This is a genomic window from Finegoldia sp. P1-F-LS (assembly GCF_052932205.1).
The window spans coordinates 1-55,658 of sequence record NZ_JBRFJH010000010.1 but is presented as its reverse complement, the minus strand read 5'-3'; the positions used below and the strand labels follow the sequence as shown (position 1 = coordinate 55,658).

71 protein-coding genes and 1 tRNA gene (1 of these 72 running past the window's edge) are annotated in these 55,658 nt (G+C 33.5%); 15 read left to right on the top strand and 57 right to left on the bottom strand.

What is annotated here, in order from left to right; translation table 11 throughout:
• The 29 genes from ACU68Y_RS07855 to rpsJ all read right to left on the bottom strand — a co-directional run.
• Positions 1-637 carry the 5' portion of a DNA-directed RNA polymerase subunit alpha gene (locus tag ACU68Y_RS07855; protein ID WP_002840213.1) on the bottom strand. The gene continues 317 nt to the left of window position 1, outside the view, so the window shows 637 of its 954 coding nt (coding positions 1-637); its start codon is at positions 635-637; its stop codon lies off the left edge, out of view.
• A 55-nt stretch (positions 638-692) separates the two neighbouring features.
• Positions 693-1,100, bottom strand: a complete 408-nt coding sequence (rpsK, locus tag ACU68Y_RS07850; protein WP_002836140.1) for a 30S ribosomal protein S11 — start codon at positions 1,098-1,100, stop codon at positions 693-695.
• A 15-nt stretch (positions 1,101-1,115) separates the two neighbouring features.
• Positions 1,116-1,466: a 30S ribosomal protein S13 gene (gene rpsM, locus ACU68Y_RS07845; protein ID WP_002840214.1), complete on the bottom strand. Its 351-nt coding sequence runs from the start codon at positions 1,464-1,466 to the stop codon at positions 1,116-1,118.
• Positions 1,467-1,478: 12 nt separating this feature from the next.
• The gene (gene rpmJ / locus ACU68Y_RS07840; RefSeq protein ID WP_002836138.1) at positions 1,479-1,592 is read right to left on the bottom strand and encodes a 50S ribosomal protein L36; all 114 of its coding nucleotides are present in this window, start codon (positions 1,590-1,592) and stop codon (positions 1,479-1,481) included.
• A gap of 14 nt (positions 1,593-1,606) precedes the next feature.
• Positions 1,607-1,822, bottom strand: coding sequence for a translation initiation factor IF-1 (gene infA / locus ACU68Y_RS07835; protein ID WP_002836137.1), 216 nt, complete (start codon positions 1,820-1,822; stop codon positions 1,607-1,609).
• Entirely contained in the window at positions 1,803-2,087 is a 285-nt protein-coding gene (locus tag ACU68Y_RS07830) for a KOW domain-containing RNA-binding protein (RefSeq protein WP_002836136.1), read from the bottom strand. The genes infA and ACU68Y_RS07830 overlap by 20 nt, the downstream gene beginning before the upstream one ends.
• A gap of 5 nt (positions 2,088-2,092) precedes the next feature.
• Positions 2,093-2,740: an adenylate kinase gene (locus ACU68Y_RS07825; RefSeq protein WP_060790814.1), complete on the bottom strand. Its 648-nt coding sequence runs from the start codon at positions 2,738-2,740 to the stop codon at positions 2,093-2,095.
• A 10-nt stretch (positions 2,741-2,750) separates the two neighbouring features.
• Positions 2,751-4,025 (bottom strand): preprotein translocase subunit SecY, encoded by a 1,275-nt coding sequence (secY, locus tag ACU68Y_RS07820; protein ID WP_094225364.1) that lies wholly within the window; start codon positions 4,023-4,025, stop codon positions 2,751-2,753.
• A gap of 1 nt (position 4,026) precedes the next feature.
• Positions 4,027-4,476, bottom strand: coding sequence for a 50S ribosomal protein L15 (rplO, locus tag ACU68Y_RS07815; protein WP_002840173.1), 450 nt, complete (start codon positions 4,474-4,476; stop codon positions 4,027-4,029).
• 11 nt (positions 4,477-4,487) lie between these two features.
• Positions 4,488-4,670: a 50S ribosomal protein L30 gene (gene rpmD, locus ACU68Y_RS07810; protein WP_002836132.1), complete on the bottom strand. Its 183-nt coding sequence runs from the start codon at positions 4,668-4,670 to the stop codon at positions 4,488-4,490.
• A gap of 13 nt (positions 4,671-4,683) precedes the next feature.
• Complete coding sequence (gene rpsE, locus ACU68Y_RS07805; RefSeq protein ID WP_002837356.1) at positions 4,684-5,190, bottom strand: 30S ribosomal protein S5; 507 nt, start codon at positions 5,188-5,190, stop codon at positions 4,684-4,686.
• 20 nt (positions 5,191-5,210) lie between these two features.
• Complete coding sequence (gene rplR / locus ACU68Y_RS07800; protein ID WP_002837380.1) at positions 5,211-5,573, bottom strand: 50S ribosomal protein L18; 363 nt, start codon at positions 5,571-5,573, stop codon at positions 5,211-5,213.
• A gap of 14 nt (positions 5,574-5,587) precedes the next feature.
• The gene (gene rplF, locus ACU68Y_RS07795) at positions 5,588-6,127 is read right to left on the bottom strand and encodes a 50S ribosomal protein L6 (RefSeq protein WP_002837386.1); all 540 of its coding nucleotides are present in this window, start codon (positions 6,125-6,127) and stop codon (positions 5,588-5,590) included.
• Between the two features lie 26 nt (positions 6,128-6,153).
• Positions 6,154-6,549, bottom strand: coding sequence for a 30S ribosomal protein S8 (gene rpsH / locus ACU68Y_RS07790; RefSeq protein WP_002837393.1), 396 nt, complete (start codon positions 6,547-6,549; stop codon positions 6,154-6,156).
• A 21-nt stretch (positions 6,550-6,570) separates the two neighbouring features.
• Positions 6,571-6,756, bottom strand: coding sequence for a type Z 30S ribosomal protein S14 (locus ACU68Y_RS07785; protein WP_002836123.1), 186 nt, complete (start codon positions 6,754-6,756; stop codon positions 6,571-6,573).
• Between the two features lie 12 nt (positions 6,757-6,768).
• Positions 6,769-7,311, bottom strand: a complete 543-nt coding sequence (gene rplE, locus ACU68Y_RS07780; protein WP_002837392.1) for a 50S ribosomal protein L5 — start codon at positions 7,309-7,311, stop codon at positions 6,769-6,771.
• Positions 7,312-7,329: 18 nt separating this feature from the next.
• On the bottom strand, positions 7,330-7,638 hold the full coding sequence (gene rplX / locus ACU68Y_RS07775) for a 50S ribosomal protein L24 (RefSeq protein WP_002841124.1): 309 nt from the start codon (positions 7,636-7,638) through the stop codon (positions 7,330-7,332).
• 18 nt (positions 7,639-7,656) lie between these two features.
• A complete protein-coding gene (gene rplN / locus ACU68Y_RS07770) occupies positions 7,657-8,025 on the bottom strand; it encodes a 50S ribosomal protein L14 (RefSeq protein ID WP_002836120.1) in 369 nt (122 codons plus the stop codon).
• Positions 8,026-8,049: 24 nt separating this feature from the next.
• The gene (rpsQ, locus tag ACU68Y_RS07765; protein ID WP_002837391.1) at positions 8,050-8,304 is read right to left on the bottom strand and encodes a 30S ribosomal protein S17; all 255 of its coding nucleotides are present in this window, start codon (positions 8,302-8,304) and stop codon (positions 8,050-8,052) included.
• Positions 8,305-8,309: 5 nt separating this feature from the next.
• The gene (gene rpmC / locus ACU68Y_RS07760) at positions 8,310-8,516 is read right to left on the bottom strand and encodes a 50S ribosomal protein L29 (RefSeq protein ID WP_002836118.1); all 207 of its coding nucleotides are present in this window, start codon (positions 8,514-8,516) and stop codon (positions 8,310-8,312) included.
• Positions 8,506-8,949: a 50S ribosomal protein L16 gene (gene rplP, locus ACU68Y_RS07755; protein ID WP_002836117.1), complete on the bottom strand. Its 444-nt coding sequence runs from the start codon at positions 8,947-8,949 to the stop codon at positions 8,506-8,508. The genes rpmC and rplP overlap by 11 nt, the downstream gene beginning before the upstream one ends.
• A gap of 21 nt (positions 8,950-8,970) precedes the next feature.
• Positions 8,971-9,705, bottom strand: a complete 735-nt coding sequence (rpsC, locus tag ACU68Y_RS07750; protein WP_002837360.1) for a 30S ribosomal protein S3 — start codon at positions 9,703-9,705, stop codon at positions 8,971-8,973.
• A gap of 11 nt (positions 9,706-9,716) precedes the next feature.
• Entirely contained in the window at positions 9,717-10,055 is a 339-nt protein-coding gene (rplV, locus tag ACU68Y_RS07745; protein ID WP_002836114.1) for a 50S ribosomal protein L22, read from the bottom strand.
• A 17-nt stretch (positions 10,056-10,072) separates the two neighbouring features.
• On the bottom strand, positions 10,073-10,357 hold the full coding sequence (gene rpsS, locus ACU68Y_RS07740) for a 30S ribosomal protein S19 (protein WP_002836113.1): 285 nt from the start codon (positions 10,355-10,357) through the stop codon (positions 10,073-10,075).
• 12 nt (positions 10,358-10,369) lie between these two features.
• Positions 10,370-11,200, bottom strand: coding sequence for a 50S ribosomal protein L2 (rplB, locus tag ACU68Y_RS07735; RefSeq protein WP_002837367.1), 831 nt, complete (start codon positions 11,198-11,200; stop codon positions 10,370-10,372).
• A gap of 16 nt (positions 11,201-11,216) precedes the next feature.
• Positions 11,217-11,507, bottom strand: coding sequence for a 50S ribosomal protein L23 (rplW, locus tag ACU68Y_RS07730; RefSeq protein WP_002836110.1), 291 nt, complete (start codon positions 11,505-11,507; stop codon positions 11,217-11,219).
• On the bottom strand, positions 11,507-12,130 hold the full coding sequence (gene rplD / locus ACU68Y_RS07725) for a 50S ribosomal protein L4 (RefSeq protein WP_002837375.1): 624 nt from the start codon (positions 12,128-12,130) through the stop codon (positions 11,507-11,509). The genes rplW and rplD overlap by 1 nt, the downstream gene beginning before the upstream one ends.
• Positions 12,131-12,145: 15 nt before the next feature.
• Positions 12,146-12,775 carry a 50S ribosomal protein L3 gene (gene rplC, locus ACU68Y_RS07720; RefSeq protein ID WP_446755816.1) on the bottom strand — a complete coding sequence of 210 codons (630 nt, stop codon included), beginning with the start codon at positions 12,773-12,775 and terminating at the stop codon, positions 12,146-12,148.
• Between the two features lie 74 nt (positions 12,776-12,849).
• Positions 12,850-13,158 carry a 30S ribosomal protein S10 gene (rpsJ, locus tag ACU68Y_RS07715; RefSeq protein WP_002836107.1) on the bottom strand — a complete coding sequence of 103 codons (309 nt, stop codon included), beginning with the start codon at positions 13,156-13,158 and terminating at the stop codon, positions 12,850-12,852.
• Between the two features lie 738 nt (positions 13,159-13,896).
• Between rpsJ and ACU68Y_RS07710 the strand changes: the two genes are divergently transcribed.
• Entirely contained in the window at positions 13,897-14,430 is a 534-nt protein-coding gene (locus ACU68Y_RS07710) for an HdeD family acid-resistance protein (RefSeq protein ID WP_002837362.1), read from the top strand.
• Positions 14,431-14,510: 80 nt separating this feature from the next.
• Here ACU68Y_RS07710 and ACU68Y_RS07705 read toward each other — a convergent pair whose 3' ends face one another.
• Complete coding sequence (locus ACU68Y_RS07705) at positions 14,511-15,851, bottom strand: MATE family efflux transporter (protein ID WP_002837389.1); 1,341 nt, start codon at positions 15,849-15,851, stop codon at positions 14,511-14,513.
• A gap of 91 nt (positions 15,852-15,942) precedes the next feature.
• Entirely contained in the window at positions 15,943-16,905 is a 963-nt protein-coding gene (locus ACU68Y_RS07700) for a GNAT family N-acetyltransferase (RefSeq protein ID WP_094202423.1), read from the bottom strand.
• A gap of 163 nt (positions 16,906-17,068) precedes the next feature.
• Here ACU68Y_RS07700 and ACU68Y_RS07695 point away from each other — a divergent pair, with 163 nt between their 5' ends.
• Both ACU68Y_RS07695 and ACU68Y_RS07690 read left to right on the top strand, forming a co-directional pair.
• Complete coding sequence (locus ACU68Y_RS07695) at positions 17,069-17,902, top strand: MIP/aquaporin family protein (protein WP_446755817.1); 834 nt, start codon at positions 17,069-17,071, stop codon at positions 17,900-17,902.
• Between the two features lie 24 nt (positions 17,903-17,926).
• Positions 17,927-18,988, top strand: a complete 1,062-nt coding sequence (locus tag ACU68Y_RS07690; protein WP_446755818.1) for a methyltransferase domain-containing protein — start codon at positions 17,927-17,929, stop codon at positions 18,986-18,988.
• Between the two features lie 49 nt (positions 18,989-19,037).
• Here the strand turns inward: ACU68Y_RS07690 and ACU68Y_RS07685 are convergent, their stop codons facing one another.
• The 10 genes from ACU68Y_RS07685 to ACU68Y_RS07640 all read right to left on the bottom strand — a co-directional run bounded on the left by ACU68Y_RS07685 (position 19,038) and on the right by ACU68Y_RS07640 (position 30,667).
• Positions 19,038-20,081, bottom strand: a complete 1,044-nt coding sequence (locus ACU68Y_RS07685; protein WP_446755819.1) for a Fic family protein — start codon at positions 20,079-20,081, stop codon at positions 19,038-19,040.
• A 130-nt stretch (positions 20,082-20,211) separates the two neighbouring features.
• Complete coding sequence (locus tag ACU68Y_RS07680; protein WP_446755820.1) at positions 20,212-20,661, bottom strand: hypothetical protein; 450 nt, start codon at positions 20,659-20,661, stop codon at positions 20,212-20,214.
• Positions 20,662-20,862: a helix-turn-helix transcriptional regulator gene (locus ACU68Y_RS07675; protein ID WP_002837368.1), complete on the bottom strand. Its 201-nt coding sequence runs from the start codon at positions 20,860-20,862 to the stop codon at positions 20,662-20,664. It lies immediately after the preceding gene.
• A 139-nt stretch (positions 20,863-21,001) separates the two neighbouring features.
• Positions 21,002-22,732: a proline--tRNA ligase gene (locus tag ACU68Y_RS07670; protein WP_446755821.1), complete on the bottom strand. Its 1,731-nt coding sequence runs from the start codon at positions 22,730-22,732 to the stop codon at positions 21,002-21,004.
• Positions 22,733-22,997: 265 nt separating this feature from the next.
• Positions 22,998-25,331 (bottom strand): hypothetical protein, encoded by a 2,334-nt coding sequence (locus ACU68Y_RS07665; protein ID WP_446755822.1) that lies wholly within the window; start codon positions 25,329-25,331, stop codon positions 22,998-23,000.
• A gap of 12 nt (positions 25,332-25,343) precedes the next feature.
• On the bottom strand, positions 25,344-27,398 hold the full coding sequence (locus ACU68Y_RS07660) for an efflux RND transporter permease subunit (RefSeq protein ID WP_446755823.1): 2,055 nt from the start codon (positions 27,396-27,398) through the stop codon (positions 25,344-25,346).
• An 11-nt stretch (positions 27,399-27,409) separates the two neighbouring features.
• Positions 27,410-28,000, bottom strand: a complete 591-nt coding sequence (locus ACU68Y_RS07655) for a TetR/AcrR family transcriptional regulator (protein WP_446755824.1) — start codon at positions 27,998-28,000, stop codon at positions 27,410-27,412.
• Positions 28,001-28,304: 304 nt separating this feature from the next.
• Entirely contained in the window at positions 28,305-29,561 is a 1,257-nt protein-coding gene (locus ACU68Y_RS07650) for an adenylosuccinate synthase (RefSeq protein WP_002837377.1), read from the bottom strand.
• 267 nt (positions 29,562-29,828) lie between these two features.
• Positions 29,829-30,068 carry a hypothetical protein gene (locus ACU68Y_RS07645; RefSeq protein WP_446755825.1) on the bottom strand — a complete coding sequence of 80 codons (240 nt, stop codon included), beginning with the start codon at positions 30,066-30,068 and terminating at the stop codon, positions 29,829-29,831.
• Between the two features lie 101 nt (positions 30,069-30,169).
• Positions 30,170-30,667 (bottom strand): nucleoside 2-deoxyribosyltransferase, encoded by a 498-nt coding sequence (locus tag ACU68Y_RS07640; RefSeq protein ID WP_446755826.1) that lies wholly within the window; start codon positions 30,665-30,667, stop codon positions 30,170-30,172.
• 133 nt (positions 30,668-30,800) lie between these two features.
• Here ACU68Y_RS07640 and ACU68Y_RS07635 point away from each other — a divergent pair, with 133 nt between their 5' ends.
• On the top strand, positions 30,801-31,832 hold the full coding sequence (locus ACU68Y_RS07635; protein WP_316517192.1) for a M42 family metallopeptidase: 1,032 nt from the start codon (positions 30,801-30,803) through the stop codon (positions 31,830-31,832).
• A 298-nt stretch (positions 31,833-32,130) separates the two neighbouring features.
• Here ACU68Y_RS07635 and ACU68Y_RS07630 read toward each other — a convergent pair whose 3' ends face one another.
• Entirely contained in the window at positions 32,131-32,958 is an 828-nt protein-coding gene (locus ACU68Y_RS07630) for a polysaccharide biosynthesis protein (protein WP_060790833.1), read from the bottom strand.
• 800 nt (positions 32,959-33,758) lie between these two features.
• Here ACU68Y_RS07630 and ACU68Y_RS07625 point away from each other — a divergent pair.
• The 3 genes from ACU68Y_RS07625 to ACU68Y_RS07615 are packed head-to-tail and all read left to right on the top strand — an operon-like array spanning position 33,759 to position 34,308.
• Complete coding sequence (locus tag ACU68Y_RS07625; protein ID WP_002835797.1) at positions 33,759-33,923, top strand: hypothetical protein; 165 nt, start codon at positions 33,759-33,761, stop codon at positions 33,921-33,923.
• 12 nt (positions 33,924-33,935) lie between these two features.
• Positions 33,936-34,085 (top strand): hypothetical protein, encoded by a 150-nt coding sequence (locus tag ACU68Y_RS07620; RefSeq protein ID WP_002837370.1) that lies wholly within the window; start codon positions 33,936-33,938, stop codon positions 34,083-34,085.
• 49 nt (positions 34,086-34,134) lie between these two features.
• Complete coding sequence (locus ACU68Y_RS07615; protein WP_002837401.1) at positions 34,135-34,308, top strand: hypothetical protein; 174 nt, start codon at positions 34,135-34,137, stop codon at positions 34,306-34,308.
• A 116-nt stretch (positions 34,309-34,424) separates the two neighbouring features.
• Here ACU68Y_RS07615 and wecB read toward each other — a convergent pair whose 3' ends face one another.
• The 11 genes from wecB to ACU68Y_RS07560 form a co-directional block, all read right to left on the bottom strand.
• Entirely contained in the window at positions 34,425-35,516 is a 1,092-nt protein-coding gene (gene wecB / locus ACU68Y_RS07610; protein ID WP_446755827.1) for a non-hydrolyzing UDP-N-acetylglucosamine 2-epimerase, read from the bottom strand.
• A 54-nt stretch (positions 35,517-35,570) separates the two neighbouring features.
• The gene (locus tag ACU68Y_RS07605; protein WP_002837385.1) at positions 35,571-36,797 is read right to left on the bottom strand and encodes a nucleotide sugar dehydrogenase; all 1,227 of its coding nucleotides are present in this window, start codon (positions 36,795-36,797) and stop codon (positions 35,571-35,573) included.
• Positions 36,798-36,810: 13 nt separating this feature from the next.
• Positions 36,811-37,953, bottom strand: coding sequence for a glycosyltransferase (locus tag ACU68Y_RS07600; RefSeq protein ID WP_002837397.1), 1,143 nt, complete (start codon positions 37,951-37,953; stop codon positions 36,811-36,813).
• Between the two features lie 257 nt (positions 37,954-38,210).
• The gene (locus tag ACU68Y_RS07595; protein WP_446755828.1) at positions 38,211-38,894 is read right to left on the bottom strand and encodes an ATP-binding cassette domain-containing protein; all 684 of its coding nucleotides are present in this window, start codon (positions 38,892-38,894) and stop codon (positions 38,211-38,213) included.
• On the bottom strand, positions 38,895-41,054 hold the full coding sequence (locus ACU68Y_RS07590) for a hypothetical protein (protein WP_446755829.1): 2,160 nt from the start codon (positions 41,052-41,054) through the stop codon (positions 38,895-38,897). It lies immediately after the preceding gene.
• Positions 41,055-41,174: 120 nt separating this feature from the next.
• Entirely contained in the window at positions 41,175-42,257 is a 1,083-nt protein-coding gene (locus ACU68Y_RS07585; RefSeq protein ID WP_446755830.1) for a sensor histidine kinase, read from the bottom strand.
• Positions 42,250-42,951 carry a response regulator transcription factor gene (locus ACU68Y_RS07580; RefSeq protein ID WP_060790842.1) on the bottom strand — a complete coding sequence of 234 codons (702 nt, stop codon included), beginning with the start codon at positions 42,949-42,951 and terminating at the stop codon, positions 42,250-42,252. The genes ACU68Y_RS07585 and ACU68Y_RS07580 overlap by 8 nt, the downstream gene beginning before the upstream one ends.
• A gap of 29 nt (positions 42,952-42,980) precedes the next feature.
• On the bottom strand, positions 42,981-43,658 hold the full coding sequence (locus tag ACU68Y_RS07575; RefSeq protein WP_002841968.1) for a phosphate ABC transporter ATP-binding protein: 678 nt from the start codon (positions 43,656-43,658) through the stop codon (positions 42,981-42,983).
• The gene (locus tag ACU68Y_RS07570) at positions 43,636-44,487 is read right to left on the bottom strand and encodes a PstA family ABC transporter permease (RefSeq protein ID WP_012290189.1); all 852 of its coding nucleotides are present in this window, start codon (positions 44,485-44,487) and stop codon (positions 43,636-43,638) included. Before ACU68Y_RS07570 ends, ACU68Y_RS07575 begins: the two co-directional genes overlap by 23 nt.
• Positions 44,474-45,340, bottom strand: a complete 867-nt coding sequence (pstC, locus tag ACU68Y_RS07565; RefSeq protein ID WP_446755831.1) for a phosphate ABC transporter permease subunit PstC — start codon at positions 45,338-45,340, stop codon at positions 44,474-44,476. The genes ACU68Y_RS07570 and pstC overlap by 14 nt, the downstream gene beginning before the upstream one ends.
• A 62-nt stretch (positions 45,341-45,402) precedes the next feature.
• Positions 45,403-46,335: a phosphate ABC transporter substrate-binding protein gene (locus tag ACU68Y_RS07560; RefSeq protein ID WP_035112400.1), complete on the bottom strand. Its 933-nt coding sequence runs from the start codon at positions 46,333-46,335 to the stop codon at positions 45,403-45,405.
• Positions 46,336-46,515: 180 nt separating this feature from the next.
• Between ACU68Y_RS07560 and ACU68Y_RS07555 the strand changes: the two genes are divergently transcribed.
• The 5 genes from ACU68Y_RS07555 (at position 46,516) to ACU68Y_RS07535 (ending at position 51,120) form a co-directional block, all read left to right on the top strand.
• On the top strand, positions 46,516-46,842 hold the full coding sequence (locus ACU68Y_RS07555; RefSeq protein WP_002835813.1) for a carboxymuconolactone decarboxylase family protein: 327 nt from the start codon (positions 46,516-46,518) through the stop codon (positions 46,840-46,842).
• A 91-nt stretch (positions 46,843-46,933) separates the two neighbouring features.
• Positions 46,934-47,491 carry a TetR/AcrR family transcriptional regulator gene (locus ACU68Y_RS07550; protein ID WP_002837410.1) on the top strand — a complete coding sequence of 186 codons (558 nt, stop codon included), beginning with the start codon at positions 46,934-46,936 and terminating at the stop codon, positions 47,489-47,491.
• 151 nt (positions 47,492-47,642) lie between these two features.
• The gene (locus ACU68Y_RS07545) at positions 47,643-49,040 is read left to right on the top strand and encodes a radical SAM protein (RefSeq protein WP_446755832.1); all 1,398 of its coding nucleotides are present in this window, start codon (positions 47,643-47,645) and stop codon (positions 49,038-49,040) included.
• A 95-nt stretch (positions 49,041-49,135) separates the two neighbouring features.
• On the top strand, positions 49,136-50,080 hold the full coding sequence (gene msrB / locus ACU68Y_RS07540) for a peptide-methionine (R)-S-oxide reductase MsrB (RefSeq protein ID WP_446755833.1): 945 nt from the start codon (positions 49,136-49,138) through the stop codon (positions 50,078-50,080).
• Between the two features lie 128 nt (positions 50,081-50,208).
• Entirely contained in the window at positions 50,209-51,120 is a 912-nt protein-coding gene (locus ACU68Y_RS07535) for a DMT family transporter (protein WP_002840209.1), read from the top strand.
• A 62-nt stretch (positions 51,121-51,182) separates the two neighbouring features.
• On the opposite strand, the gene ACU68Y_RS07530 is transcribed toward ACU68Y_RS07535, so the two are convergent.
• Positions 51,183-51,272 (bottom strand) — tRNA-Ser (locus ACU68Y_RS07530).
• Between the two features lie 98 nt (positions 51,273-51,370).
• Here ACU68Y_RS07530 and ACU68Y_RS07525 point away from each other — a divergent pair.
• The gene (locus ACU68Y_RS07525; protein WP_002837456.1) at positions 51,371-52,060 is read left to right on the top strand and encodes a gamma-glutamyl-gamma-aminobutyrate hydrolase family protein; all 690 of its coding nucleotides are present in this window, start codon (positions 51,371-51,373) and stop codon (positions 52,058-52,060) included.
• Positions 52,061-52,142: 82 nt separating this feature from the next.
• Here ACU68Y_RS07525 and ACU68Y_RS07520 read toward each other — a convergent pair whose 3' ends face one another.
• The gene (locus tag ACU68Y_RS07520; RefSeq protein WP_304152285.1) at positions 52,143-52,481 is read right to left on the bottom strand and encodes an arsenic metallochaperone ArsD family protein; all 339 of its coding nucleotides are present in this window, start codon (positions 52,479-52,481) and stop codon (positions 52,143-52,145) included.
• 82 nt (positions 52,482-52,563) lie between these two features.
• Between ACU68Y_RS07520 and ACU68Y_RS07515 the strand changes: the two genes are divergently transcribed.
• Positions 52,564-53,340, top strand: coding sequence for a TraX family protein (locus tag ACU68Y_RS07515; RefSeq protein ID WP_446755834.1), 777 nt, complete (start codon positions 52,564-52,566; stop codon positions 53,338-53,340).
• A gap of 57 nt (positions 53,341-53,397) precedes the next feature.
• Positions 53,398-54,546, top strand: a complete 1,149-nt coding sequence (locus ACU68Y_RS07510) for a CD0519/CD1768 family membrane protein (RefSeq protein ID WP_446755835.1) — start codon at positions 53,398-53,400, stop codon at positions 54,544-54,546.
• A gap of 44 nt (positions 54,547-54,590) precedes the next feature.
• Here ACU68Y_RS07510 and ACU68Y_RS07505 read toward each other — a convergent pair whose 3' ends face one another.
• Positions 54,591-55,130: an isochorismatase family protein gene (locus tag ACU68Y_RS07505; protein WP_316058077.1), complete on the bottom strand. Its 540-nt coding sequence runs from the start codon at positions 55,128-55,130 to the stop codon at positions 54,591-54,593.
• Positions 55,131-55,210: 80 nt separating this feature from the next.
• A partial coding sequence (locus tag ACU68Y_RS07500) for an IS3 family transposase (RefSeq protein ID WP_446765332.1) occupies positions 55,211-55,658 on the bottom strand: 448 nt, incomplete at its 5' end.

Below are 55,658 nucleotides of genomic sequence, written 5' to 3'. Positions count from 1 at the left end.
CTTCACTTAAGGCATCTTGTGGTCTAATTGTTCCATTAGTCCACACTTCTATTGTAAGCTTATCGTAATCAATTACTTGGCCAACTCTGGCATTATCCACTGTGAAATTAACCTTTTTCACAGGGCTAAACAGTGAGTCAATAGCGATATCTCCTATAATATCTTCGTCTGTTTTATTAAATTCAGATATTTTGTAGCCTTTTCCGTTGATAACTGTGATTTGCATTTCTAATGAAGCATCTTCATTAAGTGTTGCAATGTAATGATCTGGGTTTTTAACTTCCAAATCAGTATCAACTAAAATATCCTTAGCTGTTAGAACACATGGACCTTTTATGTCTACATTTAATGATATAGGTTCTTCATTGTATTTCTTTACAGCGATACCTTTTAAATTCAAAATTATTTCAGGTACGTCTTCTTTGACACCTTTAATCGTAGACATTTCATGAGCTACACCTTGGATATTTATCTTTGATATAGCAGCTCCTGGTAATGATGATAATAAAACTCTTCTTAGAGAGTTTCCTAGAGTAGTTCCATATCCCCTTTCCAGTGGCATTATGACAAATTTACCGTAATTATTTTGTTCATCTAATTCAACGATTTTTATTTTAGTATCTAATTGTTCAGTCATAAATACAGCCTCCTTCGACAAGTCCCATCAGGAAATCCTGAATTAAGCCTATGTGTTATACTCTTCTCTTCTTTGGTGGTCTACAACCGTTGTGAGGGATTGGAGTTACATCTTTAATAGAGCTAACTTCAAGTCCAGAAGCTTGCAAACTTCTAATTGCAGATTCTCTTCCTGAACCTGGTCCTTTTACATAAACTTCAACAGTTTTTAATCCGTGTTCCATTGCTTTTTTAGCAGCTTCTTCAGCAGCTTGTTGTGCAGCGTATGGAGTTGATTTTCTAGATCCTCTGAAACCTAATTGTCCAGCAGAAGCCCAGCTTAATACGTTACCGTTAAGGTCAGTTAAACATACCATAGTGTTGTTGAATGTAGAAGAAATATGTGCTTGACCTTTTTCAATATTCTTTTTTACTCTTTTTTTACCGCGAACATTACGTTTAGCGCCTTTAGTTTTTAGTGCCAATTAATTTCCCCCTCTCTATGCTTGTTTTTTAGGACCCTTACGAGTTCTTGCATTGTTCTTTGTATGTTGTCCTCTTACTGGAAGGCCTTTTTTGTGTCTTGATCCTCTGTAGCAGTTGATTTCTTTTAATCTTTTGATGTTCATTGCTACATCACGACGTAAATCTCCTTCAGTAAGATAGTTATCTAATTCATTTCTGATATCAGATAATTCAGATTCTGTTAAATCTTTTACTCTTGTGTCAGGATTGATTCCTAATTTAGCTAAGATTTTATTTGATGATTGTCTACCTATTCCATAAATTGCAGTTAGTCCAATTTCTACACGTTTGTCATTTGGTAAGTCGACACCTTGAATTCTTGCCATTTATACCTCCTACTAACCTTGTCTTTGTTTGTGTTTAGGGTTATCGCAAATAACCATAACACGACCTTTTCTTTTTATAATCTTGCACTTTTCGCACATTTTTTTAACTGATGGTCTTACTTTCATTGCTTAACCTCCGTTTATTTCTTTCTCCATGTTATTCTTCCACGATCCAAATCGTATGGTGATAATTCAACCGTTACCTTGTCTCCTGGAAGAATTCTTATATAATTCATTCTTAATTTGCCTGAAATATGAGCTGTTATTACATGGCCATTTTGAAGTTCTACCTTAAATACCGTATTAGGAAGAGCATCTACTACTGTTCCTTCTAATTCAATAACTTCTTTGGACATCCTTGTCTTGATCCTCCTTTTTTAAATTATTTAACATATATCTTAGTTTCTTATCTGTTAAATTCTCTAATTGCAACTTTTTGTTGTATTTTTGAAGATGTTTTATCTTCTTTTTCTTTGGTTTTTCGATTTTACGTTGTTTTCCATCTACTACCAATACATAAGAATCGTCAAGAATTTCCAAAACCATTTGTAGTTTGCCCATATCACGACCACAAGTACTTAAAACAACTTGTCCTGTTTCAAGTTTGTTGTATTGGCTCATTAATTCTAACCTTTTTTTAATTCTGTTACTAACTTATTAGTGATTTCATCTATTGGAAGAGTTCCATCAACTGTGAATACTAAATCTTGTTTGTTGTAGAAATCTACTAAAGGTTTAGTTTGTGAATCGTAAACTTTGATTCTATCTAGTACAGTTTCTTCTTTGTCATCTTCTCTTTGGATTACTGGAGTTTTACATGCATCACAAATTCCATCAACTTTTGTAGGGTTGTTGTCAATGTGATAGCTTGCACCACAGCTAGGACATACACGTCTTCCTGAAAGTCTTTTTACAAGAGAATCTTTGTCAACGTCTATGTTCAATACACGATCTAGTTTCAATCCTCTTTTTGCTAGTCCTTCATCAAGGGCTTCGGCTTGAGGAATTGTTCTAGGGAATCCATCAAGTAAGAATCCGTTCTTGCAATCTTCTTGATCTAGTCTGTCCCATACTATTTCTATTGTTAACTCATCAGGTACAAGTTTTCCTTGTGCAAGTAAGCCTTCAACTTTTTGACCTAGTTCTGTCTTTTCTTTGATATTTTTTCTGAAAATATCTCCTGTTGAAATGTGAGGAATATCAAATTCTTCAATAACTCTTTTAGCTTGAGTTCCTTTACCTGCTCCCGGAGGTCCTAATAATATTAATCTCATTATAAACTCCTTATTTCAAAAATCCTTTATAGTGTTTCATAGTTAGCATACTTTCCATTTGTTTTACAGTATCTAATACAACACCTACTACGATGATGATTGATGTACCACCGAATAGGATTTGTATTCCTAAAGCTTTTGATATTAGCATTGGTGCTGATGCAACTATTGCTAATATGATTGCGCCTATAAATGTTACTCTATCAGAAATTTTCTTTAGATACATACCTGTTGGTTTACCAGGTCTAATTCCCATAATGAATCCGCCATATTGTTGCAAGTTTTTAGCGTATTCAACAGTGTTAAATTGAATTGCTGAGTAGAAAAATGCGAATATTATAATCAATAACATGTTTACTATTGAGAAGATAACTAACCCTGATGTTGTTTGTACTGTGAATATGTGGGCTAACCATCCCGGCATGTCTTTGCCGAATAATAATGCTATTGTTTGTGGTAATTGTAATATTGCTGATGCAAAGATTACTGGCATTACACCACCCATATTAACTTTGATTGGAATATGAGTTGATTGACCACCATACATTTTTCTTCCTACTACTCTTTTAGCGTATTGTACAGGAATTCTTCTTTCGCCTTGGTTAATTAATACCACTACTACTAATATTATAATCGCTATTAGTACAAAAAGTAATATTTTCCACCAAGATAACATTCCTTGTCTAGATTGATAAATCATTGTACCGATTTGTCTTGGCATATTTGAAATGATACCTATGAAAATCAAGATTGAAATTCCGTTACCGATACCTCTTTCAGTAATCATTTCTCCTAGCCATACTAGAAACATTGATCCTGCTACCAAGCTTATTAGTATAACAAATCCTGTTAAAAAGCTTTTGTCTACGATTGCTCTGTTAAATAAACCATTAACTGTAGCATATCCTTGTATGAATGCCAAAATTATACTACAGATTTTAGTGTATTTACCCATTCTCTTCTTTCCTTCTTCACCTTCACGTGTAAGTTCTCCTAATCTAGGAAATGCTACTGTTAAAAGTTGAAGAATGATTGAAGCGGTAATGTAAGGGTATATCGAAAGAGCGAATATGCTCATTTGTCTCAATGATCCCCCACTTAATAGGTTCAATAAAGAAACTATTCCGCCTTCTTGACCGCTCATTATTTGTTTGATAATGGCCTTATCCATAAAAGGAACCGGTATTGCATTACCTAATCTAAAAACTACAACCATTAGTAGAGTAAAGCCGATTCTTTTACGAATGTCTAAAACCTTCCATGAATCTTTCAAGGTTTTAAGCATCTTAAATCACCTCTACCTTTCCTCCGGCTTTTGTAATTTTTTCTTCAGCTGATTTAGTAAATTTATTAGCTTTAATAGTTAATTTCTTAGTAATTTCTCCGTCACCTAAAATCTTAACGCCGTCTTTTGCCTTTGCTGGCTTAAAGAATCCTGCGTTTGCTAGGATTTCTGGTGTTATTTCTTCTCCATCTTCAAAACAATTTAAGTCTCTGATGTTGATTTCAGCGTATTGTTTTGCAAAATGGTTTTTGAAGCCTCTCTTAGGAAGTCTTCTGAATAAAGGCATTTGACCCCCTTCAAATCCTGGTCTTACGCCTCCGCCTGATCTTGAGTTTTGTCCGTCTCTACCGCGTCCAGCATTGTGTCCTAATCCTGAACCGTAACCTCTACCAACTCTTTTTCTTGCTTTTACTTCTCCACCTTTAGCAGGTCTTAAGTTGTGTAATTTCACTATAACACCTCCTACTTAACTTCTTCAACGTCAACCATGAATGCAATGTGTCTAATCATTCCACGAATTGCATCATTGTCTTCTTTGATTACTGATTGTCCGATTTTATGAAGTCCAAGGGCTTCACAAGTTCTAATGTGTTTTTCAATTCTGCCGATTTTGCTCTTTTTAAGAGTGATCTTTAATTTACTCACTTAAAAGCCCTCCTTATTTTAAAATTTCTTCTACAGACTTTCCTCTTAATTTAGCTACTTGTTCAGCTGTCTTAAGTGATTTAAGTCCTTCTACAGTTGCATTAACAATGTTTTGAGGGTTTGATGTTCCCAATGATTTAGAACGAACGTCTTTGATACCTGCTAATTCACATACCGCACGAACAGGACCGCCGGCGATAACTCCAGTACCTTCTCCAGCTGGTTTTAATAATACTCTACCAGCTCCAAATATTCCTGTTACTTGGTGAGGAATAGTTGTGTTTACGATAGGAACTGTGAAGATGTGTTTTTTAGCATCTTGGCTAGCTTTTCTGATAGCTTCTGGTACTTCTTGTGCTTTACCAATACCAACACCAACATGTCCGTTTTTATCTCCAACTACTACAAGGGCTGCGAATCTAAAGTTTCTACCACCCTTAACAACCTTAGCTACACGGTTAATATTTACAACTCTTTCTTCTAATTCTAAACCTTCTATTTCTTTATTTAAAAGTTCCAATACTAAATACCTCCCTTGCACTAAAATTTAAGTCCGGCGCTTCTAGCACCTTCAGCTAATTCTTTAACTTTTCCGTGATATAAATATCCAGATCTGTCAAATACGCATTGTTCAATGCCTTTGTCGATAGCTTTCTTACCGATTAATTCACCAACAAGTTTTGCAGCTTCTTTGTTAGATTTTGATTCACCACTGAAATCTTTATCTAATGTTGATGCAGCTACTAATGTGTTGTGGTTAACATCATCGATTAATTGTGCATAGATGTTAGTATTAGACTTGAATACGCATAATCTTGGTTTTTCAGAAGTTCCTGTAAGGTTCTTACGAATACGTAGATGTCTTTTAACTCTATTTGCATTTTTATCAATTTTCTTAAACATACCTTACTCCTTTCCTACTTACCTGTTTTACCGACTTTACGTCTAATATGTTCATCTTCATATCTGATACCTTTACCTTTGTATGGTTCAGGTCCTCTTAAGTCTCTGATTTTAGCAGCGTAGTTACCAACTTGTTGTTTGTTGATACCACTGATAATTAATGTGTGTTGTTCTGGAACTTCAACTGAGATTCCTTCTGGATCTTCTTTTTCAATTGTGTGTGAATATCCCAAGTTCAAAACTAATTTTTTACCTTGTTTAGCTGCTCTGTAACCAGTACCTTCTATAATTAAAGTTTTCTTGTATCCTTCAGTAACACCTTCAATCATGTTGAAAACAAGAGTTCTTGTTAAACCATGAAGTGATTTGTGTCTTTTAATTTCTGAAGGTCTTGAAACTGTGATTGTATTATCTTCTACTTTGATAATCATTTCCTTTGGCATTTGTTCAACTAATTCACCTTTTGGTCCTTTTACAGTACACAAATTGTCTTCAGTTACTTTTACCTCAACGCCATTAGGAATTTCAATTGGTTTTAATCCAATTCTTGACATGGTCAAACCTCCTTATAATGTTTGTGTTACCATACGTAACAAATTACTTCTCCACCAATACCTTCTTTTCTAGCAACTTTATCAGTTACAAGGCCTTTTGATGTAGAGACAATAGCAATACCAAGTCCGCCTAAAACCTTAGGAACTTCATTTGCTCTGGCATAGACACGAAGTCCAGGTTTAGATATTCTCTTGATACCTGAAATTACTTTTTCTTCGTTAGGACCATATTTTAAATCTATTGTAATGATTCCTTGTTTACCATCTTCTGTAACATTGAAACCATCGATAAATCCTTCATCTAATAAAATTTGTGCTATTGATTTTTTAATATTAGATGCAGGAACTTCAACAACTTTATGTTTCGCATTAACTGCGTTTCTTATTCTTGTTAGCATATCTGCTATAGGATCAGTCATCATAAAAGCTTCCTCCTTCCTTTCTTACCAGCTTGCTTTTCTTACGCCAGGGATTTCGCCTTTATAAGCCAATTCTCTAAAGCATATACGGCAGATGCCATATTTCTTTAAATATCCGTGAGGTCTACCACAAATTTTGCATCTGTTATATTCTCTTGTGCTAAACTTTGCAGGTCTTTTTTGTTTTGCGATCATTGATTTTTTAGCCACTAAAACTCCTCCTTATTTCTTAAATGGCATTCCCATTTTGTCTAATAATTCCTTAGCTTCTTCGTCAGTGTTTGCAGTAGTAACGACCACAATATCCATACCTCTAATTTGATCTACCATATCGTATTCAATTTCAGGGAATATTAATTGTTCTTTGATACCTACAGCATAGTTTCCTCTACCATCGAATGATTTAGAAGAAATACCTCTAAAGTCTCTTACACGTGGAAGAGAAATGTTCATAAATTTATCTAAGAAATCATACATTTTTTCACCACGTAATGTAACTTTAACACCAACATTCATTCCTTCTCTAAGTTTGAAGTTAGCGATAGATTTTCTTGCTTTTGTTACAATTGGGCGTTGTCCTGTAATTGTTTCTAATTCTTTAACTGCACTTTCGATAGCCTTAGGATTTTCTTTTGAAGAACCTAAACCCATGTTAAGCACGATTTTTTCCAATCTTGGAACTTGCATGATGTTTTCATATTTGAAACGTTCAACCAAGAAAGGAACAACTTCATTTGTATATTTTTCTTTTAATCTGGAAGTCAAGTTTATACCCTCCTTATGTTACTTAATAGTTTCGTTGTTAGATTTCATAAATCTAACTTTCTTACCGTCTTCAAACTTGTAACCTAATCTAGTGCCTTTCTTGTTTTTAGCATCATAATACATTACGTTTGAAACATCAATCGGAGCTTCTTTTTTGATTAGTCCACTTTCAACACCACGTCCGTTAGCTTTTTGGTGTTTAGTAACTATGTTAACTCCTTCTACTACCACTTTATTTTGTTTGGCTAATACTTCAATAACATTTCCAGTCTTTCCTTTGTCCTTACCAGAAATAACTATTACAGTATCTCCATTTTTAATCTTCATATCTCTTTACACCTCCAATTATAATACTTCAGGTGCCAATGAGATTATTTTCATGAAGTTATTGGCTCTCAATTCACGAGTTACTGAACCAAAAATTCTTGTTCCCACTGGATTTTTATCATCTTTTATAATTACAGCTGCGTTATCGTCAAATCTGATGTAACTTCCATCAGCTCTTCCCAATGGTTTAGTTGTTCTTACGATAACAGCTTTTACTACATCACCTTTTTTAACCATACCGCCCGGTTGTGCAGATTTAACTGAGCAAACTACGATGTCTCCGATAGCTGCGTACTTTCTTTTAGTACCACCTAAAACTCTTATTACTAGTAGTTCTTTTGCACCAGAGTTATCTGCAACTCTCAAACGACTTTCTTGTTGAATCATAAAATTCTCCTTTCGTAATAAGAATTACTTTGCTTTTTCTATAATTTCTACAAGTCTCCAGTTCTTTGTTTTAGAAAGAGGTCTTGTTTCCATTATTTTAACTTTATCGCCAATACCAGCGATGTTTTCTTCATCGTGTGCTTTAAATTTAGTTGTTTTTCTTAATTGTTTACCGTATTTAGGATCTTTGACAAGTGTTTTAACTTCTACAACAATTGACTTATCCATTTTATCTGAAACAACTATACCAACTATGGTTTTTCTCATATTTCTTTCCATAATTGTTAAGCCTCCTTACCAATGTTTAGCTCACGTTCTCTAATAATAGTCTTAATGCGAGCTATATCTTTTTTTACAAGTCCTATCATCATAGGGTTTTCTAATTGCCCAGTAGCTAATTGAAAACGTAGATTAAACAATTCACTTTTAGATTGTTCTAATTGTTTTTGTAAATCTTGATCTGATAGATTACGAATTTCTTTAGTTTTCATCAGCTTCACCGTCCTTTTCTCCGAACTCTTCACGAGCTATAAATTTAGTTTTGATAGGTAGTTTGTGTTGTGCAAGTCTCATAGCTTCACGAGCTACATCTTCAGGAACACCTGCCATTTCAAATAATACTCTACCTGGTTTAATTACTGCTACCCAATATTCTGGAGCTCCTTTACCTGAACCCATACGAATACCGATAGGCTTCTTTGACACTGGCTTATCTGGGAAAACTTTGATCCAGATGTTACCGCCTCTTTTTATATATCTTGTCATCGCACGACGTGCTGCTTCTATTTGATTAGCTGTTAACCAACAAGAACCTAACGCTTGTATACCATAATCACCGTAAGTTAAAGTATTGCCTTTTAATGCTTTACCTTTCATTCTGCCTCTGTGAACTCTACGGTATTTTACTCTTTTAGGCATTAACATAGAATATTTCCTCCTCTCGAATTAGTTTTTAGCTGCTTGGGATTTACCTTTTCTGTTATTGTTTCTTCTTTTTTTGTTTTTGTCGTTCTTTTTGTTTTTGTAAACAGGTAAATCTTCTTCTGTCATACCAGGTAACATTTCACCTTTGTATAACCAAACTTTAACACCAAGCTTACCATAAGTTGTGTCTGCTTCTGCAAATCCATAATCGATTGCAGCTCTTAGAGTTTGAAGAGGAATAGTTCCTTCGCTGTATCCTTCGCTTCTTGCCATATCAGCTCCACCAAGTCTACCAGAAACCATAGTCTTAATACCCAAAGCTCCTGCTCTCATGCTTCTTTGCATTGTTTGTTTCATCGCACGTCTGAAAGAAATACGTCTTTCTAATTGACTTGCAATGTTTTCTGCAACTAATTGTGCATCTAAGTCTTGGAACTTAATTTCTTCTACATTTATGATTAATTTCTTACCTGTTAATTTTTCTAATTTATTTTTTAATTCTTCAACGCCAGCACCTTGACGGCCAATTACCATACCAGGTTTAGCTGTGTTGATAGTTACCTTGATTTTGTTTGATGCTCTTTCGATTGAAACACTGCTAATACCAGCGCTGAAAGATTCTTTCTTGATTAGTTCACGAATTTTGTGATCTTCAACTAGATAATCACCAAAATCTTTTTTATCTGCAAACCATCTTGAATCCCAGTCTTTGATAACACCAACTCTTAATCCTTTAGGATTAACTTTTTGACCCATCAGACTCCTCCTTATAATTCTCTTTCTTCTACAACTACGCCAACATGACTTGATCTTTTAAGGATTGGATAAGCCATTCCTTTAGCTTTTGGTCTCCATCTTTTCATTACTGGAGCATTATTAGCGTATGCTTGTGATACAAAAAGATCTTCTCTGTTTAATCCAAAATTGTGTTCTGCGTTTGCAATTGCTGAATTTAGCACTTTTTCTAAAATTCTAGCACCTTTTTTAGGAGTGAATTTCAATATAGCAAGGGCTTCATCAACTTGTTTACCTCTAATTTCTTTGCATATAAAGTTAACTTTTAGAGGAGAAATACGTACATATTTCGCTATAGCTTTAGCTTGCATTGTCATACCTCCTTATATTAATTACGAACCTTACTCGTTTTTTCGTTTTTAATGTGACCTTTGTATGTTCTTGTAGGAACAAATTCTCCTAATTTATGACCAACCATATCATCAGTAATATAAACAGGTACATGCTTTCTTCCATCGTGAACTGCAATAGTGTGACCTACGAAGTTAGGGAATATTGTAGAACGACGTGACCAAGTTTTAATGATCTTCTTTTCATCGTTTTTGTTAAGTTCTTCCACTTTCTTCATTAAGTGTTCATCGCAGAAAGGTCCTTTTTTAAGTGATCTACTCATTCTATCCCTCCGTTATTTCTTTCTTCTTCTTACAATGTACTTATTAGACTTTTTGTTTTTCTTACGAGTCTTAAGTCCAAGTGCTGGTTTACCCCATGGAGTTGAAGGAGCAGGTCTACCGATAGGTGCTCTACCTTCACCACCACCGTGAGGGTGATCTACTGGGTTCATTGCTGAACCTCTTACGTAAGGTCTCTTACCTAAGTGTCTGTTACGTCCAGCCTTACCGATTGTAACCAATTCGTGAGAGATATTTCCAACTTGACCTACAGTAGCTTTACAGTCAAGGTGAATTAATCTAAATTCTCCTGATGGTAATCTTAATTGAGCAAATTTACCTTCTTTAGCCATAAGTTGTGCTTCAGCACCAGCTGTTCTAACTAATTGAGCTCCTTTGCCAACTTTCATTTCAATGTTGTGAACTGTAGTTCCTACTGGAATGTTTCTCAATGGAAGAGCATTACCAGGTACGATATCTACGTCAGCACCACTTTCAACTACATCTCCAACTTTTAGTCCTACTGGTTGGATGATGTATCTTTTTTCACCATCTTCATATTGTAACAAAGCGATATTTGCTGTTCTGTTTGGATCGTATTCGATTGATTTAACAACAGCTTTGATACCGTCTTTATTTCTCTTAAAATCTATAATTCTATATTTTCTCTTAGCTCCGCCGCCTCTGTGACGAATAGTTACTCTACCATAAGAGTTTCTTCCGCCAGATTTGTTCAAGCTAACAGTTAATGATTTTTCAGGAGTAGTTTTTGTGATTTCATCAAATGATAAAACACTCATACCACGTACACCGGCAGAAGTCGGTTTATATTTTTTTATTGCCATGTTTTTACCCCCTTAATTACATTCCTTCGAAAAATTCAATTTCTTTTGAATCTTCTGTTAATGCAACTATAGCTTTCTTCCAATCAGATCTCTTACCACTGTGAGCGCCCATTCTTTTAACTTTTCCTTTAACGTTCATAGTGTTAACAGATTTTACTTTAACATCAAAAATCTTTTCGATAGCGTTTCTGATTTCTATTTTATTAGCATTTTTGTCAACTTTGAAAACATATTTCTTGTCTTCCATTTTTTCCATAGAATCTTCAGAAATAATTGGTTTCAAGATAATATCATATGGTGATTTCATTATTGAAACACCTCCTCAAGAATTTTAACAGCATCAGTTGTAATAACTAATGAGTTGTATTTCAAACAATCATATACATTGATTAATTTAGCTTCACAAATAGCTACATTTTCAATATTTCTAAATGATCTGTAAAGTGTATCATCATTTTTATCGATAACTACTAGAGCTTTCTTGTCTGCTTTAATATTCTTTAATACTTCAACAGCTTTTTTAGTGCTAATAGCATCTAAGTTTAATTTATCTAAAACGATCATTTCGTTGTCATTAACTTTTTCAGTTAATACTGATTTGATTGCAAGTCTTCTAACTTTTTTAGGAACAGCGTAGCTGTAATCTCTAGGCTTTGGAGCGAATACTACCCCACCACCTCTCCATTGTGGAGATCTGATAGATCCTTGTCTTGCTCTACCTGTACCTTTTTGTCTCCAAGGCTTTCTTCCTCCACCTCTTACCTCACTACGAGTTTTAGCAGATTGTGTGCCTTGTCTTTTATTAGCAAGTTGGTTTTTAACTACTTCGTAAACAACGTGCTCATTAACATCAACGCCGAAAATGGCTTCATTTAATTCTAATTCTCCAACATTTTCTCCTTGTTGGTTTAAAATTTGAACTTTAGGCATGTTTCATCCTCCTTCCTATTTTGACTTAATAGCTTCTCTAACAGTAACTACTCCACCTTTGTTTCCTGGAACAGCTCCCTTAATAAGAAGTAAGTTTCTTTCATTGTCAACTTTAACAATTTTCAAGTTTTGAACAGTTACACGGTCGTGACCCATCTTTCCAGAACCTTTACGTCCTTTGAAAACTCTTGCTGGATAAGATCCGGCACTTCTTGCACCTGCAACTCTGTGTGATTTAGAACCGTGTCCCATAGGTCCTCTTGAATAGTTGTGTCTAACTATTGCACCTTGAGTTCCCTTACCTTTTGAAATACCGATAACATCCACAACGTCTCCGTCTTGGAAAATATCTAATTTGATTTCATCGCCAAGGTTAAATTGTTCGTCATCATTAATTTTGAACTCTCTTAAGTGTTTCTTGAATGAAACGCCTGCTTTGCCAAAATGACCTCTCATTGGTTGGTTTACATGTTTTTCTTTCTTTTCAATGTAACCAACTTGAATTGCGTTATATCCTTCTTTTTCTTTAGTTTTGATTTGTGTAACAACCATTGGACCCGCTTCAATGACAGTTACTGGAACAACTCTACCGTCTTCGTTGAAGATTTGAGTCATTCCGATTTTTTTACCTAAAATACTCTTCATTGAGTACACCTCCTATAGTGTGATATCCACATTAAAATTTACTTACAGCGGATTGCTTTACAATCATACTAAGATTAAAGTTTAATTTCGATATCTACGCCGGCAGGAAGGTTAAGCTTTTTAAGCGCTTCCAATGTCTTTGCGTTAGGATTAATGATATCGATTAATCTCTTATGTGTTCTTTGTTCGAACTGTTCTCTTGAGTCTTTGTACTTGTGAACAGCTCTTAAGATTGTAATAACTTCTTTTTCTGTTGGCAACGGAATAGGACCTGAAACTTTAACGTCAGTTCTCTTAGCTGCCTCAACGATTTTTTGAGCTGATTGATCGATTAATTCGTGATCATAAGCTCTTAGTCTGATTCTGATTTTTTGATTTGCCATTTAGGCACCTCCTCTAAATTTTTGAAGAAGCGTCTTGCTGGGTTATGTTCATACACCCTCCCGGGTGTACAGTGACCTAAAATTTAAAAAACTTTTTTAAAAAGTTTAACCCATCGCCCTAATCGTGTAGGACTTCTCGGTGAAAATTACCTCGGAAGATTAATCACGTTTCCCGAGCAACCTTCCACTTCTACGCTTACTAACTTTAGGCACAACTGGTATTATACATTGTCTATACAACAATGTCAACACCTTTTTGAAGTTTTTTTGTAAAATTTCAATATTTTTACGAAAAATTTGTTTCCTTCCTTATTATATAATAAAAGGGCGGGGAGTAAAAGTTATATTCTTGCTGAACGCATTTCAAAAAACAAAAATAATTTAGCACGAATATCTGTCTCCAAAAATAAACAAATTCAAAGCTTGTGAACCTAAAATCTCAAGTGCGAGCTTCGCTCTGGCACGAGTGAGATTTTTTCACGGTTCACTTCGCTAGAATTTGTGATTATTTTTTACGAATGATATTCTTAGCTAAAACTATTTTTGTTTTTATTGCTAAGAAGTGTCGTCAGTAATTTTCGGTAACATTTTTCGTTTTAACTTGCGACAAATTTTCATCCAACAATTTTCGTTTTAACTTTCAACAAAGTGTTGTTAATAATTTTTTTAATATTTAGTGAATAATATTCTTTAAATCTGGGTATATAAAGTATATCAACAATTTAAGGAGGTGTTAGTATGGTAGAAGAAAAGAAATCAGTTGATTGGATGTCTCTTATTACAGGTATTTGTTTTATTATAGTTTCATTCATAGCTTTTAAAAATCCATATGCCAGCTTAGCGAGTCTGGTGATTTATTTTGGAATAATTGCAATTGTTAAAGGCGTAGGCGGAGTTTTAATTTATAAAAATATAAAAGATTTTACAAGTCTGAACATAAAATCATTCTTTTGGATAAGCATAATAGATATAATACTTGGCCTCATTCTTGTTTTTAATGTCCAATCTGCTGTATTGATCATTCCGTATGTGTTCTCGATTTGGTTTATTATCGATTCAATCAACGATATTAGTTTCGGAAGATATCTAAGGTTTGTTCCAGGTGGACTTTACCATCTTAATATCATAATTAATATTATTACTTTAATTCTTGGAATTATGATGTTGTACAATCCTTTAAGAGCATCTTTTACGGTTGTATTTTTAATTGGAATGTATTTGACAATATCTGGCGTTAAATATATTGCATATGCTTTCAAACATGAGTATTAAAAAAATCGTCTCAAAATGATGTGTGCCATCTTTACCGGGTCATCCAGTAAGGATGGTACATATCAAAACGAGACGATTTTTTATATTTTAATGTTAACCCATTTACCTTGTCTAAATCTGATTGAATTGAACATGTATCTAGAGAATTGGTCGGAGAAGATTCCTAGCCATATTCCCACGATTCCCATTTCAAACACAGATACAAGGATGTATGTTACTACTGTCCTTATGATTGTTACACTTATGATTGAAGAGATTAATGTGTATTTTACATCACCTGCTGATCTCAAACATCCTCCGTAGATGATTTGTGAGATTTGTAGAAGGACTATTACTGTGATGAATCTTGCGATGATTTCTCCTGTTTCTATGATGGAGAGTTTGTCGAAGAACAAATGGAATATTCCTTTTCCAAATAACAACAATATCAAAGATAGTACAAGAGATATCATAAGTCCTATTCGTTGGCAGACTTTGCCGTAAATCTTGGCGTTTTCTTTCTTGCCAGCGCCAAGGCTTGATCCTGTTAGAACGACTGCTGCAACTTGCATCCCGTCTGCGAACGCAAAACAAATGCTAAGAAGATTCATTCCTACGTTGTGTGCTGCAAATGTGTCAGTTCCTAGTCCTGCTGCCATCAATGCTGTTGTCAAGAATCCGATTCTCATGGCTATATTTTCTACGAACAAATTGGTTCCAAGTTTGACGATACTTGTGAATACTTCAACTGTTGGTTTGATTTTCTTCTTGAAAATGTATTTGATTTGTACGAAACCATCTTTTCTGAAAAGAGATCTGATGCACATAATACTACTTACGACTGTTCCAAGTACTGTTGCAAGCGCTGCTCCTGAAACTTCCATCTTCGGAAAACCAAAATTACCACCTATCAAACAGTAGTTGAAAAATATATTGACAATACTAGACACTAAGTTGGTCGTGAAGGCAATTCTCGTGTTTCCTGATCCTCTTTGTGCTGCATTTATCGCCATACTGACTACGGAAAAAAGCATTCCACCCATTATTATTCTGAAATAATTCAATGCATCAGTATGCGTGTCTGAGTTACTTCCTGCAAGTCTCAATATGCTATCTGAAAAATACACCATCAAAGTGCTTATCACAACTGTTAGAACAAGTCCCATGATAATCGCTGTGACAAGTATTCTGTTTGCTCCTTCTTTGTCTTCTTCACCGAGACGTCTAGCTACAAGTGCTGATGTTGCGATGTTTATGGCGAAAAATATCGACAATGCTATAAATTTAGGTTGGGTTGTAAGACCTACGGCTGCTACTGCAGAGCTTCCAATCGAAGACACCATGTATGTGTCGATAATTCCTGCAAGTGCAATGAAAAAGCTCTCCAACACCGACGGCCACGCCACCTGTATCGCTCTTTTGTAAAAATTCTTATTCTTCATCTAATCATCCATTCTAAAATTCAATCTAATTCAAATATCTAAAAATAAAATTATATATTACATCATACTCTTAATAAAAAATTAATACAAGTTAGCGTGTTTTAATTCTTACAGTTGAATACTCCTCAATAGTATATACGACCTCAAATCCTAAGCTCAAAAATAAATTCAACGAAGGATTACAGGTACCAATATTGTCATATAGCTCATCTATGTCTAATTTTTTTGCCAAATCAATCAAAAACATCAACCCTTTTTTCCCGTAGCCGTTGTTTCTGTATTCATCTTTTACAATTAAACTGCAAATCCACCTATCATCTTCCTTATATATACAACATTCTCCTACAGGCTTGTTGTGACCCATAATGTAATAGTAAAATCTGTCGTCAGAATTTATCCATTTGTCATACCAATTTCGCCATTTGTCTTCTGAGAAATCAATAGCTCCGCCGTATTTTTCATTGAAACTCATCGTCTTTTCATCCGCCAACAATTCTTGTCTGAAATTCATCTCATCAAATTCAGGAATCACAAAATCACATTCGTAGTCTTCATCAATCATAGAATACATACAAGAATCTGCCACGCCTTGGTTGTTTGTAGCTGATTTTCTAAGACAACCTTCGTATTTCATGTTTGCGTTTCCCATCACCTTGCCACTTGCAGAGTTTCTCCTGTCGTGTGTGGCTTCAACTCTTACGGCGTGTTTTTCTTCAAACAAATATTTTAGCATTAGTTTCAAAGACTCTGTCATTATTCCCTGTGACCAATAATCGTATGCCAAGCAGTAGCCAATAGCGTAAGTTTTTGGATTTTCTTTGATTAAACTAGCTGATATACAACCAATGTTTTCATTGTTAGTGTTGCAAATCGCAAAGTAGATATTCTTGTCATCATTTATCCATTGTTTTATGATTTTTTCTGATTCTTTTATTGATGTGTGAGGCTTCCATGTCAAAAACTTCGTAACTCTACTGTCACTTGACCAATTTTCAAACATTTTTTCTGCATCATTTATTGTAAATTTTCTCAAAATTATTTTGTCAGTTTTCATAATCGCACTTCCTTTTTTTATATAATATCACATAATTTTCTTTCAATTATACACCTAATTTAGCGTTTAAAACAATTGTGAAATTTCGTTGACGGGTTTTGTTATATATTATACAATTAAATAGCGATAATATTTATCTCTAATAATATCAGGAGGTGAACTAATGAGTTCAGAAGGAGACAATTGTTGTTGCGAAGTCGTAACAAAAGAAAGCCTTATCCAAGGATTTACTGGTGAGGTTATCGGTACATTTTTGATGTGTTTTTTGGGAATTGGCGCTGTAGCAACGGCTACTTTATATCAAGCTCACACCGGTCCATTCCAAGTTGGTATGGTTTGGGGTCTTGCAATCGCTATTGCAATTTACACTACAAGAAATTTATCCTGTGCGCATTTTAATCCTGCAGTTACATTTGCAATGTGTATTTCAAAAAGATGTTCATGGAAGAATTTCCCAGTTTATGTGCTTGGACAATTCGTAGGAGCAATCTTGGCAGCTAGTGCATTGTGGGTATTCTTCGCAGATTCTGTGAAGAAAAGTTTGGATGCAGCGAATGTGACAATGGATGTGGCATCCCCTGCATCAAGTATTTGGTGCGAAGTGTTCCCTAACACAGCAAACGGCGTAATCAGTATGCCTGTTGCCGCATTTGCCGAAGCGCTTGGAGTTTTCATTTTGGTTATGATAATTTTCTCAATGACTGAAGGTTGCAACGTAGGTAGACCGAGCGATGATATTTTCCCATTATTCATCGGTCTAACAGTAACAGCATTGATTTGTACAATTGGACCTATGACTGATGCAGGTCTCAATCCAGCGAGAGATTTCGGCCCAAGAATCGTGGCATATTTCGTTGGATGGAAAAACGTTGCATTCTCAATGGATGCATTCATCGTTTATGCGCTTGCACCATTAATCGGTGGCGGTTTGTCGGCGATTTTGTTTACAAAGTTTATCGAACCAATGCAAAACAAGAAAAACTGCAGCTGCAATTAATATTAATAACAATAGGAGGTTTTTATGGAAGATATTAGAAAACAAGTATCAGAGTATTACAGCAACATAACTACAGAAAAAGAAGGACAAATGGAAACAAAAATCTGTAGTTGTCAAGATAATATGCCTGATCATTTGAAAGAAATAAGAAGTATGATCAACCCTGAAATCATCAAAAGATTTTACGGATGTGGCTCCCCTATCCCACCAGCATTAGAAGGATGCACTGTATTGGACTTGGGATGCGGAACTGGATTGGATGTTTACATTGCATCTAAATTAGTTGGAGAAAATGGAAAAGTAATCGGTGTCGACATGACTGATGACCAATTGAACTTCGCTAAGAAATACCAAGACGAAATGGCTGAAAAATTCGGCTACAAGAAATCAAACGTAGAATTCAAGAAAGGCTACATCGAAGATTTGAAATCAATCGGAATCGAAGACGAATCAATCGATGTTGTAATCAGTAACTGCGTTATCAATCTTTCTCCATTCAAGGAAGAAGTGTTCAAAGAAGTGTGGAGAGTATTGAAAAAAGGTGGAGAATTATATTTCTCAGACATTTTCGCAGACAGAAGAGTTCCAGATAAAATCTACCAAAACCCTGTATTGCGTGGCGAATGCTTAGCAGGAGCAATGTATGTCGAAGATTTCAGAAGACTTTTGAGAAAAATAGGCTGGGAAGATTTCAGATACACTAAAACAACAAAAGCTCCAATCGAAAACAAGGAAATTGAAAAATTAGTTGGTAATGTTAACTTCACATCAAGAACTGTAAGAGCAATAAAATTGCCAGGAATTATTGAAGATAAATGTGAACAATACGGACAATTTGCGACATATCGTGGAGGAATGGTAGGCTGCGACAACTATTTCGACCTAGATGACCACCACAGATTTTTCGTAGATTTGCCAATGGCAGTGTGTGGAAATAGCTGTGCAATGGTACAAGATACAAGATTCGGAAAATATTTTGATGTAGTCGGCGACAGAAGTAAACACTTTGGTTTGTTTGACGGTTGTGGCGACGCTCCTACCACTTCTGCAGGCGACTGCTGTGACGGCGGATCTTGCTGCTGCTAACAAAAACAAAAGCTGTGAGTTTTCTCACAGCTTTTTTGATTGCGCAAAATCATGCTTTAATATATTTAGTTGCCCTTCCACTACCTATTTGTTTGATTAAATGTGTGTCTTTTAATTCTTTTAAGGCTCTTTCAATAGTTCTTTGAGAAATGTCTGGACAAATCATAACTATATCTGACTTTGACAATGGTTTCAGAGTTTTTTCGAAAACTTTCATGATTCTATCAGCAGATGTCAAAGATTTCTCTCCTATTAGTCTGAATCTTTCATCACACTCGAAATATGCTTTGTAAATAACAGATAACATATATTTGATAAATGGCAACTCGTTATTTTCTCCAGAATGCCAATTCTCGCTCGATGCTTGTAATTGTTCATAATACATATCCTTAGTATCTTCAATTATCATTTCCAAGGAAATATATTTCCCTACAAAGAACCCATTTTTGTATAAAAGTAAAAGCGTCAACAGCCTTGACATTCTTCCATTTCCGTCATAAAAAGGATGAATACACAAAAAATCATGCACCACAACTGGAATTAACAACAGTGGTGGTACTTTTAATTTTACTGCTTCATCATAAGCACTTATCATCTTATCGATATAATTTTCCGTTTCAAATGCAGATACTGGTTGAAACCTTATTTTTTTCTCTCCAAATGCATTTGTTTCCACAATGCTATTATCGATAGTTTTGAATTTCCCCTTATGATTTTCAGAAGAGTAATAATACAACCTACTATGAAGAGTCAAGATATTATTTTTCGTAAGGTCAATATCCGTATAATTTTCGTGGATAATATCCAGCACTTCCCTATATCCATATATTTCCTCTTCATTTCTATTTCTAGGCTCACTTTTTTTATTCATCAATTCTTCTAATCTACTATCATTTGTAGAAATTCCTTCGATTGCATTAGAAGATTTTGTCGACTGAATCTTCGCAACCTCCACCATCTTTTCAAGTACATCAGAAAAATTTGCTACATAAAGTTCCTGTTTGCCTTTATATTCGTAAATTTTTGATATCAAATTGTACATATTTGCAGGAATATTTAGATTTAATAATTTTGAATAATCAAATTCTCTCATACATTCTCACCATCTTTCTCGCCATTATACCATAAATGGCGTAGATAAATCAATAATGGCGAGATTAATCTCGCCATTATTATCGATTTGGCGTAGATAAATCAATATTGGCGAGAAAAAAATTTTATTACTACAATTTCTTGCTCCAATATATTTTCAAAATCAGTGTTATAATTATTTGTGCAATGGATACTGCTGTAAGTGCGATGAACACTTCATAGTTTACATAAGACATGACGCAGGCGATTACTGCTATGACTAATGACAATATTGGTACGATGTTTTTTCCAGATTTCATTCTAATTAATATTTCACGTTCGTCTGTTTCTTTTGTATACATTTCTTTTAGATATTTTTCATCTCTGTAGGCTCTTATCAAACATCCCATGTAAAATACGCAAACTAGTTCTATTCCTGTGAAAAATCCCAAAACATAGTCCGTTCTATCTGTAGTCTCTAGTGATATATCTTTCAAAAAGTCCGCTCCTAGAACAATAGCTAAGAGAGCTATGACGCAAAATACTACTAGCAAAGATATTCTACGCGCTATTTCTTTTCTATAGTTTTGTAAGTTTTTCATTTAATCGTCCTCCTCCATTGTAAATATGTCTTCGATTTTCATTTCGAAAAATTTGGCTATTTTGAATGCAAGCGGAAGTGATGCGATATATTTTCCGTTTTCTATCGATGTGATAGTTTGTCTTGTCACTCCAACTTCATTCGCCAATTCTTCCTGAGTAATTTTGTTTTCTTTTCTTAATTGGGAAATAATATTTTTCATTTTTTCTCCTTTGCAAAGTTCACTTTACATTTTTAGTATAGTATGCTTTACATATTTTGTCAAGTATGCTTTACATTTTTGAAATAAAAAAACTACGAGCCTTATCACCCGTAGTTTTCGTTTTAAATATCAAATTAAATTATCTGTATAATCCACCAACTGATTTTAAATTAGCGTTGATGATTTCCATTACTTTCTCGTAAGCTTCTGTTGATGACAATTCGATGTTTTCAAGCGTTCTTCTTTCAGAAAATTCTACGATATCTTCAGCAGCTTTCTTACCGACTGTTATTCTTAGTGGAATTCCTATCAAATCACGGTCGTTGAATTTTACTCCTACTCTTTCTTTTCTATCATCAAGTAGAACTTCTACTCCTTGAAGAAGTAATTTTTCGTAAAGTTTTTCTGCAAGAGTGTTTTGTTCTTCATCTTTTGTGTTAACAATTGTGATGATTACATGATATGGAGCTACAACTAAGGGCCAAATCATTCCCTTGTCGTCGTGGTTTTGTTCTACAATTGCGCTGACACTTCTTGTTACGCCGATTCCGTATGATCCCATCCAGAAGAATTGTTCTTTTCCATTTTCATCAAGGAATGTAGCGTTCATGCTCTTGGAATATTTTTGTCCCAATTGGAAGATATTTCCAACTTCGATTCCTCTTTTGAATTTCAATGGAGATTTTGTTTCAGGGTCAATATCTCCCTCTTGTACCATTAACAAATCTTCCACGATTTCTCCTTCGAAATCATCCCCATAGTTTACATTTTTTATGTGGTAGTTTTCTTCATTCGCTCCAACGACGAAGTTTTTCATTTGCTTAACTCTTGAATCAATTATGATTCTACAATCTAATCCTATTGGGCCTGTAAATCCTGGTGAACTGTTCAATGCCAAGATGTCTTGTTCTTCCATCATTTCTATTTCGTGTTCCGGACATTTCAAATAACTTACAAGTTTGGACATGTTAAGTTCACGATCTCCTGGTATGAACACAATTACAGGTTTTCCTTCTACCATCAAATCCACAGCCTTCAAGCAATGCGCTGCGTCAACATTCAGAAAATCACTTACTTCTTCAATTGTTTTGCAGTTTGGTGTGAGGACTTTTTCTGATGAAAGTTTTTCTACATTTTCATCGTTTACTTGATAGTACACGTATGCTTTTTCATCTGTTGCTGCGAAATCACTGTCATCGCTGTAGCAAATCACACCTTCACCTACATCACTTAATGCGATAAATTCGTGTGAACTGTTGCCACCCATTGCGCCACTGTCTCCAGCTACGATTTTGTATTCCAAACCAAGTCTGTTGAATACAACTTCATACGCTCTCCACATGTTCATGTAAGCTTCACCCATAGCTTCTTCGTTGACATCAAATGTATAAGCATCTTGCATCAAGAATTCTCTGGAACGATTGATTCCAAATCTCGGTCTTTTTTCGTCACGGTATTTTGTTTGGATTTGGTAAATATTAAGTGGAAGTTGCTTGTAGCTTTTGATTTCACCTTTTACTAAATCTGTAAAATATTCTTCTGCTGTTGGTCCAAGGCAGAATTCACGATTATTTCTGTCTTTGAGCTTGAACATTTCTGGTCCAAATGTCTTCCATCTTCCAGATTCTTCCCAGATTTCACGAGGTTGAGTTATTGGCATGTGAATTTCTTGTGAACCGTAGTTGTCCATTTCTTCACGAACGATGTTTTCTACCTTTCTTACAATTCGATATCCCAATGGCAAATAACTGTACAATCCTGCTGCTGTTTTTCTAATCATGCCAGCTCTTAATAGAAGCTTGTGGCTTGCTATTTCTGCATCTTGTGGATCCTCTCTTAAAGTTGGCATATAAAATTTATTCATTCTCATAATTTATAAGTTCCTTTCTTTTAGTAGTTATATGTATCTAAAAAAAGATCCCTCGTCACGAAGACGAAGGATCGCTATACCACTTCTAGTTTGTTAGTTATAAGGTGACAACCCTATGATTTTGACATAATCTCCGAGTTAGGTTCATTCTATCGTAAATGAAAGTTTCCACCTTACACTTTCTCTCTGAAAAATCGTATAGAACTAATATTCTCTTCATCGATACATTAGATTGTATCAGAATAGAATGTTTTTGTAAAGATTACTATTTTATTTTTTCAATAATTCTTGATTTTGTTTCAAAATTATTGTCTGTTCCTGTGAATGAAGAATCTTTTACTGCCAAATCACTCATTGCATCTATTATGTCTTTGAATTTGTTCAAATCTTTTGTTTTGTTGGATAATTCATCAATTCCTTTTTCTTTGTATTCTTTTAATTTGGAACTAAATTCTTTTTGTCCAGAAGAAAGCTTATCGCTTCCTGATTTTAATTGTCCAGTTGATGAATCTAATTGTCCAAGTCCATCGTTTAACATATTGATTGCATTACTCATTGGAATGATTGCCTTGTCATTGATTTGTGACAATGAAGATAAAAGAGTTGATTGTTTATTGAACTCTTGCAATCCACCAGATAATTTCTTAGAGCCTTCAACTAATGCACTTGAATTCTTATCCAATTCTTCCATTCCATTTAAAAGCATTGTCATTGCTTGTTCGTTTTGCAATGTTCCTTCTTTTAATGATTGTGATCCACCTTTGATTTGACCTGTTGCATCGTCAAGTTTGTCGATGGAATCCTTTAATGTTGATAATCCATCTGCGCCATTTAATGCGCCACCCATTTGTCCCAATCCTTGTGATAATTTGTTGGAAGAATCCACAAGTTTTGATTTGGATTGATTCATAGCAGCTGATGTTCTCATAAGTGCATTTGATAAATCGGCGTTACCTTGGGACAATGCACTTGAACTTTGTGCTAATTGTGCCAATGCTGCTTGTAGTTTTTGTTGCCCAGCATTTTGTGAACCAGCATTTCTGATTGATTGTGCTTGAACGTACATTAGATTTTTTTGTGCTTGAAGATATGCAATTGTGTCGCTTAGTTGTCCATCTCCATTTTTTGCTTGTAATTGTTGGATTGCGTTGTTCAATCCTTCGGCAGATGTTTCAAGTCCAAGGGCTATTTTTTCTGCGTTTGCACTTCCATCAGCACCACCTGCAAGTTGTGCTACTTGTTGTAGTTTTTCGTTGAATTGTGCGCTTGAATCTTTTAATTGTTGAGATTTTCCAGAAATTTGTTCAACTGTATTTGCTAATTGACCATAACTTCCTGCCAAACCATTCAATCCATTTGATAATTGAGTTGATTTTTCAAGTAATTGGTCTTTTTGTGCGCTCATTTGTTTCATGTTTTCAGTTCCTGCTCTTAATTGTGAAGTGGCATCTTTTAATTTGCCAACTCCATTGTCCAAATCAGTCGCACCTTTCGCTAATTTTTCTGATCCTTCTTTGATTTTGGCTGTGTTTTCTTTGATTTTTCCAACTGCAGCTGTGTAATCTGAAACTCCGTTGTATAGTTTCAAGCTACCGTCATTCATTTGAGCTATATATCCTTGGATTGGGCCTACTTTCCCTTGTATTCCTGAGAATTTGCCTTGCATTTGTTGTGTTGATGATGCAAGTTTTTGTGAACCATTGTGTAGTTTGGTAACTCCTGTTTGCATTTGTGAAATTCCTGAGTTTAGTTTGTCTTGTCCTTCAGATAATTTAACTGATGCATCTACAAGTTTTTGTGAATTATCTTGTAATTCTTTAACACCGTTTTGAAGTTTATCCAATGAATCGATGTTTTTCTTTTCTTGGAAAAATTCATTAGTGATTACAGAATAGATTTCTACTGGTTTGTAGTCCTTGATGTCCATTTCAACTGAAACTTCGTCTTTGAATTTGTTCAATTCTTTGTCTTCTACAATCCCACTCAAGTTTTGTTTCATGCCTGGTGTCATAACTGTAGTTACTATTTCATTCTTGCCGTCTTTTACGATTTTAACATCGTCTGATGATACGTTGTTTACTTTTTCATCGTCAAATGTCATCGCAGCAACTACAACGTATGGTGAGTATACATTTCTAGACTGTCCGTCGATTGTTTTCTTTTCGTATCTGTTATTTTTAGAAGTGATTACAATCTTCAAATGACCAGATTTTCCTTTCAATTCAGAAGCTTTCATTTCTTTTCCATCCAAGAAATATTTTACAGATACATCCACTGGAAGTTTCTTGTCTGTATCACCTTTGTAGTAGATGTCTTTTTTGTTTTCATCTAATTTCAAATATCCGTTTTCAGATTTTAACATTTTATCTGTTTTCAAATCTTTTACATTTGTCAAATTAGATTTGTCGTTTGCTTTTATATTTTTATCTGAATTTAACCACACAGAAACTGACTTGTCTTTGATTTCATTACCTTCTACTGTTACATAAACAGTTTCTGATTTTTTGATTAAATCTTGTTGTTCTGCAAATGATAAATTAGCAAATGTCATCGAAGAAATTAATGACAACGCTAAGATTTTTTCGATATTTTTCTTCATGTTTGTACTCCTTTACGCTAAATTTTTAGTTGTTTTCTTGATAAATGGGAATGTAACACTCAATATTGCTGGAAGTAATATTATAATTACAAGCATACTGATGATTGCTCCCCTAGCAAGTAACGTACATATTGTGGATACTATTTCCATTTTTGAATAAATTCCTACGCCAATTGTAGCTGCCATGAATGATAAGGCACTTGTAACAATTGATTTGGAAGTTTCTTTTACTGATGTTTTCAACGATCCATTTACATCTTTGCTCTTTCGATATTCGTACAAGAATCTGTCCGTCATTAATATAGAATAATCTATCGTCGATCCCAGTTGAATTACGCCGATTACAATAGATGTGATAAATGGAATTGTTTGATTAAAGTAGAACGGGATTGCCATGTTGATTTGAATAGCAAGTTCAATCGCCGCTATCAATACAACTGGAATTCCAAATGATTTGAAAGATATTGCGATGATTATGAATACTGCGATTAATGATGCTATGTTAACCATCTTGAAATCTTGGTCAGAAATATCTGTCAAATCGTCTGTAAGAACAGCTTCGCCTGTCAAATATCCGTCCTTGTCGTGTTTTGCAATTACATCACGCATTTGTGTGATTTGTTTGTTCACCTCTTCAGATGCTGTTTGGTATTTTGAATTAACCATAATCATTTCGTAGCCGTTTTTTACGAAATTATCTCTGAGTTTATCTGGTAAGAATGTTGCAGGAATTGTAACTCCAGTAATTGAGCTTGTTCCAACAACTGAATTTATTCCGTCGATATGTTTTAATTCATCGATCATAGAATTCATAGCAGTGTTAGATAAATTGTCTTTTACGACGATAAAATGAGTACTTGCCATGTTGTAGTCTTTTTTCATTTTATTAAGAGATACAATGGAGTCCAAATCTTGTGGCAATGATCTATCCAAATTGTAGTATAATTTTGTGTTTACAGATCCATAAATCGCTGGAATAAATAACACTACAAATACCATTGCCAACACTTTTCTCTTGTCTACGACGAAATTTGGTAATTTGTTAAATTCTGGAAGTAATACCTTGTGATTGTATTTGTCCACAGCTTTTTCTGTAAGAAGTAGCATTGGTGGAAGAACAATCAAAGTAGATAAAAGTCCGATGAACACGCCCTTGCTCATTACAAGTCCAATGTCTTTACCCAAAGACAATCTCATCAATATTAAAACCAAGAATCCTGCAAAAGTTGTAAGTGAAGATGAGAAAAGAGATGAGAATGTCGCCTCAATTGCCTTTGCCATAGCCTTTGCGTGTGAATCTCTCTTTTTCTTTTCCGCTGCATATCTGTGATACAAGAAAATCGAATAATCCATCGTTACAGCAAGTTGCAACACTGCTGCGATTGCCTTGGTAATGTAGGATATTTGTCCCAAAAATATATTAGTCCCAAAATTATAAATAACAGCATATCCTATATTCAACATAAACACGAATGGAATTACAGTCGATTCATTCGTCAAGCTCAACACCACAAGTCCAAGTGCCACAGCAAGCATTACATAAATCGGCGTTTCCTTGTCAATCAAATCCTTCGTATCTTTTACAAGAGCGCTAATTCCGCTCAAATATTTTTGTTTCGATTCGATTTTTTTGATTTGTTCGATTGCCTTCATAGTTCTCATTGAAGATGAGGATTCGCTAAATTTAACCATCATCAACGTACTATCTTTTGCGTAGAACACATCTCTAATATCGTCTGGCAAAAATTCGTTGGGAACAGTCGGCCCAATAATCGAAGTCTTGGAGATAACATCCTCAACCCCGTCGATTTTTTGCACTTGTTCTCTCAATTTCTCGGCATCATTGTCACTGCCTTCTAAAATCAACATCCCAGTAGCTGCGTTTTTGAAATCTTTATCCAAAATAGATTGACCTTGTGTTGATTTCAAATCAGTTGGCAAATAAGACAAAATATCGTAGTTGATATTTGTAGCCTTATAACCAATTATTGATGGAATCAACAACAAAGTCATAACCAAAAGCACTAGCTTGGGATGATTAGCTATAAATTCTGAAAATTTCTTCATGTAAATCACCCTTATCTATTTAAAATTTGTTTAATCACCTCAACCAAAACAGACTTCATTTCATCAATTGATAAAATAGAATCCTTTCTGATTGCAAGTTTGCAAGTTGAAATCACAGTTTCAATCGTCAAAGAAAGAATATATAATTTTTGTGAATCAGAATATTCCTTTGAGAACAACTGTGAATACTTGTTCAAAATGTATTTCAGTGTAGTGTCCGCTTCGGCAAATCTTTCTTCATTTTCAACCTTCGCATACAACGCCCAGTTCAAATTGCTCGCAACAAGTTCAAACTCAAAAGGATGAGCAATGTAATAATCAATAATATAATCCAAAAAACTAATAAACCTTTCAACATGATCTTCTTGCGTGCATTTTTTCTCGGCTTCAAGCACCAAATCAACAACCTTTGACAGGACGATTTGTTCCTTCAAATCTTCCTTGTCCTTAAAATACGAATAAAAAGTTCCCAATCCCAAATCAGTGTTATTCATAATATCCCTGATAGTCGTCTTCTCAACGCCCTTTTTCTCAAACATCTTGATTGCAGATTGGATTATTTGTAATTTATTATCCTTTTTCTTTTCATCCAAGTACGACACAACTAACCTCCTTTCATCTATTGAACAACGTTCATTTCTTTTGACGTTTTTTATTGTACCACTTTTTTGAACTATGTTCAACAATTTTGAAAAAATTTTTTTATTTTTATTTTTATAATTTAAAACATTGAAAATCCAACATTTGTTTTGCAAATTTCGTTTTTATTTGATATTTTTTAATTTCATAAAACAAAATTTTTGAAATTTTGTAACATTTTTTTATAAATTTTCCGGGGTTGGAGTTTGATGTAAATTTGGGCAAAAAAATTCCGTGGAAGCATCCCACGGGATTTTTTGTAATATTTTATTTTATATTCATGATAAAATCTCTTTTTTCCATAATTTCTTCTGTTTTTGGACCATAAGAAACATAAGAGATTTCTGTGTCTAATTCTTTTTCGATAAATGTCATGTATTTCAAGAAGTTTACTTCAAAGACATCATTCCAACCGTCAAATTCTTTGTAGATTGGTTTTGCTTTTTTGAAATCATTAGAAATGAATGGCATTTTTTGTTCAACTCCATCAATTTCATATCCAACGCATACTTTTACTTTGTCGTAGCCGTTTAATACGTCTGCTTTTGTCATGACAATTGAGTTGATTTTGCTTTTTTTGATTGCATAACGTAATTGTGCAAGGTCAATCCAGCCTACACGTCTGTTTCTTCCAGTTGTTGCTCCGAATTCATTGCCTAATTTTCTAAGCTTGTCAGCTTCTTCATCGAACAATTCTGTTGGGAATTCTCCTTCTCCAACTCTGGATGTGTATGCTTTTACAACTCCCATGATTGTGTCATCATCAGTCAATGTAACATCTGCACAAGATGCGCTGTAGGCAGTTGTTGTGCTTGATGTAACGTATGGATATGTTCCTGAATCTAAGTCAAGCATGATTCCTTGTGCGCCTTCGAAAAGAACTCTTTTGTTTTTGATTTCATCTTCAATTTCAGATGCTGATGTAAATGTAACGCCCAATTTTAATAATTGGTCGAACTTGTCAAGCAAATAATTTACTGTTTCATCGACATCGATGTGCATTTTGCCTTCGTAGATGTTGTTTTTCAAGTAAACTATTTCTTCAACGCGTTCTCTTAACAATTCATCGTCAAACAAATCAATAATTCTAACGTTTTGTCTTGCAGCTTTGTCTTGATAAGCAGGTCCGATACCTCTTTTTGTAGTTCCGATAGGATTTTTTCTCATAGATTCCAACAATCCATCTTCTTCTTTATGGTAAGGTAGAACGATAAATGTTTCTACATCGACCATAAATCTCTTGGAAATTCCTGGAAAATCAGCTTCCAAAACCTTCAACTCTTCAATCATTTGTTCTAATTCGATTACCATTCCTTTTGCCAAAAATCCCTTAGAATCTGTGTCAAAAGTTATAGATGGTAGTAAATGATGTACGTATTTTTTGTCTTTAAAATAAATAGTATGTCCTGCGTTGGCTCCACCAGAAGATCTTACAATAATATCATTAAATTGAGAAAAATAATTTACAACCTTTCCCTTACCTTCGTCTCCCCATTGTGCGCCAATTATCGCTAATTTATTCATAACAACTTCCTTTCAAATTATTAGATTCATTTAACTGTTAAGTTAACTACAAATCACAACTACTAATTATACCATATTCCGCCATTTAAAAATAGTATGAAAACTGTAATTTGACTGATTTGTTATTTTAAATTATTCTTTCATTTATATTATACACCAAGTTATATCTAATTCTGATACCAACAAAAAAGTCCTCACCAAATCTCTACCAAAATCCAATGAGAACTTCGCTATGTTACGATAAGAATATTTCAATTTGCTATTAAATCATATTAAAATTAAGAAAATTACGTAACCAATTATCAAAGACAAAATTATGCCAATTTTTAACTTTTTTGATATTTCCGATAAAAATATATTTGCGGCAAGGCTAAACATATTTATTCCCACTAAAAGAATCAATGTGATTTTTGGTAATTCAATATTTTTCTTGTTAACTATAAATATTAAAATTACTGTTATTAAATAAATTAATTTGCATATTCCAGATAAGTACTTTCTTCTCATTCTTCTCCCTCTTGATAGTGAATATTCTTATCACTTATATATTAATTTTCGATTTCTCATTTGTCAATAAAAAAACTAGCTATTTCTAGCTAGATTTTCTCTCAATATTCTCTTTTAATAATATCCACGATTTCTTTCTTGTAATCGTCTGTATTTGGATAGCCCACAATGAAATATCCCTTGTCTTTAACTTGACCGACTATCATTTGGTTTCTGTATAATTTGTTCTCTCCAGTTCCCAAATATCTCATGTCTGTCACAAAACCAATTATAATTCTTTTCTTGTCAGTCAATTTGTATTCTTCTTCATAATCTTTCATCACAGAAAAAGCCATGATTTCTCCTGCAACACCATCATCAATCGACAATCCATCAAGGCATGCTATAAGAACGTCTGCTTCTTTTAGCTTCGCCATGTCATTTCTTGCGATGTCGATGTCTGTAATTGTAGCATCATTGTCTTTTTTGTTGTTGATCGAATCATTTCGTTGTGGCACATACAAATCAATGTCCACTTCTTTCTCTATAAATCTCGCCAAATCTTCAGTCCAACGAAACATTGCGTCGTTGAAGAAATGCGATGCAAAATATCCTTTCATTTTTCACCTCAATTAATTCTATCATAAAACCCGTCCGTAAAATTTTAGTTAAAACATTAACCCTGTGTTCAAATAATTGAAACAATGTGTTTATATGTGGTATCATAAAAATATATTTTAGGAGGTTCTCAATATGGAAAATTTAGATTTTTTACAAGAAATTTTAATGACTTCTTCTCCATCTGGCGACACTAAAGTCGTTATGGAAAAAGTTAGAAAAAAATTCGAAGAATTAGGAAAAGTTGAAATCAACTTCACTAACAAAGGTGCAATGGTTGTTACTCTTAGAGGAGAAACTGACGAAAAACAATCTACATTCGCAGCTCACGTGGATACATTGGGATTAATGGTTAAAGAAATCAAACCTAATGGAAGATTAAAAACATTCTTAGTTGGTGGTTACGCATACAACTCTGTTGAAAATGAATACGTAACTATCTCTACAATGTCTGGCAAAAAATACACTGGAACATGCTTAAACGACAAACAATCAGTTCACGTTTATGGTCCAGAAGCTAAAAGCAACGAAAGAAATGCCAAGACAATGGAAATCAGAATTGATGAAAAGGTAGAATCAGCCGAAGATGTAAAAAAACTTGGAATCAACGTTGGTGATTTTATCTATTTAGATTCAAGAACACAATTAACAGAAAGTGGATTCGTAAAATCAAGACACTTAGATGACAAAGCTTGCGTATACGTATTGTACGAAACAGTAAGACATTTTGTAGAAAACAACATCACTCCAAAACACACTCTTAACTTCTTCATCTCAAACTACGAAGAAGTTGGCCACGGTGCATGTTACGGAATTCCAGAAGAAACTGATGAATTCATCGTTGTTGACATGGCTGCTCCTGGAGACGGACAAACATCTTCTGAATTCAAAACAACAATTTGTGCAGCAGATTCTTCAGGCCCTTACGATTTGGAATTAAAAGAAAGATTAGTTAGAATTTGTGAAGAAAATAATATTCCTCACGCAGTTGACATCTACCCATTCTACAGTTCAGACGGATCAGCAGCATTAGAAGCAGGATATAATTTGAGAGTTGCTTTGATTGGCCCTGGAGTTGATGCATCACACGCAATGGAAAGAACTCACCAAGAAGGATTACAAGCATCTATCGATTTGTGTATAAAATACATCGAAGACAAGAAATAAATCACATTTTACTTTCAATAAAAAACCAAGAACGTATTGATAATCCAATACATTCTTGGTTTTATTTTTATTATTCTAAAATTAGTAAATCAACCTTTTATATAAATTTTCTTTGCAACCATTGATATAGCAACAACACCAATACCAATAAATAAATATTTGTTCATTGATTTTACACTAAATGCCCGCGAAAAAACGAATGATCCAAATGGTATTGTTTGTTATGAAAATTCTTTCATTGACAAATTATCTTAATATCTCATATGCCTATACCGTCAAATTTTAAACGATATATTTATTAATATATTCTAAAAATATTATTATAAACTTCTTTTTCGTTTAATTTTACCATGTTTCTTTCTAAGACCTCTCCTTCTCTTAGCCCAATAATCTTTATCGTACTATTTGAATTAGTCTGCTTTATTATGTCATTAGCTAATTTATATATAGATATTTCCTCTCCAATATCAAAGTTAAATACCCCATTTTCGCATATATTGTTGTAAAAATCATTCCATGTAAAAATAAAACTACTTAAATTAGCTGTAATTTTTTTTATATTTTTATCAGTTACCGTAAGTGGTAAATTGTTTTCAGCCTGTTCCTTAAAAATATTATAAACTGAACCTTTACTTTGCATTATAAACGGGAATCTGACTGATTGTATTACTTTTCCAGCAATTGTAATTTTTTTTAGTATATTCTCAACTTCTTGTTTGTCCTTTCCAAAAAAATTAGTTGGATTATACGCTTCATCACTGGAAAGAAAAATAAAACGTTTTAAATATTTCGAATCGAGCATTCTGTAGGCAAGTTTTATTGTTCCACTGACATTACTATTATGATAGTACTTATTATAGATTTCGTTGTAATAAGTGTTTTTCAGCACAGCTGCATGTATGATTACAGTTGGCTTTAATTTTTCGATAATATTTAGTGTATATTCATCATATATATCGAGTGGAATAAATTTAATGTTTTCATATTTAATATTTTTTTCCAAGATTGCAATGTCATTTTCATTAATATCAACAGCTATAATATAATCATCTTTGTCTATGTAATACTTTAAAAGTTCTCTGCCAACAGTTCCACATACTCCTGTAATAACTACTCTCTCATTCATATTCGTCAGTCTCCTTCTAATTACTCTCCATGAATTTCTCTTATCAATTCAATCGTCTTTATGTCTATATCTTCAAATAAAAGATTCATCGGTATATTTTTACAAAACAATCAGAATTGGTCAGCTTTTTGATTATCCTACAAAAGTTGGAACTTAATATAATTCTTCATTGATATTTTTGATTATTTCAAAAAATTCCATTGTAGATTTTGAATCAAATCGTACTATAACCACTAATCCATAATCTTTTAATAAAAGTATCATAGAAAGATTTTTTAAATTATAGCATATTGTTTTTTAATTGTCTATAAAAAATCATATTATTTTAAAGCTGAATTCAGCTTTATCTTGCTAAATTTCTTCGCAACGAAAAATATACATTATCAAATTTTCAAAAAATTTTCCCAAAATTTTAAAATGCTATCTGTTTTCTTACGGGAAAATTGTAGGAAAACATTGATTAACTGGGATTTTTTTATTTTTCTTGTAAAACTTGACAATCTCAACATTTGTTTTCCCAAAAAGATATTTTTCGCATAAAAATAAGTCGTCTATGAAAACGGTATGCATAAAAATCATTCGTTTTCCTAATTTTTCTTTACAAAAATTTTTCAAAAAACTTTGAAAAAGTGCTTGACATAGCTGTTTCGTGGTTATATAATACTTAATGCAGTGAGGGATATGAAATGTATTATCATTTGGATATTCCTTGGATATTAAATTCGATAATTTCTTTCGGTGAATATTCACATTTACTGAATGGAAAATCACATATAAATATTAAATGAGGGGGAATTAAAATGATTAAGAATAACAGAAAATATTTAGATTTTGCAAAGAAAACATCTCTTGGTTTGAACACAAACATGTCTTCAATGACATTCGCAAGTGTCGATCATTTTAACGAAAGATTCTCTCCATTGTTTGGATCAAGAAGAATCTTCAAAAACAGAAAAAACGCATAGGGGGTAAAATTTATGAGAAGAAATAATATTAGAAAAAGTTCACAAATTAGTTTTAACACAAGTATGGCGAGCATGAATTTTGCTCAAGCGGATAACTTTTACGAAAGAATAACACCATTATTTGGTTCAAGAAAATTAAGAAAAAATAAAAAACAAGCGTAATTATAAAAAGAATAATAAAATAATAAACAATTAATAGGGGGAAAATAAAATGTTCACAAAAACAACACAAAAACAAATCAGAAATTTCGGTAAAAACTGTACAGTAAGCTTAAGCTCAAACATGGCAAGCATGAACTTCGCACAAATGAATGACTTCTACGAAAGAGTTAATCCTCTTTTCAATTCTGAAAGAAAATCAAGAAAGAGCAGAAAACAAGCTTAATTAAATAATTCAATTCCAGATTAAGATATTGAGAAAATCCAATCTGTTAACGCGTCAAATTTATTTGACGTTTAAATACGAAATCCAACTTCTATATGAAGTTGGATTTTTTTTGTTTATAGATTTTTTGATAAAATGTCACAGATTCTTTCGGATGCGTGGCCATCTCCGTAAGGATTGACAGCTTCGCTCATTTTGTCGTATTCATTTTTATCGTGAAGAAGTTTGGTCATTTCGTTGTAGATGTCTTCTTCGCAAAGCCCAGTTAATTTTAATGTCCCTGCCTCTACCCCTTCTGGTCTTTCTGTTGTGTCTCTCATTACCAAAACAGGTTTACCAAGTGCTGGAGCTTCTTCTTGAATTCCGCCTGAATCTGTCATTACGAAGAATGATTGTTTCATGAAATTGTGAAAATCAACTACATTCAACGGCTCAATTAGTTTGATTCTAGGGTGATTGTCGAATACTTCATTTGCGATTTCTCGTACTTTTGGATTCAAATGTATCGGATAAATCACATATATATCTTCGTTTTCGTTGACAACTCGTTTGATTGCTCTGAAGGAATTCTTCATGGATTCTCCCAAGTTTTCTCTTCTGTGCATTGTTAGTAGAATCATTTTCTTGCCTTCAATCAAATTTTCGTTTTGATAATTGTCGACAACTGTTGTCTGAAGTGCATCTATTACTGTGTTTCCTGTTACGAAAACTTTGGATTCGTCTTTGTTTTCTCGTAGCAAATTATCCCTTGCAGTTGTAGTTGGTGCGAAGTGGAAATCTGCCAACGATCCTATGGCTTGTCTGTTGAATTCTTCTGGATATGGAGAGTATTTGTTGTAAGTTCTCAGTCCGGCTTCCACATGACCTACTGGTATTCTCAAATAGAATGCGGCAAGTCCTGCAACAAAACTTGTCGAAGTGTCTCCGTGAACCAATACAATGTCCGGTTTTTCTTCTTCTAATATAGATTTTATTTTTTCCAAAATAGTTGTGGTAACATCGAACAAGCTTTGTTTTTCTTTCATGATATCCAAGTTGTAGTCTTCTTTGATTTCGAAAACGTCCAATACTTGACGCAACATTTCTTTGTGTTGTCCAGTTACAAGTACACAAACTTCGAATTCATCTCTTTTTTTGAGTTCTTTTACAAGTGGACACATTTTAATAGCTTCTGGTCTTGTTCCAAAAACCACCATTACTTTTTTCATTTTTTACCTCTTTTTAAAAAAAGGCGCTGCAAATTTAGCGCCCTTTAATTTATTTTATAATTTGTAGAAATTGTATTTGTTTTCAGCATCGATGTTTCTTGTATCAAGTACAACTTTGTCTTTTAAAACATCCATGTTTTGTCTGATTTCGTCGTGACCAATCATTACGATTACGAAATCAACATCGTTTAAGAATTTGTTCAAATCGTGGTATTGATTTTCCACAACTTCTCTTTTTACCATTGGATCGTAAACTTTCAATCCATCTCCCAAATGTTCTTTTTGGTGTTGTAATAATTGAAGTGTTGGTGATTCTCTTACATCGTCTACGTTTTCTTTGTAAGTCAATCCGTAAATACCAACTCTTGAAAAATCTTTTAAGTTGTTTTCTTGCATAATATTGTAGGCACGTCTAAGAACATATTCTGGCATTGAATCGTTGATTTGACGAGCTTTGTAGATTATTTCAGTAAGAAGTGGATAATCTCCAACTAAAAACCATGGGTCAACTGAAATACAATGTCCACCTACACCAGGTCCTGGTGAAAGAATATTAACTCTTGGGTGTTTGTTAGAAATTCTGATAACTTCGTTGACATCAAGTCCACCTTGACGACAAATCTTAGCCAATTCGTTTGCGAATGCAATGTTGATATCTCTGAATGTATTTTCAACAACTTTTGTCATTTCAGCTGTTTTGATGTTAGTTAGATTGATTTCGCCTTTGCAGAAAGATGAGTATACTTGTTTAACTTTTTCGCCGTATTTTGGATCGTCAGCGCCGATTGTTCTTGCGTTGTGCTCCAATTCGTAAACCATGTTACCAGGAATAATTCTTTCTGGAGCGTGAACCAAGTTTAATTTCTTGCCAGATTTTTCCATGTATTCATTAACAACAGGTCTAACATATGTGTCGATTGCTCCTGGTGAAATTGTCGATTCAACAACAATAATCGCATCTTCTTCTGCAGGTTCCAACACTGATTCTACTGCCTTTACAACATAAGAACAATCCAATTTCTTAGATACAGGATCGTATGGAGTTGGCGCTGTAATGATGTAGAAAGAAGTAGATACTGGTTTTAATGAAAAAGTGATGTCTGCATTCAAAGCTTTTTCGAAAAGCTCATCCATTCCTTTTTCTTCAAAAGTTAATTTTTTATGCTTTAATTTGTCAATTACTTCTTCTTTAATATCTGTTCCCACTACCTTATTACCTGATGTTGCAAGCATCAAAGCTGTAGGTAGACCTATGTAACCTAAACCAATTACATTAATCATAATATTCTCTCCTTTAAAATAAATTTTCTATTCTTTTTAATAATCTTTCGTTGTTTTTTTGTGGATTCAATTCTGATTGCATTTTTCTGCAGTTTTCTTGAAGCGAATGGTAGAATGATTGGTCATCTCTAAGTTTAATCAAAACATTTCTCATTTCCTCGTCCGATTCGTGATCAACCGCAACTCCCACATTCCATTCGTTTACAACTTCTGATAGATAAGTGTCTCTTGCGACAATTATAGGAAGTTCTGCGTGAATGGATTCGTATAATTTGTTCGGAAGTGCAATCCTAACATTTTTCATCGACGCATCGTACACCGAGAATATGCAGTCGCATTTCGAATACAGCTCTGCAATCTCATCGTCATAGTAAAATTTGCCACGATATTCGATAAAATCTTTCGTTTCAGAAAGCTCTTTAAAGTACGTTCCGCTCTCGAAACCTGCCATCATAAGATTCATTCCCAAACCTTCCATCGCTTTCACAAGCTTTTTCAATTCGTTCAAATATCTAAGCCCACCGATGTAGCCAACAGTGAAGGTATCGTGTTGGTTTTTCACCCTTAACTTATCATAATCCTTGAATAATTCCAAATTTGGAATATTAGGCATGAACACCAAATTGTCCTTGCTGTATTTCCCATCGAAGTGTTCCCAGAATTTCATGCTTGTCATAATCATCAAATCGACAAATGCGAGCATATTGTTCTCTCTTTTTTTCAAAATAGAAGACACAATATTCATCGGGAAACTCTTCTTGTCATCAGTCAAATATCTGTGGATATCTGGCACTTCATATATAATCTTAACCTTGTTGTCGTTATTTTTCTTGTATTTGGTAGCTATCTCTAGCATATCATAACTTTGGACATGAATTAAATCTGGTTTAATTCTCTCCAATATTTTATAAGCTTTCTGTGAAAATTTGTAAGTTGGAATAAGTCTTTTCATAGGATTACTGTTGTCAGCATCTATGTTAATTATTTCCTTCTTGCAAAAATCACGCTTGAAATCATATTTTTCATCCCCACCTTTATCCCAGCAAATCGCATACAAATCGAACTTATCTTTTACAAGATCCATTCTTTTGATCAGCCTTGGAGGGGGCGTTGTATTAATCAAAAAAGTATATTTTTTTTGATTTGATTTTTCCATTTCTCATCATCCTATTAATATATTTAACAGTTAAAATTATATCACAACTTCATTAAATTTGCTCATTTTTTCTGTAATCTTTAGAATTTCTTAACGTTTGAAATCAAATAATCCTACCTGCAAAATCAGCAAGTAGGATAATTTATTTATAAATTTTTCATTTCTTTTGTTAGTTGTTCGATGGCTTTATTGGATTGATCTTTCTGTATATAGGCTGTGAAAAGTTTTCACATACCCTTTTAAACCCGAATATTTTATTATTTCTCCGCTACAAAATCTAGCTGTTTCAGTTTGCCATTTTCGATAATAAAATTTTTGTGCGCAATTTTTTCAAATTCTTTATCATGACTAACAACAATTATAGTTTTCCCCATTTTGTTTAGTTTTACAAGTGTATCAATTACTATCTTTTTGTTTTCACTATCTAACGATCCTGTCGGTTCATCTGCTAACATTATTTCGTATGGCTTAACCATATTTCTCGCGAGAGCTACTCTTTGCTGTTCTCCACCTGATAATTCAAATATTTTTGACTTAATCTTGTCTTCTATTCCCATATCCATAAGAGTTTTTTTGATAAGTGATTTCTTATCTGTACTTCTACTGTATTTTACTGCCAAATTTAAATTTTCTTGAACTGTCATATTATCCACCAATGCAAAGTTTTGAAAAAGATATGCTATTTTATACCTTCGTAAAAGTTCAGATTCTTTTTCATTTCTAAATGGATTATGTTTAGAAAAGCATTTTAATTCCCCTTCATCATATTCTTCAAGCGTCCCAATAATATTTAATAGCGTTGTCTTTCCTCCACCACTTTTGCCAAAAATGCATATAAAATCCCCTTCATAAATTTCGAGATTAATATTTTCTAATATTTTATGGTTACCATATTTTTTCGATATGTTTTTTAATGATATTTGAGGTTTATTAACATTCATTTAATTACCTTCCTTTAACTTTGTCACTAAATTTTTTTCGTTCTTTTTTATGTTAATAATTTCATACATGAAACAAATAATAACACTAATAATTGACATTATTAGACAAATTAATAATTTTCTTAAACTCCATCCATCTTTTGGCTCGAAAAACTCAAAGTTTCTAAAATATATCGTGAATAGTATTATCATATAACAAATAATAATACTAATGATAAATCCAACTATAATCTGAAGTATTTTAGATTTATGGATAGATTTAAAACCATATCCCAGTAATCTAGAAACGTAGATTTTTTGTCCATAATTATAAAAATATGATTCTTCATCTATTTTTATCGTTACAAACAATATTAAAACCGATAGCAAAAATCCTAAAAAATATATGGTCGTTTCTGTCTTATACATTTCTATTTTTTCAACGACTTCGTCATATACGCTCGTGACGAAAAGTATATAGTCAGATGATTGTGTTTTTTGAATGGCTGGTTTTAAATAATCATAGCCCTTATTCGGATTTGGGATGTAGGGATGAAACTTGCCGTTAACCAGTGACGGTATTTTAATCTCTCTGGTAGGTGCTAATTCTTTGCCATTTACCATAACCAAAACATAATTAAATATATCTGGACTAATTATATTTTGCTGGCAATCAAACGTAAAAACATACTGCTTTTTCTTGATTTTGATGTATTTCTCACTGACATCGTCTTTTTGATTCACGCAATTAAAAATATGTGATTTTCTGATATTCTGCTTATCAAATTCAGTTATTGTTATATTTTCAGGGACAAATATAATCCATTCATTAGAATTAGGCGTATGAGTTGTTAGTGGTTTGTTTTGTGAATCAACTAAGTTGTTTATTTCAACATAATTCTTGTTAATATAAGCATACCTACCTTTAAAAGCCCGTTTATTTAAATATTCATCATCATTTTCATATTGGATATTTGGTGCGAAAAACAGAATTGCTCCTTTAGAATCTAATTCATCCCATAAATTATTTAACTTTGGGACTACTATTTTTTCAAACTTATCATCATTTTCAACATAAGTCCACGGCCATGCACAAGCTATATTAGCATAATTCTTCGATTTCTCCCATGCATCAAAATATGAAGTAGAAGTAACATAATCGCTTAATCCAAACACAGTTACAACAAATAGATATAGGACAACAGAAAATGAAATAACTTTAAAAATCACAGGACTTATTTTATATCTTTTTTTGTAGCCTTTTAGCCACGAAATAGTGCTGACATTTTTAACTCTGAAGTAAAGCATAAGAAAATAAAATATTGTCAATAAAATTCCCATTAAAACAAGTGATATGAATATTTGTTTGACTGCTATTGCAAAGCCAATCATCGAGTCCGGGTGTGTCAAATAAAACAACACGCCAAACAATGCCATCAACGAAATCAATATTGTAATTGCCAACAAATTCATCGCCTTTTTACAGCAAAAACTCATTTTGTCATGACCCAATAGAGAAATTATCGATATTTCCTTGGAAAGTGATGAATTGTAAATTACAACGCTGAACGCCAAAGCAAAAACAATTATTAAAATAAGCATCGCGTATAATATGGCTTGTTTTTGTGTGATTTCACTAGCAACCGAAAAAGATTTGTCAATTGTAGCATCAATTTCCAATTCTTTTCTACCATTTAATTCGTCGATAAATTTCCCAATATTAGAAGGCGTTCCTTTAATGTGATAATCTCCATTAAAAGTGTGATTTTCAATCTTAGAATATTCAATAAAATCAACTTCCTTGCTTGTCAAAATGCTGTGCTCGGTTACATTTTTGAATCTATTAATCCCGTTGTAATTTTCATCGATATCAATGTTCTTAAATGATTTCTTAAACCACTTCGCATCATCAAGATAAACAAATATATTTATTTTCTGTTTTTCTTTTAATGAGTTTTTGGGTTTGTAAACTTCTTTTATGAAACTAATTTTGTTTTTCTTAGCAATTTTTTGAATTTCAAGAATGTTTTTTTCAGTATTTTGTGGCTTAGTGGTTATATTAACCGTGGTGTCGAACTCTCTTATAAAAAACTCCATCAAACGTGAGTCTTTGTAAGAGAAAAATCCTAACCCCACAGCAAAAATCAACAAAAATGTCAATAAGCGTATTATTTTTTTCATAAACTATTCCCCCTTATGACTTGCCAATAAAAAAACTAACCTTATAAAGTCATTATAGGTTAGTCTTCAAAATAAGAGATTAAGTTTTCTTGTATTAATTCTTGCTTTTTTATTTCTTTTTTAATAAACAGGAATATTTACATTTGCAATTACCAAATTATCTTTATTGCACACATCAAATTTTCCATTCAAATGTGTCACAATATCATTTACAATTGTAAGTCCAACTCCAGACCCATTATTTTTTAAGCGATTTCGTGACATATCTCCGCGATAAAATTTATTTTTCACCAATTTCCAATCTACGTTCAAATCATTTTCGATTTCATTTTTAACCGTCAAATTTAATGATTTATCCTTTATCTCAACTTCAACAATTATGGTAGTACCCTTTTTTGAGTATTTGGTCGCGTTCGATACCAAATTATCCAAAATCCTCACGAGTAATTCAGGGTCTGTATTAATTTCTTTACCGGAAGCATTTGCAAATCTAATATCCAAATCGTTATCGTTCACCAGTGTTTTTCTTTCTTCTTCCCATTGTTTTAAAAATAGTTCTGCATCAAACTTTTTGATGTTAATTGGAATTTCATTTAAATTGAATTTCAAATAGGAGAAGAAATCTTCGCTCAAACTATTTAATGATTTCACATTTTCGTAGATAACTTTTATAAACTTTTTTTGTTGCTCATAAGTTAAATTGTCTTCATCGTAAAGCAACGTTGAATATCCCAATAAATTTGACAGAGGTGTTTTAATATCATGTGCCAAATATGTCAGCAAATCTGTTTTTTCCTTATATGCCAGTTCATAATTGTTTTCCATCTCTAAAATTTGTTTTCGAATATTGATGAAATCCAATCTTTCGTTAGATAAAGATTCATGAAATTCTCTTATCTCAGGAATTTCGCCTTTAATGTATTTAATTCCAGATACAAAATACTCGCGATATTTTTCAAATTGTTTGTTCTGAATGTAAAAACATCCGATGGTTATTACAATTGCGCCTAGCATAATGAAAAAATAATGACCATATCCAAAATAAATCTTATATATTGAACTCATCTCGGCTTCTGTGTCGATATTGTAAATTATCAAGGTGTCTATCAATTGATGAAAAGCAAATGTAATAAAAATTCCAACAGCTATCCATAAACATTGATACAGAATGATTCTTTTAATATATGAATTTTCTTTACGCATTAATCTTATACCCCACTCCCCATATTGTCTTTATTATTGAACTTATTCCGCATTGTTCGAATTTAGCTCGTATTCTTCTTATGTGAACCATAACGGGATTTACCTCTGTTGACAGCACTTCATCTTTCCAAATTTTGTAATGTATTTCATCCATATTGTGAACATCGTCTGGTTTTTCCATCAACAGCCATAAAATATCAAATTCTTTCGGCGTTAAAATTATTTCTATTTCATTATAAAAGCTTTTATGCGTTTTTCTGTTCAATCGCAAACTTCCTACAACGAGTTCGTCACGTTCGTGTTCTTCATTGTCTAAAGATTTTACAGAAGAAAATTCATAGCTTCTCCTGAGATTTGACTTAATCCTGGCGACTAATTCTGTTGGCTCAAAAGGTTTTATGATATAGTCATCTGCACCCATATTTAATCCTTGTACTTTATGAATAGAATCTTCCAGAGCAGTGAGCATAATTATTGGAATCGTGGATTTTTCTCGTATTTGTTTGCATATCTCAAACCCATTTATATCTGGAAGCAATAAGTCCAAAAGTATTAAATCATAATGATTTCGATTAAAACTTTCAACTGCTTTTTTACCAGTATGAAAAGTTTCTATCTCCCATCCTTCTGGAATCAAATACATCCTAATTAATTCTGATAAATCAATATCATCTTCAACTACCATAATTTTCATATTTTTTCTCGTCCTCAAATCTTATATTATTATATTTCATCTTGTTCAACCAGTTTTTTATCTTCAATAAACAAAATCCTATCTGATATTCTTCGTGCTTGGTCTGTGTTGTGTGTTGAAATTATGATGGTGTAGTTTTGTGACAAGTTTTTCAACAGATTTTCTATTGCCAATGTGTTTTGCAAATCCAAAGATGAGCAAGGTTCATCAAATATCAGTATTTTGGGATTTGTTGTGAGCATTCTGGCTATGCAGAGTCTTTGTTTTTGTCCTCCAGAAAGTTTGTTGGCATTCATTTTCAGATTGTCTTTTAATTCTTCGTACAAGTTCACACTCTTGAGTATTTGTTCTATTTTCGTTTTTTTGTCGTAATTTTTGCCTAAAAAATATTCCAATGTATATGTCAGATTTTTTTCAATTGACATATCAAATACTGTGGAATCTTGAAATAGCATTGAGATTTGTCTTCTCAAATCGATTAGTTTGTATTGTGAGATGTCTGTGCCATCGAATAATATTTCTCCCGAATATTGTCCGCCATTTTCTGATAAAAATCCATTCAGACAAGACAAAAATGTAGATTTGCCCGACCCAGAATTTCCCATTATGCTGATTATTTCGTTTTTTTCAACGGTCAAATTCACATTTTCCAATATATTTTTTTCTTTGTAGGATATGTCTAGGTTATTTATTTGTAATATGCTCAACTAATTTACCTCCCGAAAATACTAGCACCACATAAGCCAATATGTGTAGAATTATCAATATCATAATAAGCACCAACGCCGTTGCATACGCTTTTTCTATTGCAATTGATTGGCTAAGTAGCATGTGCAAGTGAAAAGGCAGTGCTGTAACAGGTTTGAATAGACTTATCGAATTATTCATGAATACTGCTCCTGTGAGTAGAAGTGGTGCTGTCGCTCCTATTGCATAGCTTCCTGCCAACAGCGAAATCGTGATGATATTTCTAGAAATCATTGGCATTACGAGTTTTCTTATCATGTACGTCTTGTCAATTCCAAGTGAAAAGCTGTCTTTTATTGTGTTTTTATTGATTTCTGCGATTGATTTTTCGATGTTCACTTCTACAAATGGAAATACAATCAACGAAAGTGCGATTGCTGCTGTGAGTAAACTTTTGGATATGTTAAGTGTTACTATGAAAAATCCGTACACAAACATTCCTATTATTATTGAAGGAATGGATGCAATGCATTGAATTATTAGAGAAATTACTGATTTCAAGATTTCTGATTTGCAATAAAAAACTCTGTAAATTGCACAAAAAACACCCAACAATGTTGAAATTCCCATCGCAATTATCATCAACCAAAAAGATCCAATTATGCTAGATTTGATTCCACCCGTAGTTCCTAATGGAAGCCCTTGAGGATTTTGTGTAAGAAACTCCAAATTTACAGACGATATTCCCTTGGATATTAAAAAATAAAAAATCTTGAACACGAAGAAAAACACGACTGCAAATGATAAGTATACCCACAATTTAATCAAAAAATCCTTAAATTTCGTCATAATTATCCGTCCTTTTTTTAGTCACAAAAAGTATTACATCAAGTATAATTACGAAAACCAAAAGCACAAATGAACTTGCATAAAGCGCGTGATAGTGCAAACTTCCCGCTTCACTCATCCCCACTTCGAGTGCAATTAGTGATGCAATGGTTTCTGCTTTGGAGAAAAATTTGGGCAATATCGGTGCGTTTCCTATCACCATCATTACTGCCATTGTCTCTCCAATGGCTCTTGAAAATGCAAGAACAAACCCACTGAATGCGCTTCGTAGACTTTGTTTGAGTACGATTTTTCTGATGAAATATTCCTTGCTAATTCCAAAACAGTCCGATTGTCTCTTGTATTTTTGTTTTATCTTTTCAAAAGTTTCAGTCAACACTTCCACAAAATACGGCAAAATCATTATGGATAATATGACACTTCCTGCGAACACCGATTCTCCCGCTGCCATTTTGAAATTTTTCTCAAAAAATTTCACGATTACAAACAACCCGAAAAACCCGTAAATAATCGAAGGAATTCCAGCAAGAATTCTGATTATCCAACTCACTAAAGTTTTCACTTTTTCATTCGTGTAAAACACAATCATAAGTGACAATCCGTAGCTAATTGGAAACGAAAATATGCAAGCCAACAATGCAATGTAAAAACTTGCGAGAATTATATTGAACGCTCCGAAACTTCCATCCATCGAATCCCAAGTCTTTCCAAACAAAAATTTATTTACACTGTACTGTTTGAAAAAAGGAAGCGATTCTTTGAACATAAATCCTATTAGTATTGCCAATAAAGCTATGGAAAAGAAAGCAAATATATACACCAAAGTTTTAAATATGTTGTTTTTTGTTCTCATAACTACCCCTCAACTTTTCTATTATGTACAAAAAGCAAAGTGATATCACTTTGCTTTTGAATTTATTTATTAGGAATGAATCCCATATCTTTGATAGTTTGCTTTCCTTCTTTTGAGTTTAGATAATCGATGAAAAGTTGTTCTGTTTTTGTCAAATCACCGCTTTTCATGATGATCAAAGGTCTTGAAATGTAATATGATTTATTCAAAATATTTTCTTCAGTAGGTTCTACTCCGTCAACTTTCAAAGGAATTAATTTGCCTTTGTTTTGATTTGCGATACCGAATGATGCATATCCTATTGCGTTTGGATTTTCGATAATCTTAGAAACCAAAGCTCCCATTGTTGGCGCTTGGATTGCATCTTGTCTAACTTTTACATCCTTCATTACTTTCTTTTGGAATACTTCGTGTGCACCACCGCTTAGATCACGAGTTACAACTACGATATCTTCTTGTGGAAGTGATGGGTCAACATCGCTCCATTTTTTGTATTCGCCGGAGAAAATCTTCACGATTTCTTCTTTAGTTAAGTTACCTTTTTTTGCTGCAATTACTTTGTTTTGTGGATTAACTGCAAGTGTCAATGCGTCTAAACCCAAGTTGTATTCCTTGTAATCTTTAACTTTTTCTTTTTCCTTATCTTTTACTTCACGCGCTAACATTCCGAAGTTTGCAACGTTGTCCAACACAGCCTTGACTCCTGCGCCAGATCCACCAGCTGATACATAAATTGTAATGTTCTTGTCTGGTAATGAAGAATCAACCTTGTCCCAAGTTACATTCTTTTCGATAAAAGTTGTAGAAATCTTGCTGATAACAGGTGCCAAAGTAGATGAACCACTGAAGCTGATTTCGTAATTTTCTTTTGCCTTTGAATCTTCTTTTGATTCAGTTTTTTCGTTGGAATTAGTTTTGTCAGAATTGTTGGCGCATCCTGTAAATCCTATCGCCATTACCATCATCAAAACTAATAATTTGTAAAGCTTTTTCATATTACCCTCCTAAATTTTATAGTTATATTATATCACATTGTTTTTTTTTAATTTATATAAAACGCCTATAAATACACCTTCATTTATTGAAATATCCTATAATTAAGATTTCTCTTGTTGTATTTGATAAGATTATATTACAAAGGCAATGCAAATTGTCTAAAAAATAGGAGGTAATTTATGGATAGTAAAGAAGTATTGGCTGAAAACTCAAAATTATTTGGAGAACATTTACCAGATGTAGCTAAGAATTTCTCTGGTATGTGTGGAGAAATTTTTAAAGACGGAAAATTATCTTTGAAGGAAAAAGAATTGATAGCTCTTGCAATCGGAATTACTGTAAAATGCGACGGATGTATCGTTCATCACACTAAAGGATGTATTGATGCAGGTTGTACAATCGAAGAAATCTCAGAAATGATGGAAGTTTGCGTTGCTATGGGTGGTGGCCCTGCTACAGTTTACGCTGGAAAATCTTTGAGAATTGCTGAAGAATTATTAAAATAATTACAATAAACTGGCTGCAAAATTTGCGGCTAGTTTTTTTGGTGGAAATTTTCTTCGATTTGGAATATGATTATGTTAAAAGGGGGATTTTATGAACGCGGATTATACGAAGAAAATGATAATGGAAAATTTAATCAATCTTCTCAACAGAATACCTCTGAATAAAATTACGGTTGGAAAACTAGCTGAAGAATGTGGAATCAACAGAAACACTATTTATTATCACTTTAAAGATTTGAATGAAATCATAGACACGATTTTTGAAATAAGACTTAAGAGGGTGTTGAATGAATCGGATAATATTTCTTGGGAGGATAGTTTTATCGAAGAAATGCAGTTTGCTATTGATAACAAAACTGCGATTTACCACATTTACAATTCTATTTCTAGAAAAACACTGTCTGATTATTTGTACACTAAATCGGGACAAATTATGCGAACTTACATAGAAAATGTGGACAAGGAAATTCACGCGAAGAAGGATGACAAGGAGATTATTATTAAATTCTTCCAAAGTGCAATTACAGATTTGGTTATCAGATGGCTAACTTCAGGAATGGATGAGGATATCGAGAAAAAAATAAAAAGGATAGGATTTCTATTAAAAGATACCGTTAAATCTTCATTAACTAGGAGTAAAATGAATTAATTTGTTAGATTTTTTGTCATTTTTGTTAGAATTTTAGGCAAATACACCCTTTTGTCCAAAGACTTTGATTAACGTTTGAGATACAATGAAGTTAAGATATATATCTATTGAACTGATTCTAAAAAATTTTAATATATGAAAAGGTGGTTATATGAAAATTATAGAAGCTGGAAAAAGATATGGATTTGATAAGGTATTCGATTACGTTGCGAAGGATCCTCAAAAAAGAGGGGTACAATTAGTCGAATGGGCAGAAAACCTTTCTCACGGAGATTTCGCGCCTCAAATTAAAATTATAAGGGAAGTTTTTGAAGACGAAAATCACCCTTACCATAGTTTTGTGATGAAAATTTTCCAAGAAGTTGACAAAAAACAAATTAAAAAAGTAGCGTATAACTTTTTTATGAATGCGTCTGTTTTGGGATGGCAAACTCAGCAAAAATACAGAGAAGAATACAATTGTAATATCCCATGGGCAATTTTGTTGGATCCTACATCTGCATGTAACTTAAAATGTACTGGATGTTGGGCTGCTGAATACGGCTACAAACAAAACTTAAGCTATGATGAGATTGATTCAATCATCACTCAAGGAAAAGAATTAGGAACTTATATGTACATATACACAGGCGGTGAACCTCTTGTGCGTAAAGATGATTTGATTAAATTGTGCGAAAAACACAACGACTGTGTATTCTTATCATTTACTAATGCAACTTTAATTGACGAAGATTTCGTAGACGAAATGCAAAGAGTTGGTAATTTCATTCCTGCGATTTCACTTGAAGGTTTTGAAGAAGCAACTGACGGTAGACGTGGAGAAGGTGTTTATAAAAAAGTAATCAAAGCAATGAAGATGCTACAAGAACGTCATTTGATTTACGGTATTTCTTGTTGCTATACTTCACAAAACTTTGATTCAATTACAAGCGAAGAATACTACGATTACCTAATAGAGTTAGGGGCGTATTTTGTGTGGTACTTCCACTATATGCCAGTTGGAAATGCTGCTGTAACTGATTTACTACCTACTCCTGAACAAAGAAAACAAACTATCGAAAGATTAAGAAAATATAGAGCAGAAAAACCATTATTCGCATTGGATTTCCAAAACGATGCTGAATATGTTGGAGGTTGTATTGCAGGTGGAAGAAGATATCTTCACATTAATGCTTCCGGCGATGTGGAACCTTGTGTTTTCATTCACTACAGCGATTCTAATATCAGAGAAAAATCTTTGTTGGATTGTTTGAGAGCTCCCCTATTTACAAAATATCACGACGGTCAACCATTCAACGATAATATGTTGATGCCTTGCCCAATGCTTGAAAATCCAAACGAACTTAGAGAAATGGTTCATAGCACTGATGCAAAATCTACTGATTTGGAATCTAAGCAAACTGTAGATTCACTTTGTGGTAACTGCGATGAATATGCGAAAAACTGGGAAGTTGAAGCAGAAGAAATCTGGAACAATAGTCCTAAAAAAGAACAATTCAAAGGTTCATATCACACAATGAATCGCCAAGAAACAATGAAATCAAAATAATTTCAATGAGCAGCTTTTAATTAGCTGCTTTTTGTATGCCAAATTTTTTTGAATAAAAAATATTTAACTGGGTATAATTTTGTAAGAGGTGTAATATGAGATTTATTGAAAAAAGTACAATTTATTTGGCTGGTGGATGTTTTTGGGGAGTGGAAGCTTATTTCAAAAAATTACAAGGAGTCATCGATACTGACACAGGCTATGCGAATGGCGAGGGAACAGACACCGACTACAAGAAAATAAAACAAACTCATCACGCAGAAACGGTGAGAATTGTCTACGATAAAAATAGATTGGATTTGGCAGAAATTTTGCTGCACTATTTCAGAATTATCAATCCAATTTCTGTGAATAAGCAAGGAAATGATATCGGCGAACAATACAGAACGGGAATTTTTTACGAAGATGAAGAAGATTTGGAAGTTATCAATTCCGTTATGAAATACATTCAATCAAAATACGATGAAAAGCTAACTGTTTTGGTTGAAAAATTACAAAATTTCGTGTTGGCAGAAGATTATCATCAAGATTATTTGGACAAGAATCCCGGCGGATATTGCCACATTAATTTGAATGCTTTTGATGAGGATTTGGATACGACTGAATACAAGAAAATGTCCGATGAACAATTGCGACAAAATCTCTCGGATGTGAGCTACAGGGTTACTCAAAATGAGGCGACTGAACGCCCTCACACATCATCTTTCAATGATTTTGATGAAAGAGGAATCTACGTCGACATCGTAAGTGGTGAGCCGTTGTTTTCTTCAAAGGACAAATACGATGCAGGCTGCGGCTGGCCATCATTTACGAAGACAATCACGTCAAGTTCTGTAAATTATTCTGATGATCACAAATTATCCAGAGTTCGAACTGAGGTTAGAAGCAAACACGCTGACAGTCATTTGGGTCATGTGTTCGACGATGGTCCATCAGAAAAAGGCGGTCTCAGATATTGCATTAACGGTGCAAGTTTGAGATTTGTCCCATTAGAAAAAATGGAAGAAGAAGGATATTCAAAATATATTCCGTTCGTATAAATTTATTAATCACAAGGAGGATATTCCTCCTTTTTTGTGTGCAAATAAATAATTGTGCCTGTTTAGGTGTTTACAAATTGTAAGAAAACTGCGATAATATATCTGAAATTACATATTAGGAGGAAAAAATGGATAAAAAGAAAGCAAATTTATTCGCCAAATTAGCATTATTAATAGTGGCGATTCTTTGGGGAAGTTCATTGACTGTGGTTAAGCAATCTTCCAAAACATTCAATCCCAACTTTATTTTGGCTATAAGATTTACGTTGGCAGCAATTTTATTATCGATTATTTTCTGGAAGAGACTTCGCCAAGCAAAATTTGACGACTTAAAAAGCGGACTTTTGATTGGAATATTTTTGTTCATGGCGTATTCATCACAAACATTGGGCGTTAAATTCGCAGATCCAGGTAGAAGCGGATTCTTGTCTGCATCTTATTGCGTAATCGTGCCGTTTTTAGGTTGGATTGTATTCAAACAAAGACCAGACAGATACAATTTGTCAGCGGCGGCTTTGTGTATAACGGGAATATTTTTCATATCTCTTTCGGGTTCGAGCGCTCACGTGGATAATCCGTTGGCATGGCTTGGAGATTTATTAGCTTTACTTAGCGGATTGTTGTTCGCATCACACATCATCGCAGTAAGTGCACTTGCAAAAGGTCGTGACCCTATCGTCATGACGATATTGCAATTTATAATGGCGGCTGTGTTGTCTTGGATAACTACAATTGTAATAGAAGACAATTCACACATCGTTGTAACTTCAAGATCTGTGATGGAATTATTGTACCTAGCAGTAATGTGTACTGCAGTTGCACTACTTCTTCAAAACATCGGACAAAAATACACAAACCCATCTACTGCGGCAATTATTTTGGGATTTGAGTCGATATTCGGAATTTTAATTCCTGTACTTATTGGAATCGAATCATTGACAGTTTACTCAGTAATAGGATTTGTATTCATATTCGCAGCAATTCTTGTCAGCGAAACCAAACTTTCTTTCTTGAAAAGAAATGTTGTAACAGCAGAATAAAATAAAACCAATTTTATGGCATAAAAAAATAGATAGCTAATTGTAGCTATCTATTTTTAATTTGGCGGAGAAAGTGGGATTCGAACCCACGTGGGAAATAATCCCAAACGCATTTCGAGTGCGCCCCGTTATGACCACTTCGATATTTCTCCAAATATAATAATATTATAGCACTTTTGTTGATTTAATCAAAAAATGTGTTTTTGTTTTATCTTTGATATAATAATATTGAGAAATAATTGGAGGAAATATGAAAATAATAGGACTTACACCACTTTACGATGTGGCAGAAAACAGACTTTTTATGCTGAGAAAATACATTGAACTTATCGAAAGAAACGGAGCTTACGCAATAATTCTTCCGTTTAATTCTGACAGGAAATTCCTAGAAGAAATCGTCGATAGATTGGATGGAATTGTGTTTACAGGTGGGCTTGATGTCGCACCATCATATTATGGAGAAGACAAAATTTTGGAATGCGGAATTTCATCAAATGTTAGAGATGAATTGGAATTTAATTTGATGGATATTTGCTACCAAAAAGACATTCCTACTTTGGGAATTTGTCGTGGACTACAGATAATGAATGTGTATTTGGGCGGAACTTTGTATCAAGATTTGAAAAAACAAAAAGACATTTCCATCATTCATTCACAAGACAAACCATACAACGATTTGGTTCATGAGGTTACGAATTACGGAATGTTCAAGGAAAAATTCGGCGACAAATTTTATGTGAATAGCCTTCATCATCAAGCGATTAAAGATGTGGCTGAGAAGCTTGAAGTGTTGCAAAAATCTTCCGATGATATAGTGGAAGCAGCTTATGTTAAAAACAAGAAATTTTTCTTGGGAGTACAATATCATCCCGAAATGGCGTTGGATACTTTGAAACAAGGCCACGAAATTGTCAAAATGTTCTTGGATTCAATAGAATAGATTAAATAGATTAAAAAGTATTATGTAAACCTGTGATTGTCACAGGTTTTTTTGTTTTCCTAAACCTTAGGAAAGAATCTTATCAGAATTTACGCTTATCGTTGACGTAAGCTTGGTTGAAAATATTTCTGTCTATGTGAAGGAAATCTAGTATTTCGTAGCTTTTCGGATATCTTCCTGAAAGCACGATTTTCCCATCTATAACTGTGATTGGAAGTTTCATTCCATCTTCGATTCTCTGTGTAATACCATGTTGTTCGAACATTTCAGGGTTTTTGTTTAATTTGAACCTGTCGACAACTATCTTTTTCGTTCTCAATTTTTGCAAGAAAAATGACAACATCACAGAATTTCTATTATCCATTTCGTTTTCGAACAAATTATTCTCGTCAACTTTGTTCTCAAAAATCATCATTTTCATACTATCACCTATTTTTATTATATCAGATAATTTTGTGATTTATTTGTGATAAAATAGTTGTAACAAATTCAAGGAGATTGCAATGCAACTTTTAAATGAAACACAAAGACAAAAATATTTAGATATTTGGCACAGAGACAAGGGAATATCAAGTTCTGGGCTGAAAATAATCGCCTGCATATCTATGCTTATCAGTCACATTGTGCAATGCAATATGCTCCAAAAATTCAACATTTATCCTACGATGACACTCACATCTTCTGATTGGAGAGTCACAGTCGGAGCGTTGATGCTTTTTATCGGAAGAATTGCGTTTCCTATTTTTGCATTTTTAATCGTGAATGGAATGTTTCTAACTAGAAGCGTGGAGAAATACATAGTTAGGTTGTTTTCGTTTGCAATTATCTCAGAAATTCCTTTTGATTTGGCAGTTAGCGGTCAAATGTTTGACTTTTATAACCAAAATGTGTTCTTCACATTGGCACTTTCTGCAAGTCTCATATTTGTCGTAGAAAAAATCGAAAAATTCGATCAATCAAATTTGGTGAAGGCTATTTTAAAAATAATTTCTGTGGGAATTTTTTGTGCAATCGCCAATTACTACCACACAGATTACTCCATGCTTGGAATCCTCGCAGTGTTCTTGTTGTATTTAGGATCAACTTCCAGAAGAAACACATACATTGCGATATTATTCGGATATTTCTTCGAAGCGTATATGTATTTGTTCGTGTATTTGTCGATTCCTATCATTCACTTTTACAACGGCAAAAAAGGTAACATCAACAAATGGGCATTCTACATTTTCTATCCAGCTCATTTGCTTGTGATAAGTTTCGTTCGTGATTTTATTTTATAGTTTGTATTTTGAGCTGAAATACATTAAAATTATATATTATAAATAATGGAGAATTTTATGAAGAAAACTAAAAAACAAAGTGAAATATCACTGGAATCTTTTGTGACACTCGCTATCGTTTTTGGGCTTTTTGGCTACATTGCAAGGATTATGGGTCTTGGCAATATGTTCAACACATTGATGAAAACAGCACACGATTTATTGCTTAATACCGTATTTTTCATAATGGCAATTGCTGTGTTGACCGGTGCTTTGTCCAAAATTTTCAGCGAATTTGGAGTAATTGCTCTCATCAACAAGATTATCAGTCCTGTTATGAAGCCGCTTTATAATTTGCCGGGAGCATCAGCGCTTGGAATATTGACGACTTTCTTGTCGGATAATCCAGCAATCATCGGACTTGCAAAGGACAAAGGATTTGCCAAATATTTCAAGAATTATCAGCTTCCTACGTTGTGCAATTTGGGAACATCATTTGGAATGGGATTTATCGTGTGGACATTCATGTCTTCACTTGGAAATGGAACAGAATTTTTGAAGGCTGCATCTCTTGGATTGTTGGGAGCCGTCGTAGGATCTGTAGTTTCTGTTAGAATTATGATGCATTTCACGAAAAAATTCTACGGTGATAGTGATGAAAATGTGGAGATTGAAGAAGAGCAAAATGATGAAGAAAAAGAAGATTTGACTTTGATGGAGAGAATTTTAAATTCGATGCTCGAAGGTGGAAAGTCCGGTGTGCAAGCAGGAATGGATATTATTCCTGGAGTTGTTGTGATTTGTACGTTGGTTATGATACTCACATCTACAGGAACTGTCGAAAACGGAACTGTAGTCTACACAGGAGCAGCCTACGAAGGAGTCGGTTTGATTCCAAAAATTGGTGCTGTGTTGAATCCTGTTTTGAAACCATTATTTGGATTCAGCTCATCAGAATGCATCGCATTCCCACTTACAGCTTTGGGAAGTGTCGGAGCAGCGCTTGGACTTGTTCCAAAATTATTGGAGAAAAATTTAATCACAGGAAATGACATCGCAGTTTTCACAGCGCTTGGAATGTGTTGGTCAGGATATTTGTCCACACACGTTGGAATGATGGATACATTAAACGCCAGAAAACTCGCACCAAAAGCAATTCTATCTCACACAATCGGAGGAATCGCAGCTGGAATCAGCGCACACTTCTTGTATTTATTATTAGGATAAAAAAATCCAACTTTACTTTAAATCAGTAAAGTTGGATTTATTTTTTATTTGATTAATTTGGACAAAGTTTTAAATTCAGCACTTCCCGCTCTTTTTAAAATATCGAAAATCAATGTTTCGGAATTGATAACCAAGCAATTCATTTCTCTGAAATTTGCTATCGCATTCATTTTATTTTCAACACGTCTACTTGTAACGCAATCTTCAAGAACAATCATCTTGTAATCGTCAATCAAATCACGTATCGTTTGGTAGACACAAATGTGAGTTTCCGCTCCTACAACCACAATTTGTTTTCTTCCAGTTTTTTTGATTTCATTCATAACATCATCAAGCTTTGCAGTAAAATCAACCTTGTCGAACACTTTTGTTTCGTATTCCTTCAAACAATCGACAGTATCTCCCAAACCCTTTGGATATTGGCGTGTAGTAATCACAGGAATATCGTAAATTCTCGCCATCTCCAACACAGCCTTCGTATGATTTATTACGTATTCATTGTCGTGAAGAACAGGCACCAATTTTTCTTGCAAATCAATCAACAAAATTATCATATCGTCTTTGTTTACATTAAACTTTTCCATATCTCACCTCAAAACTATCATACCACAAAAAAGCACGCAATTGACCTGAACCCGTAAACACGGAATAATTTAATAATATTTTAAGCGGAATGTAATCTGTACATAACAGGAGACATTCCGTTTAATTTTGTTTTAATTCTATCTTCATTGTACCATTTAATATATCTTTCGATCTCACTAATTAACTCATCATAACTTTTAAATTCCACTCCATAATACATTTCTTGTTTTAATATCCCAAAGAAGTTTTCCATAGGAGAATTATCTAGACAATTTCCTTTTCTTGACATACTTTGCTTAATATTCATTTCTTCTAGTTTTTTAGTCCAAGTACTATGTTGGTAATGAAATCCTTGGTCTGAGTGTATAATTAAATTTTTAGTGTCCTTATTTTCTTCTAATGCTTTTTCTAGCATTGTATTAGTTAATTCTATTGTTGGGTGATTACTTAGTGTATAGCTGATTATTTCACTGTTGAATAGATCTAATATTGGTGATAGGTATAGCTTATTTTCTTCACCTTTTATT

What these genes read in the sequence shown, in the direction of transcription:
- ACU68Y_RS07670 (WP_446755821.1), bottom strand. Translation starts at nt 22,732, where the DNA reads ATGAGAATGAATAAATTTTATATGCCAACTTTAAGAGAGGATCCACAA.
- ACU68Y_RS07690 (WP_446755818.1), top strand. Translation starts at nt 17,927, where the DNA reads ATGGAAGATATTAGAAAACAAGTATCAGAGTATTACAGCAACATAACT.
- rplB (WP_002837367.1), bottom strand. Translation starts at nt 11,200, where the DNA reads ATGGCAATAAAAAAATATAAACCGACTTCTGCCGGTGTACGTGGTATG.
- msrB (WP_446755833.1), top strand. Translation starts at nt 49,136, where the DNA reads ATGAGATTTATTGAAAAAAGTACAATTTATTTGGCTGGTGGATGTTTT.
- ACU68Y_RS07580 (WP_060790842.1), bottom strand. Translation starts at nt 42,951, where the DNA reads ATGAAAATTATGGTAGTTGAAGATGATATTGATTTATCAGAATTAATT.
- ACU68Y_RS07585 (WP_446755830.1), bottom strand. Translation starts at nt 42,257, where the DNA reads ATGCGTAAAGAAAATTCATATATTAAAAGAATCATTCTGTATCAATGT.
- ACU68Y_RS07615 (WP_002837401.1), top strand. Translation starts at nt 34,135, where the DNA reads ATGTTCACAAAAACAACACAAAAACAAATCAGAAATTTCGGTAAAAAC.
- ACU68Y_RS07665 (WP_446755822.1), bottom strand. Translation starts at nt 25,331, where the DNA reads ATGAAGAAAAATATCGAAAAAATCTTAGCGTTGTCATTAATTTCTTCG.
- ACU68Y_RS07550 (WP_002837410.1), top strand. Translation starts at nt 46,934, where the DNA reads ATGAACGCGGATTATACGAAGAAAATGATAATGGAAAATTTAATCAAT.
- ACU68Y_RS07505 (WP_316058077.1), bottom strand. Translation starts at nt 55,130, where the DNA reads ATGGAAAAGTTTAATGTAAACAAAGACGATATGATAATTTTGTTGATT.
- ACU68Y_RS07510 (WP_446755835.1), top strand. Translation starts at nt 53,398, where the DNA reads ATGAAGAAAACTAAAAAACAAAGTGAAATATCACTGGAATCTTTTGTG.
- rplP (WP_002836117.1), bottom strand. Translation starts at nt 8,949, where the DNA reads ATGTTAATGCCTAAAAGAGTAAAATACCGTAGAGTTCACAGAGGCAGA.
- ACU68Y_RS07635 (WP_316517192.1), top strand. Translation starts at nt 30,801, where the DNA reads ATGGAAAATTTAGATTTTTTACAAGAAATTTTAATGACTTCTTCTCCA.
- ACU68Y_RS07570 (WP_012290189.1), bottom strand. Translation starts at nt 44,487, where the DNA reads ATGACGAAATTTAAGGATTTTTTGATTAAATTGTGGGTATACTTATCA.
- ACU68Y_RS07830 (WP_002836136.1), bottom strand. Translation starts at nt 2,087, where the DNA reads ATGAGCCAATACAACAAACTTGAAACAGGACAAGTTGTTTTAAGTACT.
- ACU68Y_RS07600 (WP_002837397.1), bottom strand. Translation starts at nt 37,953, where the DNA reads ATGGAAAAATCAAATCAAAAAAAATATACTTTTTTGATTAATACAACG.
- ACU68Y_RS07605 (WP_002837385.1), bottom strand. Translation starts at nt 36,797, where the DNA reads ATGATTAATGTAATTGGTTTAGGTTACATAGGTCTACCTACAGCTTTG.
- rpsM (WP_002840214.1), bottom strand. Translation starts at nt 1,466, where the DNA reads ATGGCAAGAATTCAAGGTGTCGACTTACCAAATGACAAACGTGTAGAA.
- rplR (WP_002837380.1), bottom strand. Translation starts at nt 5,573, where the DNA reads ATGTTTAAGAAAATTGATAAAAATGCAAATAGAGTTAAAAGACATCTA.
- rplN (WP_002836120.1), bottom strand. Translation starts at nt 8,025, where the DNA reads ATGATTCAACAAGAAAGTCGTTTGAGAGTTGCAGATAACTCTGGTGCA.
- ACU68Y_RS07645 (WP_446755825.1), bottom strand. Translation starts at nt 30,068, where the DNA reads ATGAGAAGAAAGTACTTATCTGGAATATGCAAATTAATTTATTTAATA.
- rpsJ (WP_002836107.1), bottom strand. Translation starts at nt 13,158, where the DNA reads ATGGCAAATCAAAAAATCAGAATCAGACTAAGAGCTTATGATCACGAA.
- rpmC (WP_002836118.1), bottom strand. Translation starts at nt 8,516, where the DNA reads ATGAAAACTAAAGAAATTCGTAATCTATCAGATCAAGATTTACAAAAA.
- ACU68Y_RS07640 (WP_446755826.1), bottom strand. Translation starts at nt 30,667, where the DNA reads ATGAAAGGATATTTTGCATCGCATTTCTTCAACGACGCAATGTTTCGT.
- rpsS (WP_002836113.1), bottom strand. Translation starts at nt 10,357, where the DNA reads ATGAGTAGATCACTTAAAAAAGGACCTTTCTGCGATGAACACTTAATG.
- ACU68Y_RS07625 (WP_002835797.1), top strand. Translation starts at nt 33,759, where the DNA reads ATGATTAAGAATAACAGAAAATATTTAGATTTTGCAAAGAAAACATCT.
- rpmJ (WP_002836138.1), bottom strand. Translation starts at nt 1,592, where the DNA reads ATGAAAGTAAGACCATCAGTTAAAAAAATGTGCGAAAAGTGCAAGATT.
- secY (WP_094225364.1), bottom strand. Translation starts at nt 4,025, where the DNA reads ATGCTTAAAACCTTGAAAGATTCATGGAAGGTTTTAGACATTCGTAAA.
- ACU68Y_RS07545 (WP_446755832.1), top strand. Translation starts at nt 47,643, where the DNA reads ATGAAAATTATAGAAGCTGGAAAAAGATATGGATTTGATAAGGTATTC.
- ACU68Y_RS07700 (WP_094202423.1), bottom strand. Translation starts at nt 16,905, where the DNA reads ATGAAAACTGACAAAATAATTTTGAGAAAATTTACAATAAATGATGCA.
- ACU68Y_RS07685 (WP_446755819.1), bottom strand. Translation starts at nt 20,081, where the DNA reads ATGAGAGAATTTGATTATTCAAAATTATTAAATCTAAATATTCCTGCA.
- rpsH (WP_002837393.1), bottom strand. Translation starts at nt 6,549, where the DNA reads ATGATGACTGATCCTATAGCAGATATGCTAACAAGAATAAGAAACGCA.
- rplF (WP_002837386.1), bottom strand. Translation starts at nt 6,127, where the DNA reads ATGTCAAGAATTGGATTAAAACCAATTGAAATTCCTAATGGCGTTGAG.
- wecB (WP_446755827.1), bottom strand. Translation starts at nt 35,516, where the DNA reads ATGAAAAAAGTAATGGTGGTTTTTGGAACAAGACCAGAAGCTATTAAA.
- ACU68Y_RS07695 (WP_446755817.1), top strand. Translation starts at nt 17,069, where the DNA reads ATGAGTTCAGAAGGAGACAATTGTTGTTGCGAAGTCGTAACAAAAGAA.
- ACU68Y_RS07520 (WP_304152285.1), bottom strand. Translation starts at nt 52,481, where the DNA reads ATGAAAATGATGATTTTTGAGAACAAAGTTGACGAGAATAATTTGTTC.
- ACU68Y_RS07515 (WP_446755834.1), top strand. Translation starts at nt 52,564, where the DNA reads ATGCAACTTTTAAATGAAACACAAAGACAAAAATATTTAGATATTTGG.
- ACU68Y_RS07620 (WP_002837370.1), top strand. Translation starts at nt 33,936, where the DNA reads ATGAGAAGAAATAATATTAGAAAAAGTTCACAAATTAGTTTTAACACA.
- ACU68Y_RS07660 (WP_446755823.1), bottom strand. Translation starts at nt 27,398, where the DNA reads ATGAAGAAATTTTCAGAATTTATAGCTAATCATCCCAAGCTAGTGCTT.
- ACU68Y_RS07595 (WP_446755828.1), bottom strand. Translation starts at nt 38,894, where the DNA reads ATGAATGTTAATAAACCTCAAATATCATTAAAAAACATATCGAAAAAA.
- rpsQ (WP_002837391.1), bottom strand. Translation starts at nt 8,304, where the DNA reads ATGGAAAGAAATATGAGAAAAACCATAGTTGGTATAGTTGTTTCAGAT.
- ACU68Y_RS07650 (WP_002837377.1), bottom strand. Translation starts at nt 29,561, where the DNA reads ATGAATAAATTAGCGATAATTGGCGCACAATGGGGAGACGAAGGTAAG.
- rplX (WP_002841124.1), bottom strand. Translation starts at nt 7,638, where the DNA reads ATGAAGATTAAAAATGGAGATACTGTAATAGTTATTTCTGGTAAGGAC.
- rplD (WP_002837375.1), bottom strand. Translation starts at nt 12,130, where the DNA reads ATGCCTAAAGTTCAAATTTTAAACCAACAAGGAGAAAATGTTGGAGAA.
- ACU68Y_RS07630 (WP_060790833.1), bottom strand. Translation starts at nt 32,958, where the DNA reads ATGAATGAGAGAGTAGTTATTACAGGAGTATGTGGAACTGTTGGCAGA.
- rplW (WP_002836110.1), bottom strand. Translation starts at nt 11,507, where the DNA reads ATGAAATCACCATATGATATTATCTTGAAACCAATTATTTCTGAAGAT.
- ACU68Y_RS07680 (WP_446755820.1), bottom strand. Translation starts at nt 20,661, where the DNA reads ATGAAAAACTTACAAAACTATAGAAAAGAAATAGCGCGTAGAATATCT.
- ACU68Y_RS07525 (WP_002837456.1), top strand. Translation starts at nt 51,371, where the DNA reads ATGAAAATAATAGGACTTACACCACTTTACGATGTGGCAGAAAACAGA.
- rplV (WP_002836114.1), bottom strand. Translation starts at nt 10,055, where the DNA reads ATGCAAGCTAAAGCTATAGCGAAATATGTACGTATTTCTCCTCTAAAA.
- ACU68Y_RS07535 (WP_002840209.1), top strand. Translation starts at nt 50,209, where the DNA reads ATGGATAAAAAGAAAGCAAATTTATTCGCCAAATTAGCATTATTAATA.
- infA (WP_002836137.1), bottom strand. Translation starts at nt 1,822, where the DNA reads ATGTCCAAAGAAGTTATTGAATTAGAAGGAACAGTAGTAGATGCTCTT.
- ACU68Y_RS07560 (WP_035112400.1), bottom strand. Translation starts at nt 46,335, where the DNA reads ATGAAAAAGCTTTACAAATTATTAGTTTTGATGATGGTAATGGCGATA.
- pstC (WP_446755831.1), bottom strand. Translation starts at nt 45,340, where the DNA reads ATGAGAACAAAAAACAACATATTTAAAACTTTGGTGTATATATTTGCT.
- ACU68Y_RS07710 (WP_002837362.1), top strand. Translation starts at nt 13,897, where the DNA reads ATGGTAGAAGAAAAGAAATCAGTTGATTGGATGTCTCTTATTACAGGT.
- ACU68Y_RS07675 (WP_002837368.1), bottom strand. Translation starts at nt 20,862, where the DNA reads ATGAAAAATATTATTTCCCAATTAAGAAAAGAAAACAAAATTACTCAG.
- ACU68Y_RS07825 (WP_060790814.1), bottom strand. Translation starts at nt 2,740, where the DNA reads ATGAGATTAATATTATTAGGACCTCCGGGAGCAGGTAAAGGAACTCAA.
- ACU68Y_RS07590 (WP_446755829.1), bottom strand. Translation starts at nt 41,054, where the DNA reads ATGAAAAAAATAATACGCTTATTGACATTTTTGTTGATTTTTGCTGTG.
- rpsC (WP_002837360.1), bottom strand. Translation starts at nt 9,705, where the DNA reads ATGGGTCAAAAAGTTAATCCTAAAGGATTAAGAGTTGGTGTTATCAAA.
- ACU68Y_RS07705 (WP_002837389.1), bottom strand. Translation starts at nt 15,851, where the DNA reads ATGAAGAATAAGAATTTTTACAAAAGAGCGATACAGGTGGCGTGGCCG.
- rplC (WP_446755816.1), bottom strand. Translation starts at nt 12,775, where the DNA reads ATGAAGAGTATTTTAGGTAAAAAAATCGGAATGACTCAAATCTTCAAC.
- ACU68Y_RS07555 (WP_002835813.1), top strand. Translation starts at nt 46,516, where the DNA reads ATGGATAGTAAAGAAGTATTGGCTGAAAACTCAAAATTATTTGGAGAA.